52 protein-coding genes and 1 pseudogene (2 of these 53 only partly in view) are annotated in these 57671 nt (G+C 38.4%); 48 read left to right on the top strand and 5 right to left on the bottom strand.

What is annotated here, in order from left to right; genetic code table 11:
• On the top strand, nt 1-2135 hold the 3' portion of the coding sequence (locus RWU19_RS10590) for an HAD-IC family P-type ATPase (protein ID WP_123837569.1). The gene continues 418 nt to the left of window position 1, outside the view; the window shows 2135 of its 2553 coding nt (coding positions 419-2553); its start codon lies off the left edge, out of view; it ends in the stop codon at nt 2133-2135.
• 6 nt (nt 2136-2141) lie between these two features.
• Here the strand turns inward: RWU19_RS10590 and RWU19_RS10595 are convergent, their stop codons facing one another.
• A complete protein-coding gene (locus RWU19_RS10595; protein ID WP_123837570.1) occupies nt 2142-3581 on the bottom strand; it encodes a helix-turn-helix domain-containing protein in 1440 nt (479 codons plus the stop codon).
• 143 nt (nt 3582-3724) lie between these two features.
• On the opposite strand from RWU19_RS10595, the gene RWU19_RS10600 reads away from it, so the two are divergent.
• Nucleotides 3725-4087, top strand: coding sequence for an MmcQ/YjbR family DNA-binding protein (locus tag RWU19_RS10600; RefSeq protein WP_104764232.1), 363 nt, complete (start codon nt 3725-3727; stop codon nt 4085-4087).
• A gap of 184 nt (nt 4088-4271) precedes the next feature.
• Here RWU19_RS10600 and RWU19_RS10605 read toward each other — a convergent pair whose 3' ends face one another.
• Nucleotides 4272-5129, bottom strand: coding sequence for a LysR family transcriptional regulator (locus RWU19_RS10605; protein WP_002287551.1), 858 nt, complete (start codon nt 5127-5129; stop codon nt 4272-4274).
• Nucleotides 5130-5248: 119 nt separating this feature from the next.
• On the opposite strand from RWU19_RS10605, the gene RWU19_RS10610 reads away from it, so the two are divergent.
• From RWU19_RS10610 to RWU19_RS10800, 39 genes and pseudogenes are all read left to right on the top strand, one after another.
• Nucleotides 5249-6160, top strand: a complete 912-nt coding sequence (locus RWU19_RS10610) for an ACP S-malonyltransferase (RefSeq protein WP_123837571.1) — start codon at nt 5249-5251, stop codon at nt 6158-6160.
• A gap of 6 nt (nt 6161-6166) precedes the next feature.
• Nucleotides 6167-7813, top strand: a complete 1647-nt coding sequence (gene mdcA / locus RWU19_RS10615; RefSeq protein ID WP_123837572.1) for a malonate decarboxylase subunit alpha — start codon at nt 6167-6169, stop codon at nt 7811-7813.
• Nucleotides 7814-7914: 101 nt separating this feature from the next.
• The gene (locus tag RWU19_RS10620) at nt 7915-8214 is read left to right on the top strand and encodes a malonate decarboxylase subunit delta (RefSeq protein ID WP_002292523.1); all 300 of its coding nucleotides are present in this window, start codon (nt 7915-7917) and stop codon (nt 8212-8214) included.
• Entirely contained in the window at nt 8204-9880 is a 1677-nt protein-coding gene (mdcD, locus tag RWU19_RS10625) for a biotin-independent malonate decarboxylase subunit beta (protein WP_123837573.1), read from the top strand. The genes RWU19_RS10620 and mdcD overlap by 11 nt, the downstream gene beginning before the upstream one ends.
• A gap of 3 nt (nt 9881-9883) precedes the next feature.
• A complete protein-coding gene (locus RWU19_RS10630; protein WP_002342793.1) occupies nt 9884-10477 on the top strand; it encodes a malonate decarboxylase holo-ACP synthase in 594 nt (197 codons plus the stop codon).
• 23 nt (nt 10478-10500) lie between these two features.
• Complete coding sequence (locus tag RWU19_RS10635; RefSeq protein ID WP_002329651.1) at nt 10501-11586, top strand: acyltransferase family protein; 1086 nt, start codon at nt 10501-10503, stop codon at nt 11584-11586.
• A gap of 21 nt (nt 11587-11607) precedes the next feature.
• Nucleotides 11608-12477, top strand: a complete 870-nt coding sequence (gene mdcB, locus RWU19_RS10640; protein WP_002342795.1) for a triphosphoribosyl-dephospho-CoA synthase MdcB — start codon at nt 11608-11610, stop codon at nt 12475-12477.
• Between the two features lie 111 nt (nt 12478-12588).
• Entirely contained in the window at nt 12589-13353 is a 765-nt protein-coding gene (locus tag RWU19_RS10645) for a TIM44-like domain-containing protein (RefSeq protein ID WP_123837574.1), read from the top strand.
• Nucleotides 13354-13619: 266 nt separating this feature from the next.
• Complete coding sequence (mazE, locus tag RWU19_RS10650; protein ID WP_042956876.1) at nt 13620-13850, top strand: type II toxin-antitoxin system PemI/MazE family antitoxin; 231 nt, start codon at nt 13620-13622, stop codon at nt 13848-13850.
• A complete protein-coding gene (locus tag RWU19_RS10655; protein ID WP_123837575.1) occupies nt 13850-14191 on the top strand; it encodes a type II toxin-antitoxin system PemK/MazF family toxin in 342 nt (113 codons plus the stop codon). The genes mazE and RWU19_RS10655 overlap by 1 nt, the downstream gene beginning before the upstream one ends.
• A 695-nt stretch (nt 14192-14886) precedes the next feature.
• Nucleotides 14887-16968 (top strand): BglG family transcription antiterminator, encoded by a 2082-nt coding sequence (locus tag RWU19_RS10660; protein ID WP_123837576.1) that lies wholly within the window; start codon nt 14887-14889, stop codon nt 16966-16968.
• A gap of 35 nt (nt 16969-17003) precedes the next feature.
• Nucleotides 17004-17306 carry a PTS sugar transporter subunit IIB gene (locus RWU19_RS10665; protein ID WP_002292534.1) on the top strand — a complete coding sequence of 101 codons (303 nt, stop codon included), beginning with the start codon at nt 17004-17006 and terminating at the stop codon, nt 17304-17306.
• Between the two features lie 25 nt (nt 17307-17331).
• Nucleotides 17332-18621 (top strand): annotated as a pseudogene (locus RWU19_RS10670) (PTS sugar transporter subunit IIC).
• Nucleotides 18622-18639: 18 nt separating this feature from the next.
• A complete protein-coding gene (locus tag RWU19_RS10675) occupies nt 18640-19047 on the top strand; it encodes a hypothetical protein (protein WP_070769868.1) in 408 nt (135 codons plus the stop codon).
• Nucleotides 19048-19069: 22 nt separating this feature from the next.
• Nucleotides 19070-19939: a ketose-bisphosphate aldolase gene (locus RWU19_RS10680; RefSeq protein WP_002310673.1), complete on the top strand. Its 870-nt coding sequence runs from the start codon at nt 19070-19072 to the stop codon at nt 19937-19939.
• A gap of 1 nt (nt 19940) precedes the next feature.
• Nucleotides 19941-20561 (top strand): AAA family ATPase, encoded by a 621-nt coding sequence (locus tag RWU19_RS10685; protein ID WP_002341037.1) that lies wholly within the window; start codon nt 19941-19943, stop codon nt 20559-20561.
• A gap of 197 nt (nt 20562-20758) precedes the next feature.
• Complete coding sequence (locus tag RWU19_RS10690; protein WP_002292539.1) at nt 20759-21364, top strand: NUDIX hydrolase; 606 nt, start codon at nt 20759-20761, stop codon at nt 21362-21364.
• A gap of 135 nt (nt 21365-21499) precedes the next feature.
• Entirely contained in the window at nt 21500-21952 is a 453-nt protein-coding gene (locus RWU19_RS10695) for a MarR family winged helix-turn-helix transcriptional regulator (protein ID WP_002292540.1), read from the top strand.
• A gap of 36 nt (nt 21953-21988) precedes the next feature.
• Nucleotides 21989-22486, top strand: a complete 498-nt coding sequence (locus RWU19_RS10700; RefSeq protein ID WP_180363519.1) for a GNAT family N-acetyltransferase — start codon at nt 21989-21991, stop codon at nt 22484-22486.
• A 17-nt stretch (nt 22487-22503) separates the two neighbouring features.
• Nucleotides 22504-23214, top strand: coding sequence for a B3/4 domain-containing protein (locus RWU19_RS10705; RefSeq protein ID WP_002315980.1), 711 nt, complete (start codon nt 22504-22506; stop codon nt 23212-23214).
• A 141-nt stretch (nt 23215-23355) separates the two neighbouring features.
• Nucleotides 23356-23778 carry a VOC family protein gene (locus RWU19_RS10710; protein ID WP_172867800.1) on the top strand — a complete coding sequence of 141 codons (423 nt, stop codon included), beginning with the start codon at nt 23356-23358 and terminating at the stop codon, nt 23776-23778.
• 19 nt (nt 23779-23797) lie between these two features.
• Nucleotides 23798-24022, top strand: a complete 225-nt coding sequence (locus RWU19_RS10715; RefSeq protein WP_002312725.1) for a hypothetical protein — start codon at nt 23798-23800, stop codon at nt 24020-24022.
• Nucleotides 24023-24162: 140 nt separating this feature from the next.
• Complete coding sequence (locus RWU19_RS10720) at nt 24163-25716, top strand: hypothetical protein (RefSeq protein ID WP_123837578.1); 1554 nt, start codon at nt 24163-24165, stop codon at nt 25714-25716.
• 292 nt (nt 25717-26008) lie between these two features.
• A complete protein-coding gene (locus RWU19_RS10725; protein ID WP_002292548.1) occupies nt 26009-27322 on the top strand; it encodes an NCS2 family permease in 1314 nt (437 codons plus the stop codon).
• 327 nt (nt 27323-27649) lie between these two features.
• The gene (locus RWU19_RS10730) at nt 27650-29272 is read left to right on the top strand and encodes a glycoside hydrolase family 13 protein (protein ID WP_123837579.1); all 1623 of its coding nucleotides are present in this window, start codon (nt 27650-27652) and stop codon (nt 29270-29272) included.
• Between the two features lie 193 nt (nt 29273-29465).
• A complete protein-coding gene (locus RWU19_RS10735) occupies nt 29466-30962 on the top strand; it encodes a glycoside hydrolase family 1 protein (RefSeq protein WP_123837580.1) in 1497 nt (498 codons plus the stop codon).
• Between the two features lie 49 nt (nt 30963-31011).
• A complete protein-coding gene (locus RWU19_RS10740; protein WP_123837581.1) occupies nt 31012-32787 on the top strand; it encodes an HTH domain-containing protein in 1776 nt (591 codons plus the stop codon).
• A 57-nt stretch (nt 32788-32844) separates the two neighbouring features.
• Entirely contained in the window at nt 32845-34740 is a 1896-nt protein-coding gene (locus RWU19_RS10745) for a beta-glucoside-specific PTS transporter subunit IIABC (RefSeq protein WP_316002505.1), read from the top strand.
• Nucleotides 34737-36194 carry a glycoside hydrolase family 1 protein gene (locus tag RWU19_RS10750; RefSeq protein WP_070769841.1) on the top strand — a complete coding sequence of 486 codons (1458 nt, stop codon included), beginning with the start codon at nt 34737-34739 and terminating at the stop codon, nt 36192-36194. Before RWU19_RS10745 ends, RWU19_RS10750 begins: the two co-directional genes overlap by 4 nt.
• A gap of 303 nt (nt 36195-36497) precedes the next feature.
• Entirely contained in the window at nt 36498-36932 is a 435-nt protein-coding gene (locus tag RWU19_RS10755) for a MarR family winged helix-turn-helix transcriptional regulator (protein ID WP_123837583.1), read from the top strand.
• A gap of 102 nt (nt 36933-37034) precedes the next feature.
• The gene (locus tag RWU19_RS10760) at nt 37035-38126 is read left to right on the top strand and encodes an NADH-dependent flavin oxidoreductase (protein WP_033650149.1); all 1092 of its coding nucleotides are present in this window, start codon (nt 37035-37037) and stop codon (nt 38124-38126) included.
• A 29-nt stretch (nt 38127-38155) separates the two neighbouring features.
• Complete coding sequence (locus RWU19_RS10765; RefSeq protein ID WP_123837584.1) at nt 38156-38833, top strand: type 1 glutamine amidotransferase domain-containing protein; 678 nt, start codon at nt 38156-38158, stop codon at nt 38831-38833.
• Between the two features lie 344 nt (nt 38834-39177).
• Nucleotides 39178-40473: an FAD/NAD(P)-binding oxidoreductase gene (locus tag RWU19_RS10770; RefSeq protein ID WP_123837585.1), complete on the top strand. Its 1296-nt coding sequence runs from the start codon at nt 39178-39180 to the stop codon at nt 40471-40473.
• Nucleotides 40463-41923, top strand: coding sequence for a helix-turn-helix domain-containing protein (locus RWU19_RS10775; RefSeq protein WP_123837586.1), 1461 nt, complete (start codon nt 40463-40465; stop codon nt 41921-41923). The genes RWU19_RS10770 and RWU19_RS10775 overlap by 11 nt, the downstream gene beginning before the upstream one ends.
• A gap of 136 nt (nt 41924-42059) precedes the next feature.
• The gene (gene glpK / locus RWU19_RS10780; RefSeq protein ID WP_002292557.1) at nt 42060-43556 is read left to right on the top strand and encodes a glycerol kinase GlpK; all 1497 of its coding nucleotides are present in this window, start codon (nt 42060-42062) and stop codon (nt 43554-43556) included.
• A gap of 13 nt (nt 43557-43569) precedes the next feature.
• Nucleotides 43570-45393, top strand: a complete 1824-nt coding sequence (gene glpO / locus RWU19_RS10785; protein WP_123837587.1) for a type 1 glycerol-3-phosphate oxidase — start codon at nt 43570-43572, stop codon at nt 45391-45393.
• On the top strand, nt 45394-46110 hold the full coding sequence (locus RWU19_RS10790; RefSeq protein WP_002292560.1) for an MIP/aquaporin family protein: 717 nt from the start codon (nt 45394-45396) through the stop codon (nt 46108-46110).
• A 305-nt stretch (nt 46111-46415) separates the two neighbouring features.
• Entirely contained in the window at nt 46416-48344 is a 1929-nt protein-coding gene (locus tag RWU19_RS10795) for an endonuclease MutS2 (protein ID WP_123837588.1), read from the top strand.
• 121 nt (nt 48345-48465) lie between these two features.
• On the top strand, nt 48466-49020 hold the full coding sequence (locus RWU19_RS10800) for a CDP-alcohol phosphatidyltransferase family protein (protein ID WP_025478550.1): 555 nt from the start codon (nt 48466-48468) through the stop codon (nt 49018-49020).
• Between the two features lie 161 nt (nt 49021-49181).
• Here RWU19_RS10800 and RWU19_RS10805 read toward each other — a convergent pair whose 3' ends face one another.
• Nucleotides 49182-49496 carry a DsrE family protein gene (locus tag RWU19_RS10805; RefSeq protein ID WP_123837622.1) on the bottom strand — a complete coding sequence of 105 codons (315 nt, stop codon included), beginning with the start codon at nt 49494-49496 and terminating at the stop codon, nt 49182-49184.
• Nucleotides 49497-49509: 13 nt separating this feature from the next.
• Entirely contained in the window at nt 49510-49770 is a 261-nt protein-coding gene (locus tag RWU19_RS10810) for a metal-sensitive transcriptional regulator (RefSeq protein WP_002292566.1), read from the bottom strand.
• 169 nt (nt 49771-49939) lie between these two features.
• Between RWU19_RS10810 and RWU19_RS10815 the strand changes: the two genes are divergently transcribed.
• From RWU19_RS10815 to RWU19_RS10840, 6 genes are all read left to right on the top strand, one after another.
• Nucleotides 49940-50254: a rhodanese-like domain-containing protein gene (locus RWU19_RS10815; RefSeq protein ID WP_002336078.1), complete on the top strand. Its 315-nt coding sequence runs from the start codon at nt 49940-49942 to the stop codon at nt 50252-50254.
• A gap of 1 nt (nt 50255) precedes the next feature.
• Nucleotides 50256-51911 (top strand): FAD-dependent oxidoreductase, encoded by a 1656-nt coding sequence (locus RWU19_RS10820; RefSeq protein WP_123837589.1) that lies wholly within the window; start codon nt 50256-50258, stop codon nt 51909-51911.
• 82 nt (nt 51912-51993) lie between these two features.
• Complete coding sequence (locus tag RWU19_RS10825; RefSeq protein ID WP_123837590.1) at nt 51994-54129, top strand: HelD family protein; 2136 nt, start codon at nt 51994-51996, stop codon at nt 54127-54129.
• A gap of 174 nt (nt 54130-54303) precedes the next feature.
• On the top strand, nt 54304-54813 hold the full coding sequence (locus RWU19_RS10830) for a hypothetical protein (protein WP_002292571.1): 510 nt from the start codon (nt 54304-54306) through the stop codon (nt 54811-54813).
• Entirely contained in the window at nt 54810-56114 is a 1305-nt protein-coding gene (locus RWU19_RS10835; protein ID WP_002329629.1) for a glycosyltransferase family 2 protein, read from the top strand. The genes RWU19_RS10830 and RWU19_RS10835 overlap by 4 nt, the downstream gene beginning before the upstream one ends.
• Before the next feature lie 107 nt (nt 56115-56221).
• Nucleotides 56222-57079, top strand: a complete 858-nt coding sequence (locus RWU19_RS10840) for an LPXTG cell wall anchor domain-containing protein (protein ID WP_260241272.1) — start codon at nt 56222-56224, stop codon at nt 57077-57079.
• 110 nt (nt 57080-57189) lie between these two features.
• On the opposite strand, the gene RWU19_RS10845 is transcribed toward RWU19_RS10840, so the two are convergent.
• Nucleotides 57190-57510: a putative heavy metal-binding protein gene (locus RWU19_RS10845; protein WP_002315959.1), complete on the bottom strand. Its 321-nt coding sequence runs from the start codon at nt 57508-57510 to the stop codon at nt 57190-57192.
• Between the two features lie 152 nt (nt 57511-57662).
• On the opposite strand from RWU19_RS10845, the gene dhaM reads away from it, so the two are divergent.
• Nucleotides 57663-57671 carry the 5' portion of a dihydroxyacetone kinase phosphoryl donor subunit DhaM gene (dhaM, locus tag RWU19_RS10850; protein WP_123837592.1) on the top strand. The gene runs 387 nt beyond the window's last position, so 9 of the gene's 396 nt are visible here — the first part of the coding sequence; the start codon lies at nt 57663-57665; the stop codon falls past the right edge of the window.

Genomic DNA, 57671 nt, shown 5'->3' on the forward strand with positions numbered 1-57671 from the left:
GTGCTGGAGACGTTGTTCCAGCAGATGTTCGGTTGATCGAAGTACATGATCTACTAGTGGAAGAATCGATTTTGACGGGAGAATCAGAAGCATCTGAGAAAAATCATACCGTTTTGGCAGCAGAAGAATCAATCGGTGACCAGAAAAATATGGCTTTTTCAGGAACACTTGTACAATCTGGTTCTGCAGTCGGTGTCGTTGTAGAAACAGGAAACACGACAGAAATCGGTAAAATCAATCAAGCACTGCAATCGGTCGAACAACAGACGACGCCTCTGATCAAGAAGATCAACCGATTGAACAAACAAATTTTTCAAGGCATTCTTTGTTTGATCTTGTTCTTAGTTGTTTTTACAACATTCCGCTATGGCATGGATTGGTCTATCCTTCTTTCAGCTATGATCGCTTTGGTAGTGTCAATGGTACCTGAAGGATTGCCAACTGTTTTGACCATGATCCTATCTGTCGGAGTAAATGAAATGGCAAAAGAAAAGGCAATCATCAAAGGACTGCCTTCTGTAGAAACATTAGGTTCTATGACAGTGATCTGTTCAGATAAGACAGGGACATTGACAAAAAATGAAATGACAGTTGTGGATATAGCAGCAAAGGAAGAAACTCGCGTACTGTCTATTATGAAAAATTGTCAGGAGTTAAAGACGAAAGAAGAACAGAAAACAGAAAATTTAAGTGGCAATCCGACAGAACTTGCACTGATTCGACACACTGAAACAGCCAATCTGCCTTTGAAAAAAATAGAAGCAAAGATTCCGTTCAGCTCTGAATACAAATATATGGCAACGATGCATACGGAGGGAAAAGGAGCGGTGATTTACGTCAAAGGTGCGCCAGAAGTATTATTGGCTAAATCAACTCTTTCTTCTTCAGAACAAGAAGCATGGGGTCAAACAGCCACAGCGTTTGCGAAAAAAGGTCAGCGTGTTTTAGGATTTGCTTACAAAAAAGTAGATTCGAAACAGGAACTCACGCATGAGTCTTTAACCCAATTAACTTTTGCAGGGATTGCTGGGTTGATCGATCCGCCAAAAGAAAGTGCAGTCAAAGCTGTAAAGGAATGCCAACAAGCAGGGATCTCAGTGAAAATGATTACGGGGGATCACAAAGATACAGCAAAAGCGATCGCGGAACAAATTGGCTTAAAACATACTGCTAAAGTTTTAGAAGGGATCGATTTGGATCTTATGTCTGAAGAAGAGTTGATTCGACAAGTACCAAAAGTCGATGTCTTTGCTCGAACGACACCAGAACACAAACTGCGAATCGTGAAAGCTTTGCAGAAAAATGGAGAAATCGTCGGAATGACCGGAGACGGCGTAAATGATGCACCTGCTTTGAAAAGAGCCGATATAGGAATCGCTATGGGAATCAAAGGTAGTGAAGTAAGCAAACAGGCAGCTGATATGGTTTTAGGAGATGATAATTTCCATACGATCGCAAAAGCCGTAAAAGAAGGTCGGCGTATTTTGGATAACTTGCAAAAGACCATCAATTTCTTCTTACCAACTGCGTTAGCTCAAGGATTGATCTTGATTTGGGCGCTGATACTGAATCGGCCGCTACCTTTGTCCCCAGTACAGATTTTATGGGTCAATATGGTAACGACAATCACTTTATCTTATGCATTAGGGTTCGAGTCGCCAGATCCAGAAATCATGAAGCGTCCACCAAGAGATCCAAAGCAAGGAATCCTATCAGGTTATCACTTGTTTCGGATCATCTATGTCGCACTACTGATCATGGTTCCTGCCTATTTATTGGCTATGCAATTTGAAGGGCAAAGCTTACAGCAAACCATTCTTCTGCAAAATATCGTCTTAGCTCAAGCTGTTTACATGATCAATTGCAGAGAGTTGTCCAAGCCGTCGTTGAACCAAGGTCTTTTGCAAAACAAATCGCTTTTTCTTTCATTGGGTATCCTTGCTTTATTGCAGGGGATGGTTATTTTTCTGCCAAGCGGCCAGCAGCTGATCGGTACAGTAAGTTTAACGATGACACAACAGTTATTGATTGGGGCAAATGTGATTCTTCTATTCTTAGTTGTAGAAATAGAAAAAGGGATCATGAATAAACTGTTTCGCAAAAAAGAAAAAACAGCTAGAGAATTCAGTCGCTAGCCGTTACTATAAAAAAGTTTTGAAAGTGAGTTCAGTCAAACGATTGAGCTCATTTTTCGTTGGAATAGAAGAAATGTATACAATAGGGATATCTAGAGAATCCAGAGGGAAATTGGAAATCAAGATATCTGTTTTTTCAAAAGAAATAGTGGAAAGATCGGTTAGTTCGATAGGTAAGAAGCAGACACGTTTTCCCAAGTAATCTTTTAATTCCTGCTGCAAGAACGCCTTCCATGAAGGTTCTCCTTGGAAAATAAAATAGACATTGAACAAATTCGGTTTGATAGAAAAAATCGTTTGTTGGATCAGTAAAGACAAGAGTTGAAGAAAGTAATTTGGTTCATTGATTTCCATTTCTTTTTTTAGATCGTTCAGTAAATTCTCTTTCTGCTGATACAAGTGTGCATATTGCTGATCATACGTCTCTAAAAAACGATGGTATTGGCGTTCCAAAGGTTCAATCAGTATCGGCGATTCATGATATTTTAATACGAGGAGAGCCAAGTTATCAGTCAGAGATGTTTTTTTTAGTTGATCAAGAGACAGCTCTGAAGCTAGTTCCTCTACAAACGTTTCGAGGACCTCTAAAAATGGAGAATGATGCAGGCAGCGAGCGATTTCTTGTCCATAGTTATTGTTGTAATTCCAACTTTCCAGAAAGCAGAAAGAAGCAAAAGAAAGCTCAGTGTCTTTAAGATAAATACCTTCCGTTAAATACAATTTTTTCAATGCAGAGTCATACAGGGAGGAGAGTGTGCTGTTGATATGGATAGAAGAATCTAATCGGCAATTCGCTTTTATACGGATCGTATTGATAAAGAACCAACATGTTCCGAAAATCTCTTCTGTTTCAACAGCTAGTTCAGTTTGACTGAGGTTTCTTAAAAATTGAAAATAATGGGATTCATGGATCGAATAATCCTCGAAAAAATAGTTGTTATGAGTGAAAGGAATCAGCAATCGATGATAGAAAGTACGAATCGCACGCTCTTTTCCAAGAATACAAGCTGTATATTTCGTCAAATCGATCTGCAAGTCGTAACTTGCTAAACGCTGATTGATTTTAGTCACATGTCTTTTCAATGTCCCATAAGAAAGCCCGTGATCCGCTAGAAAATCAGGGACAGCAACTTTTTTTGTAAAAAGCAGATTTTTCAGCAGTTCGACACTGACTGATTGTTTGAAAAAAATCTCCCAAAGGTCCTTTGTTAATAAATTTTGATGGTTTTGCAAACTGATCCCTGCTTGATCGCTGAAGATGTCCCAGCCTTCGGGCAGCTGAGAGCGAATAGATTGAAGGTCAGAAAAAATCGTTCGTTCGGTTGTCCCTATGATTTCAGCTAATTCATTTACGGTTATCTTTGTATGATTCAGCAATTGTTCGACTAAAGAAACATGACGTCGAATATCTTTTTCGGTAATGATTTTTTTCATTAGTGAATACATAAATCAGACTCCCTTCTATTCTAAGAATACGGAGAAAATAAACGGTGGTCAAGTTTCAACTGATCTTTCAACCAGTATTCATTTTTCTATTCTTACGTGGTATCTTTGAATAAAGTGAATCAATAAGAAAGAGATGGAAGCAGATGCTAACGAAAAAAGAACTAATCGATCACATCGATGAAACATACAATTTGTCTCCAGAATATATTTTTAAAAAATTTCCTGATTATTGCGTATTCAGACATCAAAAAAGCAAAAAATGGTTTGGGGTCCTGATGTCTGTTCCAGAAGAAAAAATCTATGATGATGCAAGTGACCATATGATCATCGACATCCTTGATTTGAAGGTCGATCCTGAACTTGGCGGAATTTTGCGAGGAAAAGAGGGGTATTTTCCAGCCTATCACATGAATAAAGAACATTGGATCTCTGTTGATCTACGTAAAATAGAAAAACTAGATGAACTAGCAAGTTTGATTGATGGAAGTTTCAAATCAACGCAATGAATTCTAGGAAAAATAGAGAAGAGGTTGTGACAGAAGTGGTTAGCTTCAAGAAATAAGAAGGAATTTACGAAAATTGCTTCTCAAATTTTTGGGGAATTTGGGCTTATTTCTGAAGAAGTTACTTCTGGAACACCGTTTGTTCAAAAAAAGAGCTGCGACAAGAATTTTGTCCCAGCTCTTTTTTTTATTTTCCTAAATAAAATTCCCGCATCGTTTTTGCAATCATTTTGATCAAAGGATGATCTTCTGTGAAGCTAGAAGATAAATAAATTGTTCGTGTCAAGGGCAAATCTTTGATTTCCCGCAAGACGAAAGGATCATTTTTATCGTAAGACCAAGAAACTTTTGGGAAAAAGCTAACGGCTAAGCCTTGCTTGACAATAGAACGTAATGTCGCAGGATCATCTGTCGTCGAACTGATCGTCAATTCGATACTTTTCGCTTCAAGTGCTGCATCCAGTGTATGACGGAAGGCATTGCTCTTTGACAGCATCAAGATGGGGGTGCGTTGGATATCTTCTAATTGCAGATGTTCTTTTTTCGCAAGAGGATGTTTCTTAGGAATGGCTACATAAACAGGTTCTTTCATGATAGGAATATTGGTCATGCCAGGCTTCATCTCCGAAGTGATGTATAGTACAGGATCGGTAATATCATCTGGTAAATGATGTTGCATGATCGTTAATTGGATATCAGGATGCTTTTCCATAAAAATTCGGACCAAGTTCGGAATAGAAACAGAAGCTACCTCTAAATACAAAATGACGGAAGTAACGATCTTCTCATTGACCGAAGACAATAATTTGATTCCTTCTTCTAATGTGTCTAATGTCTTGACTGCATATGGATAGAATTCTTCTGCATAAACAGTTGTCTCAATATTTCTGCCGCTATGGTAAAACAAAGGGACTCCTAATTCGTTTTCCAAATGTTTGATCGCACGGCTCAAGGCAGGTTGAGAAATAAATAATTCTTTGGCTGCTTGGGTGACATTTTTTGTTTCGAACACTTTTTTAAAATACTGTAGATGAAGCAATTTCATAATTATCCATCCCATCCATACCTTTTTGTTATGGTTTTTTCTTTTTTTGGCATTTTTTATTATAGCAGAAATTGACTAAGATAGCAGTGGAAAAAGTAAGTGCTAAGGAGGCGAGGCTCATGAGTACAGGTTTCTTATTTCCTGGGCAAGGCAGTCAGAAGTTAGGGATGTTAGCGGATATCCCTGAAATGTACATGGAACGTTTAGAAAATGTGACGGGGTATCGGTTAGTTGATAAAGAAGAAAACTATCAAGATACGGTTTTTATCCAGCTAGCATTACTGACAAAAGCAGTATTTTATTTAGATGAAATGGAAAAAAACGGTATTCAGCCTGATATTGCAGCAGGACATTCAATCGGTGCTTTTTGTGCAGCTGTTGCTTGTCGATCTTTGACATTTGAGAATGCAGCGGAACTAGTCTATCACCGCGCAGTCTTAATGAAAAAAGCTTATCCAAGCGGTTATGCAATGGGCGTAGTAGTAGGTGTGACGAGAAGCGAAGCAGAGAAAATTGTAGCAAAAACGTTTGATCCTGACCACCCAGTCTATCTGTCAAATGAAAATTGTCCGATGCAACATACGCTATCTGGGAGTATCGAAGGTTTATCCGTTACGTTGGCAGAAGCCAAACGGCGCCAAGCGCAAACAGCGAAGCTGCTGAAAGTTCCTGTGCCATCTCATTGTCTCTTGATGAATGATACAGTCAAGAAATTCAAGCCGTATATGCAGTCTGTCCATCTATCTGATGCCAGATGTTTGTATATAAAAAATACGGATGGAAGAGCCACTCAGGACGCAGAAGAGATTCGTAAAGATCTGTTGGAAAATCTAGCTTTCCCTGTGCAATGGAACCAAATGATGGACTTGGCAAAAGAATTAGGAATGGATCTGACGATTGAATTTCCCCCCGGCAATACTTTGACAAAGCTGATTCATACAAAATTTGGTGTAGATAAAGGGATCCGTACGATCAATCTAGACCAACATGGTATTGATGACGCCACGTTTCTATATCAAAAATGGAGATGACTAATTATGGAAAAACCAAACCGCAACTGGGCTTCTAAACGCGAAAAAAAAGCGCAGCGATTGGAAAAAATCAGCAACTTGCTCAATGGCAAGTATGTAGAAACTGAAAAAATCGTAGAAGTAATGGAAAAACTGATTGCTCCCGGCGACAAAGTTGTATTAGAAGGCGACAATCAAAAACAAGCAAGTTTTCTTTCAGAAAGTCTTGAAAAAGTAGATGCAGAAAAAGTGAATGATCTGCATTTGATCATGTCTAGTATCTCACGACCAGAACATTTGAATATTTTTGAAAAAGGAATCGCAAGTAAGATCGATTTTTCTTATGCTGGTGCACAAAGCTTGCGTGTCGCCCAAATGATTGAAGACGGCACAATGAAATTAGGTGATATCCATACTTATTTGGAACTTTATGGACGCTTATTCATCGATTTGATTCCAAATGTTGTTTTAGTAGCTGCAGATAAAGCAGATAAAGACGGCAACTTGTACACAGGTTTCAATACGGAAGAAACACCAACAATCATCGAAGCTGCAGCTTTCAAAGATGGTATCGTGATCGTTCAAGTCAACGAAGTTGTCGATTCTTTACCACGTGTAGATATCCCTGGTGACTGGGTAGACGTTGTCGTGAAAGCAGATAAACCTTATCAATTAGAAGCTTTATTCACACGAGATCCTCAAAACATCACAGAATTGCAAATCCTAATAGCAATGATGGCAATCAAAGGAATCTACGCAGAACACGGCGTACAATCTTTGAATCACGGTATTGGATTCAATACAGCAGCTATCGAATTGTTACTGCCAACTTATGGCGAATCACTAGGGTTGAAAGGGAAAATCGCGAAGAACTGGGTATTGAACCCACATCCAACGATGATTCCAGCCATCGAATCAGGTTGGGTTGAAAGCATCCATAGTTTTGGCGGCGAAGTTGGTATGGAAAAATATATTGCTGCTCGCCCCGATGTCTTTTTTGTCGGTAAAGACGGCACGATGCGCAGTAACCGAACATTATCACAAGCTGCAGGACAATATGCCATCGATATGTTTATCGGTTCAACCTTGCAATTAGATTACGAAGGAAACTCTTCTACCGTAACAAAAGGACGTTTATCTGGTTTTGGCGGTGCGCCTAACATGGGACATAATCCTGGCGGTCGTCGTCATTCTACACCAGCATGGCAATCACTTCGCGACAATGATGATCCATTAGGGAAAGGCCAAAAATTAGTTGTTCAAATGGTTGAAACATATGGTTCAAATAAAAAACCAGTCTTTGTCGAAGAATTAGATGCACTAGCTGTTCAAAAACAAGCAGGCTTAGCCAATGCACCAGTGATGATTTATAGCGAAGATACTACACATATCGTGACAGAAGAAGGAATTGCTTATTTGTACAAAGCAAAAACAAAAGAAGAACGACAAGCAGCAATTGCAGCCATTGGCGGTGTCACACCTCTTGGGATGACAAGCACCAAAGAATCACTAGACCGTTTGCGTGCAGCCGGCATCGTGAAATTACCAGAAGATCTAGGCATCAAACGTAGTGAAGCGAAACGTTCATTATTAGCTGCACAAACCATCGATGATTTAATTGAATGGTCAGATGGCCTGTATGAACCACCAATGAAATTCAGAACTTGGTCATAAAATTGGCGAGGAAAACCTTTTGTCGCCATTTACCCAGATGGAAGAAGAAAGACGAATAAGCAGAACGTGTATGCTCTGTTTTACAAAAAGGGGAGAGATCCATGGAACAATTAGCTTATAAATATCCAACGAAACAGCCGATCAATAAGAAAATCCATGTAGGAGTGGTCGGTTCAGGTGATTTGGAAATCTTGATGTTTCCGACAGAAAAAAAAGAATCTACTGTAAAAATCTGTACAGGAAGCGATGGCTTCGGAGAAGTATGGAACAACGTATTAACGAGATTTTTTGATCGTTATCCAATTTCAGCAGATATCGTGATCAATGACTTCGGTGCTACACCAGGAGTTGTGTACCTACGATTGACGCAAGCAATGGAGGAACTTTCAGATGAAAAATAGTTTTGTAGAATTAAACGCCAGAGAACGAGTGAACGCTCTACTTGACAATGGACGTGAATTGATTGATCCATTCGATCAAATCATCGCGCCAAGTTTGCCAGCACAAGGAATCGTCCCTGAAAGTGATGACGGAATCGTTGTCAGCCGTGGCACGATCAATGGCAAACAAGCAGTAGTAATCGCTATGGAAGGAAAATTCCAAGGTGGCGGTATCGGTGAAGTTTCCGGTGCAAAAATCGTTGCTGCACTCGAACATGTATTAGAAGAAAACAAAAAAGGAAATGAAATCTTTCCAGTCATCGTACTAGATACAGGCGGTGTTCGTCTGCAAGAAGCGAACTACGGACTGTTATCTATTTCAGAAATCGGAAATGTAATCATTGCTCTAAAACAATATGTACCAGTCATCGGTTTGATTCCAGGACGTGTAGGATCATTTGGCGGTATGTCGATTACTTCAGCATTGATGAGTTATTTGATCGCAACAAAAAAAGCGCGAGTCGGTTTGAATGGACCAGAAGTTATTGAGCAAGAAGCAGGTGTTCGAGAATTTGATTCTAGTGACAAAGACTTGATTTGGAATACATTAGGATCTCGTCAACGGGTAGAATCAAAAATCATTGATGAACTAGTGACTGATAGTGTAGAAGCAATCAAAGCTGCTGTCATCGCAGCAATGGACGAACGAAAAGACACGCATCGCAGTGAAAGCTCAGCATTTTATTTATCATTACTTGATTCTTTGGATCTTTCAAAACCAATGTCCATTGACGATTACAATGAAGCGATTGCTAACCATCAAGCAAAATCAATGGACTTACCAGAAGTAGCAGAAGGAAATGAACCAGCTGCAGAAAGTGTTGGTTACGATTGGTTTGCGGCACTAACTGGCATGAAAAATCCAACTTCTTCTATCAGTACTGTGTATTATGGTAAATCAAGTAAATTCATAGAAGAAGCCATCGTGACCTCGATCGTACCTGATCCTAAAAATCCGATGTACCGTGTACGAAACGGTGAAGTTGGTTTAGTTGAAGGTTTCCGCATGGGACAAATTTTGGATCACGTTTACGAAGAAGATAAAGATAAAAAAGTGAAACGGCCAATCGTCGTTGTGATCGATGTACCAAGCCAAGCATACGGCTATAACGAAGAATTGATCGGTATTCATGTGGCTTTGGCTAATAGTGCTGCTGCTTATGCAAAACTCCGTCAAGCTGGACATCCAGTTATTGGATTGATTGCAGGAAATGCTATTTCAGGTGCATTTTTAGCGCATGGATTACAATCAAGCCGCTTGATTGCTTTAAACAATAAAGAAATCACTGTCCAAGCGATGTCTAAAGAAAGTGCTGCACGTGTGACGAAACGTTCGGTTGCTGAAATCGAAGCAGCTGCTGAAAAAGTTCCAGCCATCGCTTACGATATCAATAATTATACAAAACTAGGAGCAATCTATCACTTCCTAGAAGATATCACCGACCAAGCTGCTTCAGAACAAAATGTCAACAAAGTCATCGAAGCAATCAATGAAGCCATTCAAGATGTCCGCAATACAAATGACACGATGCTGACAAATCGATACACGAACGAAACAGCCAAAACATTCGGACGTGTCGAAACAAATAAAGTCCGTGCCAAAATGGACGAAGAATGGGATGCATAAAAAATGATTCAAGCACATGATATTGTTCTTTTTGATAAACATGAAATAGAAAGGTTCCCCTTGCCTGAATGGGTCGTTCTAACTGAAAAGATGTTCGGAACAGTCCGTCGTGCGTCGACAGATCACGCCGAAATACTACCGATTGGATTACGTGGCCCTGCCCGCAATCAGAGATGGGCAACAGAAATCTCAAAACATGCTGTCAAACAAGTCATTCATCCGTGGGACATCATCGAACAAGAATCGTATAGACAAGAGAAAATCATGGATTATCCTGTTTATCAGCAATTTCATGCTGCTAGAAACATATTATCAGGATGCAAGTGGGGAATCGGCGGCAGCTTAGGATTTGAATTATCAACTGGGATTCCGGCAGTAAAAGAAACCAGTGATTTTGATTTGCTGCTGTACGCAGATTCTCCGATTGAATTGCCAATTCAGGCAATTCGATCGCATCCTGCTTTTTTTGAGCAATTCGATACCCAAGTAGTGACTCGGCAAGGCGGATTTTCACTAAAAGAGTATTTGAGAGAGCCAGAGAAAAAAATTCTATTGAAAACAGTCGAAGGACCTAAATTAACCAAAGAACTTTGGTAATAAAGAAAAAGAGAGAGAAAGAGATGTTTGAAAACAAAAAAATCAAAATCAACGTAAGTGACTTCCAGAAAGTATCAGCTGTAACGGCTGTTATGATGCAAACGATATTGAGCTTTGCTTTGGCAAACAGCCACAGCGCAACAAATACAGCTTTTCTTGGTACCTTTTACGTCATCGTTAAATACACAGCACCAATGTTTATTTTTGCAATTGTCTATAATATGGTAAAAACAAGTCAGCATTTGTCTTATTGGGAATTTTTGAAAGAAAAGTTTTTTGAACTAGTCGTTCCGTATCTTCTATGGACGACGGCTTATCTTTGGCTATTTCCAGCAGTCCAACAACAAACTCCGTATACGGATACTGCAAGCTTTTTACTGAAATATGTGACAGGTGATGGAGCGCCTCATTTATGGTATACCGTGATGATGCTGCAGATTCAATTGTTCATGCCGTTTTTTGTTTGGCTCGGTTACAAAGTATTTGCTAATAAAAAATATGTATGGCCAGTATTGATTGGTTCAACGATTTTATATGTTGCATGGTATCTGTTCTATCAAACACAAGTATTGACTGGTCCTTATCATGACAGCTGGTACTTGTTAGATCGGTTTGTTGCTAGTTTCATGATTTACGGGATTTATGGGGTAGCCGCATTTGTTTATCACGAAAAAGTCTATCAATATTTGGACAGAGTACGTTATCTTTTCTTACCTGTTGGCTTAGTTATCGCGTTCTTTTCTGTCCGTTCATTGCTCGCACATCCAGGAGACTTGAGCTTTGCGAATGCGCCTTACTTGAATACGATCCAAAGTTTGTACAGCTTAGTCATCATCTTTGCTGTCTTCATGGGCGCTTCAAAAATGATTGTAAATGATTCGCCAAAATTACCATTGTTCAAATGGTTGTCTGTTTATGCTTACCGTACGTATTTAGCCAATGTATTTGTGTTCCAAGTACTGTTGTTATTGTTTAAAGATAGTTGGCTGCAGTTACCTTCAGGAGTCATGATTCTTGTAGCTTATCTAATGACGGCAAGTTGTGCATTTGCTTTAAGCTGGTTGCTTCACATCATTTGGGCAGCCATCAAAAAAGGGTTCAACAAGTAATAGAAAGAAGGAGTGAGTGTCATGATAAATGACGAACGAAAAAAAGCAGTGACTCAGCAACTCGCTGCGTTGGTAGAGGAAGCATTGCTCGCAGAAGTAACATTAAGCCCAAAACCTGGATTAGTGGATGCACTAGATGCGGGTGCACATTCCGATATGGACTATGCTTTATTTCTTAAGTCTGCGAAGACGCTGACTCCTTTTTTTGAAGAAATGGCTCAAATAGCATGGCAACATGCTATCGATCAGGAGTTAAGAGAAAAGATTGCTGAGATTGGACGGAAAGCGGAAAAAGCGATGTTGATTGCTACAGATGGCATCAATACCCATAAAGGAGCGATTTGGGCAATGGGGCTATTGACCAGTGTGACTGCACAAAAAATCAGTATGGAACAGCCTTTTTCTTTAACGGAAATACTCGGTGATGTCAGCAAGCTTGCTGCTTTTCCTGATACAAAATATCGTCATAAAAAAACCACTCATGGGTATACGGTGAAGCAAAAATACGGCGTAAATGGTGCATATGAAGAAGCAGTGTTGGGTTATCCGCATATCAGGCTTGCAATCCAAGCTGCTAAGGAGCTAGATAATGATTCTGATGTACAGAAACAAATGCATATGTTGTTAGTTTTGATGAGTTCCTTAGATGACACCTGCGTATTGCATCGCAGTGATCAGAAAACGTTAGTGGAAATGCAAAAACTTGCTCATGCTGCTAGTCAAAGTGCTTTACCAAATCGTCCATTTATAGCACTGTTGCACTTTTGTCAGGAAAACCAAATCTCTCCTGGAGGAAGCGCAGATCTTTTGTCTGCCAGCTTGTTCATGCTGAAGATAGAGGAAATATGGGCTGCCAACACATATGTCTGTCCGCTGTTACTCAATGAGTAAATTAAGACAAAACTACTAAAAAAACAGTTTATGCATCTGGTTATTGACTCTTCTTTTCGGCAAGGCTATGATAAAAATAGTTTTTTGTAATAAAAGATAACGAGGAAGACAATGAAAAAAATCAATTATTTAGCAATCATTTTGTTCGTGGGCCTATGTTTGTTTGCTTTGCCGACCCAAGGATTCGCTGTCGCAGGTGGTCATGGCGGCGGAACATCTAGCGGTCGAAGTTCGGGCAGAAGTTCATTTGGCGGTCGTTCATATGGGGGCAGTTATTTTGGCAGTCGTTCTTACGGCAGAGATTCTTATGGGTATTATGGTCCAAGTACAGGTCCTTCTAGTTATGAGCAAACGGGATTTCTTGCATTAGCTGTTTTGTCAGTAGGAGGGGTTTCCGCTTTTTCTATTGTCAAGAATAAAAGACAAAAGAAAAGGCTGAAAGCGGAGATATTGTCCCGCATGTCAGGAACGGCTAAAGAAAAGAAAGCACAGTTTCTGGAAATCCAAAAGATATTCATGAAGATCCAATCCGCTTGGGAAGAAGAATCTCCTGAAAAAGCCAGAAGCTGTTATACAGACAAGCTGTTTGCCGAACATCAGAAAGTTCTGCAAAAAAACAAAGCAGACGGTGTAAGAAATCATACTAAAAAAGTAACTATTCAGGAAGTAGGAAATTATCGACAGATCCACGAGAATAGTTTTGCCATCCGAATTGATTTCAGATGCTGTGATTATTTAGTTGATCGAAAAGATGGACGCTTGATCTCAGGAAGTACGACGCAACGACAGTATTTCTCTCAGATATGGTATTTTGATTTTTCTGAGAAAGAAAAAAGATGGCAGGCCGATTTTATTCAGCCGATTATGCTGGATTGACAAATAAATAAAACAGCTCACTAAAAAGTTGAGCTGTCAGACTGTAGACAAAGGTATCCCTTGCCTCTTTACGAAGAGTGTAGGTTGTTACTTTTGTCTATTTTTGTATAAAAATAGAAAACATTTGTCTCCATTTCTAAGCTGCTAATTTTTCAAAGTGCACCATTTCTCAAAATGCTTTTGATCATTTCTCCATCTAGTTTACAAAGGGTACTTTTGCGTTACTTAGTGTTGTGTAGTATACTTTTACTGAAGAGGTGATGATGATGCTTGTTACAAAATCTAGATTACAAGGAAGTTCTGTAGTGGTTACTTTACCTTCTGATAACGGAAAGAAACCTTCAGAAAACCAAGAATATATCGTTGTATATTCTGACGATGGGACAATTACGTTAGTTCCAAAAATTGAAGATCCATTTAGTGGTGGAGAAGAGGCCGAATATTATGAAAAAGACGAATGGGAAGATTTAACTCCTGAAGGGAGAGAAATGTTATAGTGTCAGAAGAAAGAATTTATATTCCTAAAAAAGGTGATATTGTGTGGATTGATTTTGATCCTTCGGTAGGAAAAGAAATTCAAAAAAGACGACCAGGACTAGTCGTCTCTCGTTATGAGTTTAATCGTAAAACAATGTTTTCGGTCATATGTCCGATTACTTCCACGATAAAGAATTTACCGACACGTTACTCATTACCAGAAGAGCTAGATATAAAAGGACAAGTACTTATTTCTCAATTAAAATCACTTGATTTTAAGGAACGAAGACTCAAAAAAATAGAAAACCTGCCATTGCAAGACATGGCTAAAATTGATCAGATTATACAGTATATATTTTAAGTGTTGTAACTAAACTCTACAATATTTTTATATGCTAAACTTAACAAAATTTTTTGACATTTAAAAAGAAAAGTGACAATAAAAAAATAGCATCTAAATAGCAATGCCCCTCAAATTTAACTCTTGGGGGGACATTTCAAAAGGGATAAGAAAACAAACATTCTCGTCGTATCTGACTAGTGAAAAAGATGGCAGGCCGATTTTATTCAGCCGATTATGCTGGATTGACAGGAAATATTTATGAATGGAGCTGTGACAAAAATTTTGTCGCAGCTCCTTTTTCTGAATAAACGGTGTTCCAGAGATAGCCTATCGGCAATAAGGCACGATTTTGTAAAATATGGGAAGCTATTTTTCAAAATCGCTTCTTATCGCTCAAGGCTGAACCTCTCTGTCACAACCTCTCCACTAAATGGTGTTCAAAAGCTTACATTTACGGTAATAAGCTCAACCAAACGAAAAATAGGAAGCACTATTTTTGTTTGGCTGTTCTTATTACTTGATGCAGGACAGCTTTTTCATGACCTCTTTTTTGTAATAATAGGCGTATGTCTTTTTCGTTGAGAAGTTGAAAAAGCATACGGCTTATTTTTTGTTTGCTAGGCTTACTTTCTTTCCACTTCAAGTGGCAGAAATATCTACTTTTTATTGTGTAAGCGGAACCATATACTTGGAATCAGAAGGAGATCATTTCTATGAAAACAAGAACAATTGAAATACTTCACAGAATCATGACAGCCCAATATCCAGTAAAAGCGGAACGTCTAGCAGCTGAATTCAATGTCAGTCAGCGGACGATCCGACAGGAAGTTCTTGAAGCGAATATCTGGTTGAGTAGTAAAAAGCTTCCGGAAATCAGAACAATTCGCAACAAAGGTTTTTCGTTGAAACTGGAGAATGACAAGCAAGTTCGATTAGAAACTGAAATAAAAGAGGTGAAAGACGGCTTTTTGAATCGGCGGGAACGTATTTTTGATTTAGTTTTAGCCATTGCTTACAGCCGAAACCCGATCCATCTAAACAAAAAAGAAGAAGAATTTCAAATCTCTAAAAGTACGTTAGATGAAGATATGAGACGATTACGAGCAACACTGGTCAGTTACGGAATCGAGATCGTCAGTTATGGAAAGCAGGGACTGGTTTATAAAGGTTCAGAACGATCTATCCGTACGATGATCTATGATTTTATCAATCAGAATCTGGGGATGTCCGACTTCTTTATGAATCAAGATGCGCAACTAACACCGGCTCAAAAAATCTTTTTCCATTATTTTCCTTTGGCGGAAATCAAAAAAATAGAGGAGATCTATTCCAATAAGTTGTTAAAACAAGAGGATGATATTTATAAAAAGCAAATTCTGCTTTTTACATTGATCTGGATCCAACGAATCAGGAAACATGAATTCATCTCCGCCATTAATTGGAAAAATACAGAAATAAAAGACAGCAGCTTCTCTGCATTTATCGACTACATGATTACGGAATTTCAATTGAACAATGTCCCACAAGTAGAAAAAAATTATCTTCGTTTCACTATCGAGACGTTCAATGCTAGAGATATCTCCAATTCGATTGAGTGGGTACAAGCTCAACTACTAACGATCCAATTGATCCAATTTGTAGAGAACGAGACACACATACCTTTTCATCTAAAAGAAGAAGCTTTATTCGAAAATCTCTATAAACACATGGCTGCACTGATCATAAGAATCAAGCATGCTATTCAAGTCATGAATCCATTGAAAGAAAACATCCGAACAAATTATTTTCCAATCCACCGCGCAGTCACTCATTTTGTTCCTACGATCGAAGAAGTAATCGGCGGCAAGATACTGGAGGACGAGATAGCTTTTCTTGTCATCCACTTTTCGACGATTGCCAGTGTGATCAAGCGAGACCTGAATTATGTTTATCAATCAGTTGTTGTCTGTAATCACGGCATGGCTACCGGGAATCTGTTAGCAGAAAATCTGAAAGAAAAATTTCCTCAAATCGAGATTACTGCAGTTTTAAGTTCAAAAGAAATCGAATTAGTGGATAAACTGGATGTCGATCTGATTTTCAGCACCTTTCAATTGAATTATCGCAATAAGCCGCTTTTAGTTATCGATCCAATTTTGACTGAGACGAATATTTTAGTTATAGAAGACTTTTTGAAAAGAAATGAAGAACTGCAGCGGTTAAAACCTAACAGTCATGAATCAACGCAGTTATTCACTCAAATAATCGGTGTCATGGAAGAAAGTGGTGGCCGAGTAGATCGCATCATCTATGGCAAGTTGGAAAAATTATTTGAAATAAACAATCTAGAAATCAACAAAAGGGAGATCCAGCCTATGTTAAAAGATATCTTGACGGACAGCAATATCATGATCAAAGAAAAAGCCGCTACTTGGGAGGAATCGATTGAACGAGCTGCTAAACCATTGGTCAAAGAAAACATTGTTGAAGAACGCTATGTCGAAGCGATGATTCGCGCAGTGAATGAATACGGGCCATATATCGTGATCGGCAAACACATGGCGCTAGCCCATGCTCGACCAGAAGATGGGGTCAATAAGTTAGGAGTCAGCGTAGCTACGATTGAGCAACCAATCGATTTCGGTAATCCTGAAATGGATCCAGTAAAGATTATTTTTTGTTTAGCGGCAGTAGATTCCTACTCGCATCTGAACATCATGAAAGAACTGATCGAACTGATCAACAATGAAGAGAAGTTGGATCGATTGATCGAGTGCACAAATGTTGAAGATTTCAAACAACTGCTTTTTCAGTAGTTGAAAAATAATAAATGATACGGGGGAGAACAAAGATGAACAAATTGAACATTTTATTCGTATGCGGCGCAGGTTTAGGAAGCAGTTTTGCAGCACAGATGTCTGCTGAGGATGTTTTGAACAAATTAGGAGTAGAAGCCAAACTGGACCATTGTGATATTTCTTCTGCAGTGTCCATGAAACCAGATGTGATCATCACAGCAGAAAATTTTCGCTCGCAGTTCGAAAAATTCTCAGTCGATCCTAAAACAGCGATGATCTATTTAAAAAATATTGTCTCGAAAAATGAAATTGAAGAAAAAATCACCCCAGTTCTACAAGATAAGGGAGTTATCTAAATAAAAAAGAAAAGAGGATAAAAACATGGGCGTTATCAATTTTATCATCGAAAATATTTTGACTCAGGCATCGATCACCATTGCATTGATTGCTATGTTGGGTCTACTGCTGCAGAAGAAATCAGCAGGACAAGTCATTTCTGGCACGTTAAAGACACTCCTAGGATTCCAAGTGTTGAGTGCCGGTTCGAGTATCATCGTTGGAAGTTTAACTTATTTCGGGAAAATTTTTACTGAAGGATTTCATATGCAAGGAATCATTCCTTCTATTGAGTCTATCAATGGTCAAGCAATGAATGATTTAGGTTTAGGTAGAGATATTGCACTGACGTTCTTAGCGATTTTTGTATTCAATATTATTTTGGCTCGTTTCACAAAATGGAAGTACATTTTTCTAACTGGTCAAGCCATTTTATGGATGGCGACGATGACGACGGTCTTTGGTTATTTCGCTGGTCTGCGAGGGATCGTATTGATCTTAGTCGGTGGTTTTATCGGAGCTTGTTTCGCCATTGCTATGCCAGCAGTAGCGCAACCAATTATACGTAAGATTACAGGATCGAATGATATTGCTTTAGGGCATTTTTGTACGATTGGATACTTATTTGAAGCTGGTGTGGCTAAGCTTTTTGGTGAGAAAGGTGAAAATAAAAAATCGATTGAAGATATCAAATTGCCCACGCATTTCGAGTTTCTGCAAGATACTTATTTGTCTGTCATGGTCGTGATGGTCCCACTATATATCATCACTGTTTTGTTTGCCGGTGAACCATTCGCTTCTGAATTATCAGGAGATCAAAACTATATCATGTTTGCCTTTTTGCAAGCCATCCAATTCGTAGTAGGTGTGTATGTATTGCTGGCTGGTGTACGTCTACTGTTAGGTGAAATCGTGCCGGCATTTTGAGGGATAGCTATGAAATTAGTTCCTGATGCGATTCCTGCCTTAGATTGTCCAGTTTTCTTTCCCTATAGCCCAAATGCTGTTATTTTAGGTTTCATTACGACAACAATCGGTACGATTATTGCCATGTTCACTTTGCCGATGTTCGGCTTAGCGATGATTTTACCAGGTATGCTAACGAATTTCTTTGCCGGAGGAACAGCGGGGATATTTGGCAACGCAGTTGGCGGACGTCGAGGAGCGATCATTGGCGGTATTGCTCATGGCTTCTTTATTACATTATTGCCTGCTTTGCTAGTAACGATCTTTAATTCGATGGGATTCATCAATGCTACAGCAACCGATGTAGATACAGTAGCCGCCGCACTCTTATACGCTTGGATCTTAAGCCCAATTTTGAAAGCATTTTAATTGAAAGTAGGGAAAATGATGTTCGGATTTTTTAAGAAAAAAGAAAATGAACCAAAAAAAAGATCGATAAAAGAGGAAAAAATCCTCTCGCCAGAAGTGACCGAAAAGATTCAATCAGAGATTACACAATTAAACCAAGAGATTTCAACGACCCAAGAGAAGCCCAAATTAGCGGAACTTTACGAACAAGTTGGACTTAAATTTTCTGAATTGTATGAGAACGATCAAGCCATCCAATATTTAGAAAAGAGCTTGGAAAATAAACAGACGATCGGAGATGGGTATAAAAAACTGATGAGCCTCTATAACCAGAAGCGTGCAGATGCTGCTCGTGCGGGTGATGATCAAGGAATCGATTACTACATGGGCAAAATGGATGAGATGCGACAAATTGCAAAACAAGTAACGATCAAAGGAAACAAATAAAAAGATAAGGTGGCAATAAAAGATGTATACAACATTGAAAGAAGTAACAAAAACAGCAGAAGAATTGAATTTTACAGTTGGAGCTTTTAATACGCATAACCTAGAAATGCTTCCTGCCATGCTAGGCGCAGCAAAAGAAATGGGTTCGCCGATCATTATTCAAACAAGTGTCGACACCGCAAAATATATCGGTATGCATGTGTTAGTCAATGTAATGACAGCTATTGCAGAAGAAGAAATGGTTGATGCAGTCTTGCACTTAGACCACGCCCGAGACTTTGATGATATCAAAGAAGCAATCGATAGCGGATATACTTCTGTCATGTATGACGGGTCCCATCTGCCTTTCAAAGAAAATATCTTGAAGACGAAAGCAGTGGTAGAATATGCCCATGCACACGGTGTTTCCGTAGAAGGAGAACTTGGAACGATCGGCGGTACAGAAGAAGGAATCCATGTCGCTGAAAATGACAAGGTATATACAAGACCGGAAGACGCAGTGAAATTTGTAGAAGCTACAGGTGTGGATGCATTAGCTATTGCTATCGGTACGAATCATGGACAATTCAAATCAAAAACAGAAGTGAACATTCCCTTGCTGAAAGAAATCGATGCAGTAGTCGATGTCCCCCTCGTTATCCATGGCGGAACAGGTGTGAAAGAAGAAGATTATCCCGAATTGATCAATAACGGGATCCGCAAATTCAATGTTGGAACGGAGCTTTTAGTCAACTGGACAAAAGTGGCTAAAGGAACCTTTAGTGAAACAGAAATCAACAAGTCTCTTCGCCATAATGTGATTCCAGCAAATGAAGCAGTAAAAGAAATTGTCAAGCATAAGATTGGACTGTTTATGAACTTGGAAAGTCCAATTAACTTAGGAAACAAATGAGATGAAAAAGTATTTCATTCTTCTAGCTGGTAGTCCTGGTACAGGAAAAACATATCTTATGAATAAACTACGGGAACGATTTCCAGATATGTATGCCATCACACTCGATGAAATCAAGGAATATTATGCAGAATCCATCGGTTTTAACAACTTGGAAGAACGGGCGAAACAAGAAAGGACGAAAGTTTATCCTTTCTATTACAAAGCACTTGATCTGTATATGGAAGCAGGAAAGAAAGTGATTGTGTCAGAGTATCCTTTTAGTGATAAGCAAAAAACTCGACTCCAAGAATTAGCAGAAAGATACGGATATCAGGTAATGACGATTCGCCTAACAGCAGACTTTGAAGTGTTATGGCAACGTCGGTACAAACGTGATCGTGAACCAGATCGTCATTTGAGCTATATCATGGATCATTATCACTATGGCGACATATTGGAAGATCGATCGAAAGGGACGAATCATATTACGAAAGAAGCATTCAAAAAAATCATCACTGACCGAAAATATGACGAATTTCAGTTAGGAACACTATATGAATTTGATGTAACAGACTATACTCAAGTAGATTACACTCCACTATTGGATAAATTAGAAAAAGAAATCAATGACAATAAGTAACGAAGAAATGGTTTGATAGTGACAGGTAATAAAAAAGACATTTGGTCCCCAGAGGAGCCAAATGTCTTTTTGTTCTAAAATATTTTTTTAATATTCTTTTATTTATTGCCGATTTCCTTGTGTTTATTTGCCGTAATTAGGTCAGTCTTCTATACTTGATTACATAGTCATACATTCGCTGAAAAGAAGGGAAGAGAATGAATAACAAGTTGGCTCAATACAAAAGACTGCTCGCACTTTCTCAAGCTGGTCTGTATTATGGAAAAGATGTATTCGATAAAGAACGATTTGAGGAGATTCGGACGATCTCATTGGAATTGATCAGTGAAATAGGAAAAGAAACTTTCGAAGAAATAAAAGCACTTACAGTTATTGAAGAAGGTCATCCCACACCAAAAGTCGATGTTCGTGCCTATATCAGAAAGGACGGCAAGATCCTACTAATCGAAGATAAACGGACGAGAGAATGGTCACTGCCAGGCGGATTTGCCGAAATAGGTTTGTCCCCTGAAGAAAACGTGCGGAAAGAAGTCTATGAAGAAACGGGTTTAACAGTAGAATCTACTCAGCTGCAAGCGGTTTTTGATACGAATAAACAAAAAGATATTCCGCAGCTTTTTCAGTATTATAAGCTTGTTTTTGCTTGTACGATCCACGACGAAGATGCAAAATTTATTGAGAACAATGAAACTTCCGACATGGGATTTTTTAGTATAGAAGAGCTGCCAAAGCTATCAGAAAAACGAACAACAAAGAAGCAGTTGCTTATTTTAGAAAACAAAAATCAGCTCTATTGCGATTGAGTTTTTTCGTAAAAGAAGAAAGCTGTTTACTCTGCGAGTTCTCTAAAAAAGAACTCGTTCTTTTATTAAAAAATAGTTGCATTTGCAACAAAAAGAGGTAAACTAGTCTTACAAACAAAATAAAGGTGGGGTGAAATGGCTGAAATTCTTCGAGACATTGGAATGATTGCCCGAGCGTTGGATTCTATCAGCAATATCGAATTCAAAGAAGTTGATTTAACAAGAGGGCAGTATCTTTATTTAGTACGTATTTGCGAAAATCCAGGAATCATCCAAGAAAAACTAGCAGAAATGATCAAAGTAGATCGTACAACGACTGCACGAGCAATCAAGAAATTAGAATCCAATGGGATGATCGAACGTTTGGAAGATAAAGAAAATAAAAAAATCAAGAAACTTTATCCGACTAAAAAAGGAGCAGAAATCTATCCTTTCATCATCCGAGAAAACAACTACTCTAATGCAGTCGCATTAAATGGTCTGTCTGACGAGGAAGCAAAACAATTGGAATATCTTTTAAAGAAAGTATGCAAGAATGTTAGCGAAGATTGGAATTTTGTCAAAAAAGGTAATAAAAGGATCTATTGAAAGGAAGAAGCCGTGAATAAATACGAAATTCGAGAAATGACGCCTTCAGATGTAGACTTACTACAACAAATCAGTATCGAAACATTTACAGATACATTTGGAAAAGATAATTCGCCGGAGCATTTAGCTGCTTACTTGAGACAAGCTTATGCGCCAGAAAAACTTACAGAAGAGCTAAAAGAGAAAGAAACTGATTTTTTACTAGTAAGTATCGACCAAGAGCCTGCGGGTTACCTGAAACTAAATATAGGAACGAGTCAATCTGAGGAAATGGATGATCATTTTTTAGAAATCGAGCGAATCTATGTACGAAAAAAATTTAAACATCAAGGTATTGGTACATTTTTACTAGATACAGCTATCAAAAAAGCAAAAGAAAAGCAAAAAACAGCCATTTGGCTCGGTGTGTGGGAACACAACGATGCTGCGCTCGCTTTCTATCGCAAAAGAGGATTTACCAAGTACAGTGAACATGTTTTTTATATGGGAGATGATCCCCAAACAGACTATCTATTCATCAAGCAATTATTCTAATCAAGAGGTGTGAACATATGAAAAAAGTAATAGTGGATGCCAATTTTTGGGAAGTATTTCCTGAAGCAACCATCGAAATCTTATCCGTGAGTGGTATCGATAATCACGTAACAGAAGAAAATGAAGAAATGTATCATCAATTATTGAATAGCGCGGCAAAAGAAGCAAGAAATTACCTTACGGAAGAAACATTCAGCCAAAACGAAGTCATTGCTCAGTGGCGTCAGGCTTTTACCACATTCAAGACTAAAAAAGGTGCACGTTCTTCTATTGAAGCTTTACTGAAACGTGCAAATCAAGAACGGGAATTTTTCCCAATCAATCCGCTTGTAGATATTTATAATAGTATTTCCTTGTCTTTTGGCGTACCTTGCGGCGGAGAAGATATCGAAAAGATTTCAGGAAATCTGCATCTAGGAAAAGCCCAAGGTGGCGAATCATTCCTGCCTTTAGGTGCAGATTCCGATGCTCCGGCACTTCCGGAAGAAATCATCTACTATGATGAACAAGGAGCAATCTGTCGCTGTCTCAACTGGCGTGAAGCCCAAAGAACGATGCTGACGGAAGAAACGCAAGCAGCGGTGCTGGTCATTGAATCCATCAATGCTGAACAAGCGGCACGCGGCGCACAGGCAATCGAAGCGTTGAAGGAAAAAATCGATCAAACATTTGGCGTGTCCAGTGTCAGACACACACTAACCAAAGATGAATCAGAAGCAGAATTATAAAAGAATCGAAAAAAGAAGAGCGGCATTCATTGCCGTTCTTTTTTTGTAAAAAAAGTTTGTGGAGGAAAGCAAGTCTAGAAACTATTGCTTTATTTTTCTTGAATAGGATCAAACACAAGGTGTTCGCGCTTTCGTGATATAATGGAATCAGTTTATAGACAGGAAAGAAAATCAACTAGAAAGAAGGGTCAAACGATGATACAAAAAACACGTGTGATGCTTTATGTCAATGACGTAGAGATGATTTGCCGATTCTTTGTAGAAAAAATTGGTGCAGAAATTTCAGAAACGATCGAATTGCCAGAAGAATTTAAGAGTATTGTGCTGAGTATCTCAAAAGAATTAGAATTAGGTATATTTCCAAAAGTATTTGTGCAGAAGTTTTCACCAGAAGTATTGGGACCGCCACCTTCTTTAGTCTTTTTTACGGATGAATTTGAAACTATTTACGAGAACATGGACGAACCTGGAGAAATCACAGACAACAATGGCGTCTTGACTTTCAATTTTTCGGACCCTGAAGGCAATTATTTTGTTATAGGAAAAGCTGAGTCGTCTGATTGAATAAAAAGGAGGAAAAACAGTGGATCTAATGGGAAGGCTAGAAGGTTATTTGAAGTATCGGCGAGCAAAACATAGTGAGAAGCTTCGAGCAAGGAATCTCAAATCAGGGAAAAAGAAGACAAAAGGCTGGGGAAAAATGGTCGATACAGGTTTTGGCGGACTAAATAACCTAAATCCTGTCGATACAAAAGAATTCATCAAAGAAGAGCAGAAACGGATGAATAAAGGGTACGCAAAAAAATGAACGGAAATTTTTGGATAGAAGCTTCATTTCTATCAACCGGATAAATAAAATAAACAACAATAAAGTACTGCTACTTGTTAGTAAGTTTTATTTTTTATAAAATAACTATGTGGTTATTGTAGTTATGAAAGGAGTAGCAGATGGAAAAGGGTATCAAAGGGATATATAGATTATTTGCAGTACTAGTTATTTTTTTTATGATTTGGGCGATGGCATCAACTATTTTTTCGCCAAGGATAGGTGCGATATTCTCTTTATTCAGAGATAGTTATTCACCAAAAGTTACTATAGTTATTAATATATTTTGTCTGTTTTTTGCATTTCTTCTATTTTTTATTTTGAAAAATTTATTAAAGAAAATAAGAAGAGATTGGGATTTAAGTGACAAACTGCTCTTTTATATATTTGGGTTAGAGTTAGTTATTTACGCAGTCAGCTTATTTCTTTTTATTAGATTTATTGGTTTTCATCAACCAGTCGATGATACTGCTATTACATTAAAATTTTTAGAGCAATTGAAGGCTGGAGAAAATTGGGGATATAATTATATGTATTCCAATCCTCAAAACCTATTGCTGATGTATATCTTTAGGGGAATACAATTTTTCTTTGGTACGAATTACTATCCGATCATTGCAGTATTTTGTGGCATTCATCTAATAACGATCATCTTTCTTTTTCTTTCTCTGAGAAATTTAAAAGTTAGTAATTTTGCAACATTGATTACTATTCAAATCATGTTATTTGCCGTCCAGATAACATTACATGTTCCTGTAGCCTATACTGATATACTTTCATTGTTTTTTGGCTCAGCCACATTCTTTTTTATAACTAAATATGTAAATAAGAAGAAACAGTATGTGAATAGAAACATTATTTATGTACTGCTTGCAACAGCAACTAGCACGATTGGTTTTATAAGTAAAGGGACGGGTCTTATCTTGATCTTAGCGATGATCTTATTCTTTGCTTTTTATCATACTGGGAAATGGCGGTTGCTAGCATTCCTTCCTTTAGTTTTTTTAGTTTTAGGAAATTTTGGGTGGAAACAATTTATCGATGCACAAAAACTCTATCCGAATAGTCACTATGGACAGCCCAATACACATTATTTGATGATGGGATTGAACAATACGCCTATTCCTGATAATTTATCTGGAGATGACAAGTATCGTTGGGTAGTGGGTGCTTATTCTAGCGCCGATCAGAGATTTACATGGGATATGTTCTTGGATAAAAAAATGCCTAAAAAAGAAGTGGAAGAAAAGCACCTATCTATCATAAAAGAACGATTGAATGCGATGGATTTTAAGCAATTCTTAGCTGCAATCAATAATAAGGTTGCAGTTACTTGGAGCTCAGGTGATCTAAAATCATCATTTGAAATATTTTTGGGTACAGGAAAAAATGAAAAGAATATGTGGGTATTCAGAAGTAAAACAAGTGGATTGATTTTATACGCTGTAATGATGGTGATTCAATATCTAGTTTATCTTGGAATTATTTTTACCAGTATAAAATTTTTCAAGAATATAAATCCAATAGTTTTTTTGAGTAATATATATATTTCTGGTTATTTTGCATTCTTATTGATCTGGGAATCTAGTCCTAGATACGCTATGGGGATTTTTGTACCTGCGATAATAATGATAGGACTGTTGATTGAAAAAGAGAAGACAAAAAGAATCTCTTAGTTTGTAGTCATTCACTAAATGATGTAATGTAGATAAAAGAAGACAAGTCTAATAAATAAGTTAGATTTGTCTTCTTTATTTACAATAAAGAAATGTTTCTCTCTATAAGAAGAATCTCAAATAGTGGAAATATGGATTTTTTAATCAAATAGAACGTTCGGATTTTGCTTGAAATCCGAATTTTTTGTTTACTTATGTTTTGTTTTAGTATATGATAAAACACGTTGTTTTATTAATCAATCGAAATTTTAACGGACTTTATTTATAATGTTCGGATTTAGGGGGATGGAAGATGAAGGAAAAAATACTTTCCTACTTCGAAATAGAAAAATTGAACACCACGGTAAAACGTGAGGTACTGGCAGGATTTACGACATTTATTTCAATGGCCTATATCTTATTTGTAAATCCAACTGTATTAGGCGCTTCTGGAATGGATGAAGGAGCGGTGTTCACTGCGACTGCATTAGCCAGTGCGATCGGCTGTATTTTGATGGGGGTATTAGCCCGTTATCCAATTGGAACGGCACCTGCTCTTGGGATCAATGCTTTCTTTGCTTATTCTGTTTGTTTAGGGATGGGGATCCCATGGGAAACAGCATTGTCCGGCGTATTCGTTGCTTCTTTGATCTTTATTTTGATTACAATCTTCAAACTGCGGGAAATGATCATTGATGCGATCCCAGCAGATTTGAAATATGCGATTTCTGGTGGTATCGGTCTATTTATTGCTTTCCTTGGTCTGAGCGAAGGTGGCATCATCGTTTCGAATGAATCTACATTAGTAGGATTAGGATCACTCAACGTTGGTTCTACTTGGTTGACGATTTTTGGATTAGTCGTCACGGCTATCTTGCTTGTTCGACGTGTACCAGGTGGCATTTTCATCGGGATGGCAGCTACAACGATTTTAGGTCTGGTCACAGGTTTGATTCCAATGCCTTCTGAAATTGTTGCTGCAGCACCAAGTTTGAAACCAACATTTTTAGTTGCGTTAAAACATGTAGGGGACATCAATTCTCTTCAAATGTGGGTCGTAGTACTAACATTCTTGCTTGTGACTTTCTTTGATACAGCAGGAACTTTAGTTGGATTAGCAAATCAAGCAGGCTTTATGAAAGACAACAAGATGCCTCGTGTAGGGAAAGCTTTAGCTTCTGATTCAACAGCTATGCTTGCGGGCTCCTTATTAGGTACTTCTCCTGTTGGTGCATTCGTAGAATCATCAGCTGGGATTGCTGTTGGAGGACGCTCAGGAATCACAGCTATTACTACAGGGATTTTCTTCTTGTTAGGTTTGTTCTTTTCTCCATTACTGTCAGTTGTTACTTCACAAGTAACTGCACCAGCATTGATCATGGTAGGTGTTTTGATGGCTCAATCATTACGTCAAATCGAATGGGGAAAATTAGAAATCGCGATCCCTTCATTCTTAATCTTGATTGGCATGCCTTTAACTTATAGTATTTCAGATGGGATTGCATTAGGTTTTATTTTCTATCCAATTACGATGTTAGCGGCTAAAAGAGGAAAAGAAGTATCTCCAATCATGTATGGTCTGTTCTTTGTATTCGTGGGATTCATGTGGATATTGAATGTGAAATAAAGAGGTTGTGAAATCAGCGTTCTGGCCTGAGTATTAGAGAAAAAAACGAAAAAATAGTTCCTCATATTTTACCGTTTTTGGAGCTAATACCGAGGGACAGCTGAGTGAACACCGTTTATAAAGAGATTGTGAAATCAGCGTTCTTCCCTGCATCAATCAATCCTTTCAAAAAACAGTTGAGGAAATTTCCTCAGCTGTTTTTTTGTTTTATTCTGTTACCGATAACAAGGTGCAATGACTATTTGAAAGCGTTACAATTTTTGGTGGAAGAAACTAAACTAGATGATTAAGCGAAAAATAGAAACATCCATTTATAGGAGGGAAATCATGGAACGAAAATGGTGGCACCATTCAGTTGTTTATCAAATCTATCCAAGAAGTTTTCAAGATTCAAATCAAGATGGGATTGGAGACTTGCGAGGGATTATTTCCAGATTGGATTATCTGGCATATTTGGGCATTGATGTGATTTGGCTTTCGCCGGTGTACGAGTCTCCAAATGATGACAATGGCTATGATATCAGCGATTATCAAGCAATCATGGCAGAATTCGGTACGATGGAAGAAATGGAGGAACTGATTGAAGAAGCAAAGAAAAGAAACATCCGTATCGTTATGGATCTGGTGGTGAATCATACTTCTGATGAACACCCGTGGTTCATTGAGGCACGTAAAAATAAAGAAAATCCTTATCGTGACTACTATATTTGGCGTGACCCAGTCAATGGAGAGGAGCCTAATGGATTGCGCTCGATATTCAGTGGACCTGCTTGGCAGTTGGGTGAGCAAACAGGGCAATATTTTCTGCACTTGTATAGCAAGCGTCAACCTGATTTGAATTGGAAAAACAAACAGGTTCGCCAAGCGATTTATCAAATGATGAATTTCTGGATCGACAAAGGTATTGGCGGCTTTCGTATGGACGTGATCGATATGATTGGCAAAGAACCGGATAAAGAAATCACAAGTAATGGACCTAAACTGCATGAGTATCTTCAGGAAATGAATCAAGCAACTTTTGGCGACAAAAATCTGATGACCGTTGGCGAAACATGGGGAGCAACTACCGAGATTGCTAAACTTTATTCCAATCCTAAAAGAAATGAATTATCCATGATCTTCCAATTCGAACACATAGGATTAGATCAGCAAGAAGGCAAAGACAAATGGGATTTGAAACCTTTAAGTATCTCTGAACTGAAAAAAGTATTATCGAAATGGCAAACTTCTTTGGGTGATGAAGGATGGAATAGTTTATTTTGGAATAATCATGATCTGCCTCGAATCGTCTCACGTTGGGGAAATGACGATGTGTATCGAAAAGAAAGTGCCAAGATGTTTGCTATCTTGCTTCATATGATGAAAGGCACTCCTTATATTTATCAAGGAGAAGAATTAGGCATGACGAATTGCCCAATTGATGATATCTCGGAAGCAAAAGATATTGAGACAATCAATATGTATAACGAAAGGATTTCTTCTGGATTTACAAAAGAGGAAATCTTGGAATCAATCAATGCGAAAGGAAGAGACAATGCTAGGACGCCTATGCAATGGAACGCCCGTGAACATGCTGGGTTTACTACTGGAATTCCATGGCTTCGAGTCAACCCAAATTATAAAGAAATCAATGCAGAAGAAGCGTTAGCAGATCAAGATTCTGTTTTTTATATGTACAAGAAATTGATCGATTTGCGTAGAAAACATGACATCATCGTCTGGGGAGACTATGAATTAGTAGAAGAGACGCCAGAGCATGTCTTTGCCTATTCTCGCATATATGAAGATCAGCGATGGCTCGTTGTTTGCAATATGTCCAGTGAAAAACAGGTGTTCACTGTTCCACGTGAAGCTTTAAGGATTATTGTGTCAAATTATCCTCTGAAACAGTTACCAGACGGCAAAGTCGAGCTACGACCATATGAAGCATTTGTGGTGGAAGTAAAATAAATCGTTTGCTTAGATGGTTAACGAGTGTTTTCTTTCGGGGATCGTCTCATGTATTTGTTATATATAAATATTAAAAATGAAGAATAGCATTCAATTTTTTTCTTCTCTTCTGCCGAAATAGTTAGAATATCTTGTTTTGATGAATCGAGCTATACTTCAAGTAAGAAATTGTTGATAGCGAGGAGAGATAGTTATGGATCAGGAAATATTTCCAGAAAATTTTTTATGGGGCGGAGCAGTAGCTGCTAATCAATGTGAAGGTGCATGGTTGGAAGATGGCAAATTACCTAATGTGACAGATACGCTTATCGGGATCATGAACCAGCATCCTAGTATTCAGTGGAATGAAGAAAAAAAGATTTGGGAGATTGCTTTAGACGAATCACTCCATTATCTTTCTCATGAAGCGATTGATTTTTATCATCGATTTGAAGAGGATATTCGTTTACTGAAGGAGTTAGGTTTAAAAGCTTTTCGAACAAGCATCTCATGGGCACGAATATTTCCAAGAGGAGACGAACAGAAGCCAAATGAGGCTGGTCTCGTATTTTATGACAGACTAATCAATACACTAAATCGATATGATATCGAGCCAGTAATTACCCTTAGCCATTATGAAACCCCCTTAGCATTGGTAGGAGAGTATGGGGGGTGGCAAAATCGAAAATTAATTGACTTTTTTGAATTTTATGCGCAGACCGTCTTTGAACGCTACCAAGGGAAAGTGAAATATTGGATGTCCTTTAATGAGATCAATAATGCTTTTCGTATGCCTTATGCAGCTGCTGGATTGGTTACATTCCCTGCTAGAGATAAACTTGAACCCATTGCTACACTAACAAAAAAAGAGATTTATCAAGCCTGTCATCATATGTTTCTAGCGAACGCCCGTGCTACTCAATTATTAAAGAAAATCGATCCAAATGCTGAGATGGGTATCATGTGTAGCTTTTCTGCATTAGCGACTTATGCATATGACTGTGATCCAGAGAATGTATTTGGTTCATTGCAATTCAAACGCAATTCATGGTTTTTCTCCGATGTCATGTGCCGAGGGCATTATCCAGCTTATATTTACAGGACATGGAAGGAAGAAGACTGTGCACCAGTAATGTTAGATGGGGACGAACAGTGCTTGCAAGCTAACACGGCAGATTATATTGCATTTAGTTATTATCGTAGCGCTGTCTATAAAAAAGAAGCAGAAATGCGCGTAGATACTGGCGGAGCAAATGGTTTCGATAATCCCTTTTTGAAGGAAAAATCTCCCGAACCTTGGAGTTGGCCAATTGATCCTCTAGGGTTTCGTTATGTCATGAATGAATTGACAGACCGTTATGAATTACCATTATTCATAGTTGAAAACGGCATTGGACTAGATGAAGCACCAGATGAATTGAATCGAATCCACGATCCAAAACGTTGTGAGTATCTAAAAATACATCTTCAGGAAATAGCTGAGGCAATAAAAGATGGTTGCCAAATCATTGGTTACTTATGGTGGGGACCAATTGATATCGTATCGGCAGGAACAGGGGAAATGAGGAAGCGATATGGCTTTATTTATGTGGATAGACAAAATGATGGGAGCGGAAGCTTTAGGAGATTGAAAAAAGATAGTTTTGAATATTATAAACAAATTATCCAGTCTAATGGTAAAAACCTTGAATATAGATCTTTCTTCAAATGATTTTTAAACCTCTGCAAGTGACTATTGTCATTTGAGAGGTTTTTCCTGTATGTTTATAACAAAGAGGAGGTGTAAGCAAATGGACTTAAATAAACGACAACTCCAAATTCTTGTAGTATTAAGAAATAAGAATCATTGGATAACAAGCGAAGAATTAGCTGAAGCTTTAGGTACCAACAAGAAAACGATCCAAACTGAAATCAAAAATATGCTTGCTATCTACGAGAAGAAAATCATTATCCAGTCAAATAAACGTTCAGGTTATTTTTTAGAATCAATTGAATCTGAAACTAAACAGCAAATCATACAAGAGGTGACGAAACATAAAATCTATTCCAGCATGGATTTCCGAGCTTCAACTATTGTGACGTACTTATTGTTTCAAAAAGGGTATGTCAGTATGCAAAAGATAGCAGACATTTTCTTTCTTTCAAAAACAGCAGTATCATTACAAATAAAAACGATTTTGCGTTGGATCGAGCGCAATCCTAAATTAGAACTGGAAGTTTCGTCGACAAAAGGACTAAAAATCATTGCTGAAGAAAATTCAAAAAGAATTTTCTTATCTCTTGTTGGAACAGAAACGGTGATCCAACACGCAAGGTTGCCTCAACAAATCAGTACAATTTTTTCCAATATCATGCCGACTGTCCAAAAGACATTAAAAGAGGTTCTTATATCATATAATTATATTGTCTCAGGAGAGGACTTCATTCGATTTTCTCGGTATCTCGTTTTGACCATTCTTCGAAGAGAAGAACCTTTAGAAAAAAAAAACAGGCATACATTATTTATTCCGATGGTAGAGACCCTCACAAAAAAATTATCATCAGAACTACCCTATTCTTTTTCCAATCAAGAAAAACAAGCAATTGAAAATCGACTATTAGAGTTAAATTATTTGATGATCAATGATGAAAAAAACAAAGAGATAGAGAAGAATCTAAGAGCATTTGAGCAAACGATTATTCGTTTTTTAGATCTTCCTGTTTCGTTATTGTTCCATGAAACAGAATTTTTGCTAACCCATATCAAACAAATGAAAACGAGGATGGATGCCGGACATAATACCATGAATCATTTTGTCCAAAAGATCATCTCCCGTTATCCTTTAGAAATTTATTTAATTCGGCGTTTCTTCCCAATACATTTTCAATTACGTCCCAACTTAGCTGAAAGCGCTTATTTGGTTTTGTATCTTGCCGAAGCGTTGAATCCTTTTCGAAAACAAGGGGAGATACTGATTGTTAGTAACCAGCCAATTAGTATTTTGAATACACTAAGAAAACAGATTCAACAAAGTATGAACATGTGGATCAAAGAATGCCGGATAGAACCAGTGTATCTTTTCAAAAATCAATCAAACAAAATAACGGAATATGATGCAATTTTGACTACTGAGCAAGAGCTTATTTTTGAGTGGGATGATTTGATTTATCTACCTAGTGTTCTAGATGAGTTTGAATCTTCGGAGATTTATCAGATTTTGCGTGAAAAGCTGACCATAGTTGAAGAAAAAAAGAAAACAAAACTGCTTGATTATTACTACAACGAAGAAAATCAAATAAAAATCCATAAAAAGATAGATTCCATTCAGCAACTAATCTCTCCTAGTTCTGACTTAGTTATGCTTCCGTTAAATGCCGAGACTTTGTTGTGCTGTCTTATCAAAAGCCAAGTAGAAACAAAAATCACAGAGTATCAGCTTGAGATACCACTTATATATCAGCAAAGGAAGATCAAGCGTGTTTTTTTTGTCTCCTTTGACTATAAGAGAAACGATATACTTGTTTTCTTTCAAGCAGTGAGTGATTTGCTCGGCTAAGTAAACCATACACACTATTGTACAGTTTCGTTCGCTATTAGAAGGGGTACTAATTGAATGGAGAAACCGTTTTCTAAGAACTATACTTATCTTGTAAGAAGGATTGCTACGGCATTAATTAACAAGGGGGAAGAAAAAATGGACTATTCACAATTAGCGAAAGATATTGTCCGATTTGTCGGAGGCGAAGAAAATGTCAGCAATGTTTACCATTGTGCAACAAGGTTACGCTTTACCCTAAAAGATAATAAGAAGGTAGACAAGGAGAAGGTAGAGCAACTAGAAGGTGTGATCACTGTAGTCGAAGCTGGGGGAATGTTTCAAGTCGTAGTAGGAAATGCAGTAAATGAGGTGTATGATGTATTATCCAAACAAATGAAACTAGAAGATGATGCATCTAGTGGAAAGAGAGGAACTGAGAAAAAAGGCATTTTAAACTCTTTTATAGACATGATCGCCGCTGTTTTTGCCCCGACTTTAGGCGTCTTGGCAGGAAGTGGTTTGATCAAAGGAGTACTCGCCTTATGTACGAGTTTGAATTTATTAACTACTGAATCAGGAACTTATATCATTTTGAATGCAGCAGCTGATGCATTTTTCTATTTCTTGCCTATATTTTTGGCATATACTGCTGCAAAAAAGTTCAATACAGATCGTTTCATCGCTATGGTTATTGCAGCAGCTCTCGTTTATCCTACGATTGTCAGTGCATATAGTGATAGCATAACCTTGCGATTTCTAGGGATGCCCGTGATTCTAGCAAGGTATACAAGTACGGTTATTCCAGCAATTTTAGCTGTATGGGTTCTTTCTTATATTGAGCCTAAGATTCGCAAAAGCTTGCACGAAAGTATTCGAAATTTATTGACACCATTCATTTGTATCATCGTGATGGTCCCAATTACTTTATTAGTTGTAGGTCCAATTGCAGATTATGCAAGTCAGCTGATTGCAGCTGGATATTTAGCTGTTTATAACTTTAGCCCTGTTTTATCTGGTGCTGTTATCGGCGGATTTTGGCAAGTGTTAGTGATTTTTGGGTTACATTGGGGACTTGTACCAGTAATGACCAACAATCTTTCTTTCTACGGTCGTGATACGCTAGGTCCAGCATGTATGACTGCTGTAGCTGCGCAAGCAGGAGCCGTACTTGGGGTATTTTTGAAAACGAAAAATAAGAAAGTAAAAAGTTTATCTTTATCTGCATTTATCACAGCATTATTTGGAATCACTGAACCTGCTGTTTATGGTGTGACTCTTAAATATAAACGACCATTTTACATTGCTTGTATATGTGGAGCTATATTTGGTGGAGTAGCTGGTGCCGCAGGAGCCGGTGCTTTGGCAGTTGCTACAAGAAGTATTTTGTCTTTCCCGATTTATATTGGTGAAGGATTTATTTGGCTAGTTGCTAGTTATTTCTTAGCGATGATCAGTTCCTGTATGCTAACTTTTCTCTTCGGCTACAAGGATGAAATCGAAGAAGAATCCTCAAAGGATATAGTGTTAAGTACTCCTGCAGCAGGTGAAATAATTGATTTATCTGAAGTAAACGATCCAACATTTGCTAGTGGATCTTTAGGAGAAGGGTTTGCGATCATTCCAACGGACGGAAAAATCTACAGTCCTGTAAACGGGGAAGTTTCAACAGTTTTTCCAACGAAACATGCAATTGGGGTAGTCAGTGAAGAAGGAGCAGAAATACTGATCCATATCGGTATTGATACAGTGAATTTAAATGGTAAATACTTTCAAAGTGCAGTATCTGATGGAAAAAAAGTACGTAAAGGCGATTTATTGATGGAAGTAGATTTGCAAGAATTAATCAAAGAGGGATATGATCCAACCACAATGGTTATTGTTACAAATAGTAGTAGATTCAGAAATATCATTACTAGTCATAAGAAAAATAATCAAACGAGAAAACTAGCAAGTTTAGGGGGATCGATATGAAAAAATTTCCAGAAGGATTTTTATGGGGCGGAGCGACAGCGGCCAATCAATGTGAAGGTGCATGGGATGTAGATGAAAAAGGATTATCTGTGTCTGATGTGTATACATTCGACAGCGATTTACCTAAAGAAAAATGGACAGATCAATGGCATATGATGACGCATCAGCAAGTAAAAGCGGCGCAGGATCCCAACAGCAAGTATTATTATCCTAAAAGACACGGAAATGATTTCTATCATCACTTTAAAGAAGACATCCGTTTATTTGCTGAAATGGGTTTTAAATGCTATCGGATGTCTATCGCATGGACAAGAATTTTTCCTCATGGTGATGAAGAAGCACCCAATGAAGCGGGATTATTTTTTTATGATCAAGTGTTTGACGAATGTCTAAAATATGGGATTGAGCCAGTCGTTTCTCTTTCCCATTATGAAATGCCGTTATATTTGGTTACAGAATATGGTGGATGGCCTAATCGAAAGCTTATTCAGTTTTACGTTCGTTTCGCTGAAACAGTATTCAAACGCTATAAAAATAAAGTAAAATATTGGATGACTTTCAATGAGATCAACTGTGTGAAACATCACCCTTTTGTTAGCGTAGGAGTAATTGAAGAAAACCATCCCCATTTGGAACAAGCGAAATACCAAGGTGCGCACCATCAGTTTATAGCAAGTGCTTTAGCTACAAAAGCTTGTCATGAAATTATCAAAGGCTCGCAAGTCGGTTGTATGATCAGCTATCAGCTTCTTGTTCCGTATTCTTGTGATCCGGATGATATTCAAAAAACAATTGAGCAGCAAAGAACTTCTTTGTTCTTTAGTGATGTTCAAGCAAGAGGATATTATCCAGCGTATACGCAACGAATGTTTGAAGAAAAAGGTATCAACTTAAAAATAGAAGTAGGTGATGAAGAAATCTTAGCAGCCTACCCTGTTGATTTTGTTTCTTTTAGCTACTACATGTCTAGTGCAGTCAGTGCTCATCCAGAAAATTTGGAAGGGGTCCAAGGAAACTTAATAACTGGAGGGATCAAAAATCCGTATCTTCCATCAAGTGAATGGGGCTGGCAGATTGATCCTAAGGGTTTGAGAATTGCTTTGAATCAATTATATGATAGGTATCAAAAACCACTGTTCATAGCTGAAAACGGACTCGGAGCTATAGACAAAGTAGAAGAAGATGGAACCGTTCAAGACGATTACCGCATTGACTATTTGAAGCAACATATTGAGCAGATGAAGGAAGCTATCGAAGATGGAGTAGATTTATTTGGTTATACGTCGTGGGGCTGCATTGATATCGTCAGCGCTTCTACTTCACAAATGTCAAAACGTTATGGATATATCTATGTTGATCAAGATGACGAAGGGAATGGCACAAAGAAACGGTTAAAGAAAAAATCATTTGATTGGTACAGACAAGTCATCCAATCAAATGGCGAAATCCTATAATAAAAGGAAAGAAGGGGCTGTGACAAAAGTCTTGTCACAGCCCCTTCTTTCCGAATAAACAGTATTTTCCTGCCAACTCCTCGTTTACAAGTCACCATAGTCATAAAACATGAGAAGCTGTTTTTTGAAATTGCTCCTTGTGACTCGGAGTTCAACGGCAGGCTCACGACCTCTCAATAAACGGTGTACAATCAGCTGACCATCGGCATTAGATCAAAAAACGACAAAAGCGGTCATTATTACGAGTTTTTTGACAAAAAATAAAAATCATACTATGATATGTACGCCAATGGAGGGGATGAAATGGAAAAGCCAATTGAAAAAGCGTTGGATGAATGTCTTTTCTTTAGTGTGAAAAAGTTAGATCGCCTATTGAATAAATTAGCGGATGAAGCGTTTAGAAAAACAGGTCTGGCACCAACTTATGGATTTATTTTATTGATATTAAAAGACAAAGATGGTATACCGCAAAAAGATATTGCACAAATGCTCTATTCTGCGCCTTCAACAATCGCTCGTTTTGTTGAAAAATTAGAATATAAAGGATACGTCAAAACAGTTAGCGAAGGGCGCTTGTCATTAGTTTATCTTACAGAACAAGGACGCCAATTTACTAAGGAAGTCGATGGTAGCTGGGAAGAACTCCATCAGTCGTACAAAGCAGTCTTGGGAAATGAAGCAAGTAAAGAATTAGCCGAGATAATGAATGAAGCAACAGATAAGTTACAAAAAAAATAAAAATTTTTTTAAGCAAATTAGTTGCATGTACAACTAACCGAGTGGTTTAATGATAGATGATTCTCGATAGGTTAATCAGAGCGAATTATGGGAGGAATGACAATGTCACAATTTGATCAATCAATTACTTTACCTTCAGGAGTTCAATTGAAGAACCGATTGATGCTGTCGCCTATGACGACACAACTCAGCTTCTTCAATGGAGTGATCACCGAAGATGAGATCACTTATTATAAACAACGTTCTAAAGGACTTGGTGCTGTTATTACTGGTGCTGCAAATGTCCAAGATATCGGAAAAGGCTGGCCAGGTGAACTGAGCATCGCTCACGATGAAATGATTCCTCGGTTAAGTGAACTAGCTAAAGCAATCCAAGGAGAAGGTGCAAAAGCGATTGTTCAGATTTTCCACGGTGGACGAATGACTAGTCGAGCTACTCTATCCGGAGAACAGCCTGTATCTGCAAGTGCAGTTGCAGCGGAACGACCTGATGCAGAAACACCGCGAGCATTAAGTGAAAATGAAATCAAAGAAACAATCCAAGCATTTGGCGAAGCCACACGCAGAGCGATTGAATCAGGATTTGATGGTATCGAGTTGCATGGAGCAAATACGTATTTGATCCAACAATTTTTCTCTCCGCATTCGAATAGACGAGAGGATCAATGGGGCGGTAGCTTAGAAAATCGCTATCGTTTTATTGACGAATTATTAACAACGGTTTTCTCAACGGTTGAAAAATATGCAAAAAAACCATTCATCGTAGGGTATCGTTTCTCGCCAGAAGAATATGAAACACCAGGTATCCGTTTTGAAGACACGATCTGGCTTCTTGAACGATTACGTGAGACAAAATTAGATTATCTGCATGTTTCATTAAATGCGTATGATCGAAGAGCCCGTTCTGATAAATACAGCGATCAGTCGATTCTTGAAGCTGTCCATGACACGATCCAAGGAAAGATCCCTTTAATTGGTGTCGGAGGCATCCGTACTCGCAAAGACGTAGAGCAAGTACTGAAATATGCAGAACTTGCAGCAATTGGACAGCAAATGATCGTCGATCCTGACTGGGCAGAGAAATTATTGGAAAACCGTGAGGATGAATTTGTAACGAAACCTTTTGAAGAAGCATATAAAGAGCTTTATTTGCCAAGTCCATTATATAATTTCTTGAAAGCACGTTATCAATAACTCAATTTTTATAGAAAGAGGATGGAAAAATGAAAGTATTGATCGTATTAACAAATGTAGAAAAATACGAAAAGATCGAGCGTCCTACAGGTTTGTGGTTAAGTGAACTGACTCATTTTTATGATGTATTAGTAAAAAATGGGATCGATGCAGATTTTGTCAGTCCTAAAGGCGGATATGTACCTTTAGAACCGCAAAGTGTTTTGAATATGGATGAAATCGATTGGGCCTATTATAAAGATGAAGATTTCAGAAATCGGGCCTTGGGAAATACCTTACGTCCTGATGATGTGGATGCAAAAGATTATGCAGCAGTTTATTATGCTGGTGGCCACGGAACAATGTGGGATTTTCCAGAAGCAACAGATCTTGGGAAAGTTGCTTCACAAATCTATCGAAATGAAGGACTGGTCTCAGCTGTTTGTCACGGTGTTGTCGGATTGTTGCCAGTTACAGATGAATCTGGAAAGTCTATTTTAGCTGGACGCACAGTGACTGGATTCAGTAATGGAGAAGAGGAAGCCAATGGTACAACGAATGAAGTACCATTCTTAGCAGAAGATGCTTTGAAAGAAAAAGGAGCTGACTATCAGTCAGGTTCAGCTTTTTCAGAAGTCGTTCAAATCGATGGACGTCTTCTTACAGGGCAAAACCCTCAATCTGCTCATCAATTGGGCGAAGTAGTGGTTGAAGCATTAAAGCATTAAAAATTGTCAGCATAAAAATGTTTTGCCTATTCTAACTATTACATTACACACGCTAAAACACGTCTTTTCGTTCTTTTCTGTTTCCTATTTGGACAGAGGTACGCAAAAGGCGAGTTTTTTGCCTTTCTAAGAGTACATTTTTTGAAACATCTCTTCAGAAATGATACTCTTCAATTAGGTCAACTAATTTATTACTGAGAAGCAGACCTAGTCACACGGTAGGATGGACAGAGTGTGTTCTGCTACGCTGCTATGGATCATAGGAATGAGTAAACATGGTTTAAGAACATTGTGATTTCAGCCCATGTTGGCAGTCGCACACTTAATAAGAAAGAGGAATACAGATGAACATTGTAATTGTCGGCGGGTCGTTTGCAGGGATTCATGCGGCTATTTATCTTCGCCAATTGATACCAACAAGTGAAATATATTTGATTGAAAAGCAATCGAAGTTAGGGTGGATTCCCAGCGGGTTCAATCTGATAGTAAAAGGAAAGGTCACCAGTGAAAAACAACTTTTTTGGATCACCAAAGAAGAGCTGATCGACCGCTATCGTATCCATGTTTACACAGAAAAGACGGTAATAGGATTGGAAGAAAAGAAAGTCGTTTTAGCAGGCGGAGACAAACTGGATTTTGATCGTTTGATTTTGGCGACTGGTTCAAATCAAAATTTTCGAAATGTTCCTGCAGAAGCAAGGTTCATTCACCCAGTTAAAAAGATACAAAACATAGCTGCTCTTCAGCAAAAGATCATGGATGCAAAAAAAATTGCCATCATTGGAGCAGGTCAAGCAGGGATCGAAATAGCTGAAGGCTTAGCATCAGGAAAAACACAAATCCATCTTTATGAAAGCCGAAAGTCGATTCTTTTTCGTTACCTAGACCCTGAAATGACGGAGCCGTTAGTAAAGGAAATGAAAAATCAAGGGATATCGCTTTTCTTAGAAGAGCAAGTCGTATCTTTGTCCGAAAATGAAACCGCTGTAGTAGAGACGGAAAGAAGAAGGGAAAACTATGATCTTGTTTTGCTGGCTAACCATTCTCGCCCCGACAATCAGATGTGGGAAGAACAATTAACATTGAATGATGATGGAACGATCTGGGTAGATGACTATTTGCAAACGTCTCAAAAAGACGTCTATGCAATTGGCGATGCAATCCAAGTCACTTTTCGCCCAACAAATGAAAAAATGTACGTTTCTCTAGTAAATAACGCTGTCCGTACAGCGCGAAATGTCAGCAAGACAATTAGTGGTTCTGCGACAAAGGATCAGGGAACCTATCGACCAGTTGGTAATCAGTGGTTTGGCTATTTCTTAGGAAGCGTAGGTATGACAGAAGAAGAAAGCATTTTTTATCCCCAAAAAATTGAAACAGGGTACGCGGAATACAAGCTTGCAGCAATAAACCAGAGCAAAGTCAAAGTCAAATTCCTATTTGATTCTGAAAAAAAGATTCTTGGAGCACAGCTCCAAAGCAGAAAAGAAATGTTCCATCTTCTTGACCAACTGACAATCGCAGTAGAAGAAGGCTGGACGTTCGAACAGTTAGAAGAACATGAGCTGTTTTTCCAGCCAGAATATCGTGTACCTAATATGGTGTGGTCAAAGGTGGCGAATACTGCCTATGAAGATTGAAGCATTATTAGAAAGAAAAGAGCAGTTACAGATCCTGATTTTGCGAAACCTTGTTCTGCAAGGGGGAACAGCCTCTATCAATGGATTGAGAGAGCATGTCCAACTGTCAAAAACCTCTTTTGATCAATATTTGGAAGATATTGAATTGATTGGACGGATGATGGGAAAAAAAGTAGAAGTACAGCGAAACGAGTATCAGGCGCTGCTTGTGTTGGACGAAGATGTCAGTTTGGAAAAAATTCTTTTGTTTTTATTACAGGAAAGCTTGAAGTTTAAAATGCTTGTCTATTTATTAGAACACCAGCAAGTATCCATCGTTCGATTAGCGACAGCGTTTAATATCAGTGAGTCTTCTGTTTTTCGAAAAATCAAAGAATTGAACCAGCTCTTAGAGGAATTTGGATTACAAATCAAAAACGGACAATTATACGGAGAAGAGCTACAGATCCGATATTTTTATTATGAATTATTCCAATATATTCCGGAAAATCAACGACCGCTTTTTTTGCAAAATACACCAGAAAAAAGACCATTCATTCTAGGATTGGGCCGCGTATTAGAAACGACGTTTACGGCATCAGCAGAAGCACAGATTGCTTGCTGGCTCGGGATCACGAAAAAAAGACTATTGAATGAAAAAAGTACGTACGAAACTTTGAAAGAAAAGAAATTACTCTATCAGTCGGACCGGCTTTATCAAGCAATCGATCCAATCATCGTGATGCATCTTAGTCGAACAGCAGCAGAACTGAATGTATACGAAACAATGATGTTTTACAGCTTTTTTGTTTCTTTTTCGATAGTCGACGAAGAAATATTTTATCAATATGATTTGACACGGAGCAAAAAGTTACCCACCGCTGTTTTGGATACTTATATTCGGGAAACGATGCTATGGCATTATCGTCCTCGTCGTTTGAAAATCAAAGAGGAAAAAGCAGTAGGGTACCAAATTTCACAAATCAACAATGAATGGTTTTTCTTTGTTGGAAAGATCGAAGTCTACGAGCGTGATCGGCTTTTGGAGCAGCAGCAAAAAATGCTTGGGCATTCCTTAACACAGTTATTGGAGAAACTACAGGAAACAGCGATGCAGCAATTGCCAAGGAAAAGCGCCGAAGACAGTGCACTTAGTTATCTGATGATCCAGTATGCCAATGTTCTTTTGATGATCGATTTTTATATTGCGAAACCAGTAGTGATAGGGATCGATTTAGAAAGTTTGCCTATTTACCGTATTGCTTTCCAACAGTATCTGATCAGAGAACTGAGAGGAGTCAGCGGTATTGAGATTGAAAGTTATGAAGAAGGAAAAAACTATGATTTGGTCATAACGTTTTGTCAGAGAAACAAGCAACAGAGTGAATATTATCTATCAGAATTTGCGTCGCCTTATGACATTATCCGATTGAAAAGAAGAATAGAAATGTTGAAAAAAGAAAAGAATTGATCAAAAACTAGCATCATAATAAAAAACTGTCAAAAAAAAGAAAAAAAGAATAAAATTTTGACAGTTTCTTTTTTTAAATGAGTAGTATGATAAAAGCAGTTAAAGAAAGCGTTTGCAGATAATGGAGGGAATCATAATGACAGAACCAACGTATATCATGGCGATTGACCAAGGTACAACTAGCTCACGAGCAATTATCTTTGACAAGAAAGGAAGACATATCGGCAGTTCTCAAAAAGAGTTCACGCAATATTTCCCGCAAGAAAGCTGGGTTGAACATGATGCAAATGAAATCTGGAATTCTGTACAGTCAGTTATTGCCGGAGCTTTCATCGAATCAGGGATCAAACCAAACCAGATTGCTGGGATTGGCATAACGAACCAGCGTGAAACAACAGTAATCTGGGAAAAAGATACAGGACGTCCAATCTATCATGCAGTTGTTTGGCAATCCAGACAATCAGCTGGAATTGCAGATAACTTAAAAAATGAAGGATATCAAGAATTTTTCCACGAAAAAACAGGACTAGTGATCGATGCCTATTTCTCAGCAACGAAGATTCGCTGGATTCTTGATCATGTAGAAGGTGCGCAAGAACGCGCTGAAAAAGGCGAGTTAATGTTTGGAACGATTGATTCGTGGTTAGTATGGAAACTGACCGATGGACAAGCACATGTTACTGATTACTCGAATGCCAGTCGGACGATGTTGTTCAATATCCATCAGCTAGATTGGGATCAGGAAATTTTGGATTTATTGAATATTCCTCGAGTGATGTTACCAAAAGTTACTTCTAACTCAGAAGTTTATGGTTATACGCAAGGTTATCATTTTTATGGAAGCGAAGCACCAATTTCAGGGATGGCAGGAGACCAGCAAGCTGCATTATTCGGACAAATGGCATTCGAACCAGGTATGGTCAAGAATACTTATGGTACAGGTTCATTTATTGTCATGAATACCGGTGAAAAACCGCAATTATCCAAAAATAATTTATTGACGACAATTGGTTACGGTATAAATGGAAAGGTTTACTATGCTTTAGAAGGAAGTATTTTTGTGGCTGGTTCTTCGATTCAATGGCTGAGAGATGGTCTTCAAATGTTGCAAAAGGCTAGTGATTCGGAAGCCGCGGCAAAACGCTCCACAAACGAAGATGAGGTCTATGTTGTTCCTGCATTTGTTGGACTGGGTGCTCCTTATTGGGATCAGGCAGCACGAGGGGCTATGTTTGGTTTGACACGTGGAACGACAAAAGAAGATATCATTAAAGCTACTCTGCAGTCGATTGCCTATCAAGTGAGAGATATCATCGATACGATGCAAGATGACACTGGAATCAAGATTCCTGTATTGAAAGTGGATGGCGGTGCAGCAAATAATGAATATCTGATGCAATTCCAAACAGATATCTTGAATGTACCGATCCAACGAGCAGAAAACTTGGAAACAACAGCACTAGGGGCAGCATTTTTAGCAGGATTAGCTGTCGGCTATTGGAAAGATACAGACGAGATCCGTGAATTTTATGAAGCTGGCAAGCTATTTGAAGTTCAAATGGAGGAAGAGCGCCGAGAAAAACTTTACAATGGCTGGAAAAAAGCAGTAAAAGCTACCCAAGCATTTGAATAAGGAGGAAATCCATATGTTTTCAAACAAGACAAGACAAGATAGCATTCAAAAAATGCAGCAAGAAGAATTGGATCTGTTGATCATCGGTGGCGGAATCACTGGTGCCGGTGTGGCAGTCCAGGCAGCAGCATCAGGAATCAAAACAGGATTGATCGAAATGCAAGATTTTGCAGAAGGGACGTCCTCTCGCTCGACCAAACTTGTGCATGGCGGTATTCGTTATCTGAAAACATTTGATGTGGAAGTAGTAGCTGACACAGTTGGTGAACGTGCAGTCGTACAAGGTATTGCCCCACACATCCCAAAACCAGATCCAATGCTTTTACCAATCTATGAAGATGAAGGAGCAACAACCTTCAATATGTTCTCTGTCAAAGTAGCAATGGACCTTTACGACAAACTGGCAAATGTGACAGGAACTAAATATGAGAACTATACCCTGACACCAGAAGAAGTATTGGAAAGAGAACCATTTTTGAAAAAAGAAGGGCTAAAAGGTGCAGGTGTTTATCTGGATTTCCGCAACAATGATGCCCGTTTAGTGATCGATAATATCAAAAAGGCTGCAGAAGATGGGGCTTATCTAGTAAGTAAAATGAAAGCGGTTGGCTTTTTATATGAGGGCGATCAAATCGTTGGTGTCAAAGCTCGTGATCTGCTGACAGATGAAGTGATAGAGATCAAAGCAAAATTAGTGATCAATACGAGTGGTCCTTGGGTAGATAAAGTACGGAACTTGAATTTTACGCGTCCAGTCTCTCCTAAAATGCGTCCAACCAAAGGGATCCATTTAGTCGTAGATGCGAAAAAACTGCCTGTACCGCAACCCACATACTTCGATACAGGAAAACAAGATGGGCGGATGGTTTTTGCTATCCCAAGAGAAAACAAGACTTACTTTGGTACGACAGATACGGATTACCAAGGAGACTTTACGGATCCAAAAGTCACACAAGAAGACGTGGATTATCTATTGGATGTAATCAACCATCGCTATCCAGAAGCAAATATCACATTGGCAGATATCGAAGCAAGCTGGGCAGGGCTTCGTCCACTATTGATTGGTAATTCTGGTTCTGATTATAATGGCGGAGATAATGGATCGATTTCAGACAAGAGCTTCAATAAAGTGATTGATACAGTAAGTGAATATAAGGAAAATAAAGTTTCTCGTGCTGAAGTAGAAGATGTGTTGAACCATTTGGAAAACAGCCGTGATGAAAAAGCACCTTCTACGATTTCCAGAGGTAGTTCTTTAGAAAGAGAACCAGATGGCTTGTTGACTTTATCAGGTGGGAAAATCACTGATTACCGTAAGATGGCAGAAGGAGCTTTACGATTGATTCGTCAGCTGTTAAAAGAAGAATACGGAATAGAGACGAAAGAAATCGACTCTAAAAAATATCAGATTTCAGGTGGAAACTTCGATCCAACGAAATTAGAAGAAACAGTGACGGAATTAGCAAAAGAAGGAGTAGCAGCCGGTTTAGAGGAAGAAGATGCTACTTATATCGCTGATTTTTACGGGACTAATGCTCGACGTATCTTTGAATTAGCAAAAGAAATGACACCTTATCCTGGTTTGAGTCTCGCTGAGTCAGCTCGGTTACGTTATGGCTTAGAAGAAGAAATGGTTTTAGCTCCAGGTGATTATCTCATTCGTCGTACGAATCATCTGTTGTTTGAACGAGATCAGCTGGATGAGATCAAGCAACCTGTGATCGATGCAATTGCTGGGTATTTTGGGTGGACAGAAGAGGAGAAGGCGCAACAGACTAAACGTTTAGAAGCATTGATCGCAGAATCAGATCTGCGGGAACTAAAGGGGGAGAAATAAATGAACAGTGATATGACTCAAATCATGGGGGAGTTTATTGGGACTTTGATCCTAGTTTTGCTTGGAGATGGTGTGTGTGCGGCTGTGAATCTAAACAAAAGTAAAGCACAAGCTTCTGGCTGGATTGTCATCGCATTTGGTTGGGGACTCGCTGTAACAATGGCTGTCTATATTTCTGGATTCATGGGCCCAGCTCATTTGAATCCTGCAGTCTCTCTAGCTATGGCGATGACAGGGGCAATTAGTTGGAATCTTGTCGTTCCTTTCATCATTGCGCAAGTTTTAGGCGCTTTTGCAGGAGCCATTCTTGTTTGGCTTTCTTATTTGCCGCATTGGAATGCAACGAAAGATGAAAGTGCGATTTTAGGTACGTTTGCAACAGGTCCTGCTATACGGAACTATCCAGCAAATGTAATCACAGAATTAATTGGTACTTTTGTATTAGTTCTTGGGTTGCTAGCTTTTGGACAAAACGAATTTGCACCTGGAACGAACGTATTCGCTGTAGGTGGATTGATCTTAGCCATCGGTCTTTCATTAGGAGGACCAACAGGATACGCAATCAACCCTGCTCGGGACTTTGGTCCTCGATTAGCACATGCGGTATTGCCAATAGCTAATAAAGGAACTTCAGATTGGGCATATTCATGGGTACCAATCGCAGGTCCAATGATCGGAGCAATTATTGCGGTAGGTGTCTATTCATTAATGGTGTAAATCTATAAAACATACTAAGGTTTGACAATCAAAAGGCGTCTTGCTATAGTTAAGTGGAAAATAAATAAGACCTAGAAGAATGGGGAATGTTTTGTGAGTGTAGCTGGTATCTAATCAGTAAGTCGAATAGCCAATAAACAAGGTTTATTTGGTGTGCTTATGAAACGGTACCTGTCAGGAAAACAATATCTTTGTATTCTAATGAGGATAGGACATGACTTTTTTAAGCTGTGTTCTATCCTTTTATTTATCTCTAGGCCCTTATTTATTTTGGGACAGGTATCTCTTCAAGAAAAGGAGAGAGTATGAACAACGAAATGATTAGTCAATTACAATTTGATCAGATCAAAAAGGAAGTCCAAGCAAGAGCAATCGGAAACTATAGCAAAAAACGAATCAGTAAGATGACGGCCTCGTCAAACCTACAAACCGTCTTGGATCGTCAAGAAGAAACAAGAGAAGCACGCTTGATCTTAGAAAGTAGTCAGCATGTTCCATTTATGGGATTGCCGAGGATTGATGCACTGACAGAACAAGTCAAAAAAGGATTGGTTCTGTCACCGGCTGATTTGATCGAATATGCGGATTTTCTAAGAAGCAGTCGGATGATCACAAAGTTTTTTGATAAGAATCAATACCAGGCACCTTTGTTATTTGCTTATAGCAAGCATCTTCCTGATTTGATAAATGTAGAAGAGTTGATTGACCAAAAAATAAAAAATAATAAAGTCAGTGACGATGCTTCACGTAATTTGCGTAAAGTACGCAAACAATTACAAATAATAGAAAAAGAAATCCAGTCAAAATTGCTGAAATTCTTGCGTCATCCGAAAAACAAAGAAATGATCCAAGAAGCAATAATCGTTCAAAAAGGTGAATGCTATACGATTCCTATCAAAGCCAGCTATAAAAATAAAGTAGATGGGACGATCATCGATGAATCGAACAAAGGAACGACGGTTTTTATTGAACCGACTGTGGTTTCTAAACTGAATGAACACTATCAGTTGTTAAAAGCTGAAGAAATAAGTGAAGAATATCAAGTTCTGGCTGCATTGACTGGTGCTATTGCAGAAAATGAAGAAGCAATCGACTTATTGATCGAAACGATGACGGTATTAGATATCATTTTTGCTCGGGCAAAATTCAGTCGAGAAATCAATGGGATCACGCCTAAAATCAATAAATCAGAACATATCGTCATCAAACAAGGCAGACATCCATTTTTACCTGATCATGCGGTACCATTGGATGTTGAAATCGGTAAAGACTATCGAGGCTTGATTATCACCGGAGCAAATGCCGGCGGCAAAACAGTCGTGTTGAAGACGGTCGGTTTATTGACTTTGATGGCGATGTTCGGCATGCAAGTTCCGGCAAAAGAAGGGACGGAGCTTGCTGTCTTTGATGAGGTTTTCGTCGATGTCGGTGACCACCAAAATTTAGAAAATGCGTTGAGTACATTTTCTGGTCATATGCAAAACATTGCTGCTATTTTGAAAAAGATAAAAAGGAATACATTGGTACTTCTGGATGAGATTGGCAGTGGAACAGAGCCAAATGAAGGGGCTGCATTAGCGATCGCAATCATGGAATCTATGTATGAGCAGGGGGCATTGATCATTGCCACGACCCATTATGGAGAAATCAAGAAATTTGCTAGGGATCATGAAGATTTTGTGCCAGCTGCTATGGCTTTCGATCGGGAAGCACTTCGTCCTAAATATCAATTGCGTGTTGGAGAAACAGGAGAAAGCCAAGCTTTATGGATTGCTCATAAAATGGCTATGTCTATGAAATTGATCCAGCAAGCAGAGCGTTACCTGGAGGAAAAAGCCTATCGGACACAGAAAAAAGAATTTCCTCCTAAGACAGCAGGTATAAATAGGAAGGACAATAAAAAAGAACGCCAGCTCTTTGCAAAAGGCGATCGAATATTTGTGAATGAATACCAAAAAGAAGCATTAGTTTATGAGGATATAGGTGAAGATACGATTGCCGTATATTTAGAAAAAGAAATGATCCGTGTGCCTCGTCAGCGCGTTCGTCTGGTGCGTTCAGCAGAAAATCTGTACCCGACAGGTTACGATTTAGATAGTCTATTTATCGATTTTAAAACACGGAAACAGCAGCGTGACCTAGAGCGAGGATCAAAAAAAGCCCATAAAGCGTTAGTAAAAGAAATGCGTAAACGACAGGAAGAAAGAAGAGGAAAAGATGAAAACAACAAGTGATTATTTCAGACCAACGCATATGATCAGTGATTGCAAAAAAATAACAGCAGTAAAATCATTGGTTTTATTCTCTATGTAAGCTAAAATAAAAAAAAGAGTGCTGAGGAGGTGGGACGGTCAAATGAAAATAAGCACAAACTGGCGTAAAGAAATCCAAACAATTCCGAATCTTTTATCGATATTCCGTATTCTCTTGCTGCCGATTTATCTTTATTTTGTGCTGAGACAGTCGTTTTATGTAGCAGGAGCGGTCATTGTTGTCTCAGGTTTGTCAGATTATCTAGATGGGGTCATTGCTCGGAGATATAATCAGGTAACAGACTTAGGGAAGGTGCTTGATCCGTTTGCAGATAAATTGACACAACTTTTTCTGATTTTGTCTATGGCATGGTATCGACCGTGGCTTTGGCTGTTGTTTGGTCTATTCTTGATAAAAGAAGGCTTTATGTTTGTAGCTGGATTAATCGGGCTATCTAAAAATATCAAATTAAGTGGTGCGAAGTGGTATGGCAAAGTAGCGACTGCTGTCATCTATGTTGGCATGATCCTTTTGCTGCTTTTCCCAGAATTACCAACGCTGTGGGTGAGAGTCATTTTTGCCGTCATCACTTACGGTCTTTTACAATCTTTTGTCTTGTATGCTGTCGAGTACCGAAAGATGTTTCAAAGAAAATAAAGAAGGGGTGTGACCTATGTCGCACTCCTTTTTTTTGATAAATAGACTCCCAATAGCTACTTCTCGATAATAAGCCAACCAAACCAAAAACATGAGAAGTTGTTTTTAAAATTATTTCTTGTAACTCGGAGTTAAATGGGTAGGCTCACAACCTCTACTGACTAAGGCTTGATATAAGCATAACCTTGGGATTGCAGTTCAACTAAATCAAGTACACCTGCTGGTACAACGATTACTTGTTCAGGTAAAGAACTTTCTGAAATATGATTAGCACGCATAGCATTCGCACAAGCGTGAAAAACGACTTCTTTCAAATCTAAGAATTCTTCATTGGCAGAGTCTAGATAACCGGTAATTGCGATACCGTTGACGGAAACGACGATCGTCGTTTCAGGAGAAGCTTTTATCAGGTTTTTTACGTTTTTCCCTGTTTCTGACCATTTTTCTAATTCATCAATATGGAAAACGACTTTCATTGAAATCATTCCTTTACTTTTTAATAATCATCTTGATTGCTTGCTCTAATTTAGCCGCTTGTTCTTCTGGATTACTATCGGGATTTTCAAAGCAATTTTTCAGATTGTCTGCAACGATCATTCCCATTACGCGATCAATGCTAGAACGAACAGCGCTTAATTGAGTGATGACATCCATACATTCTTTTTCATCTTCGATCATTTTTTGGATACCACGAATTTGCCCCTCTGTACGTTTCAAACGGTTCAGGATATTTTTATTCTCAATCTCCATAGCACATTCTCCTCTATTTTTTATAACTCGATAATACCCCTAATCGGTATTTTATGCAAATATAAAAATCAGTTAAAAAAATGAAGAGTCATTCTGGTTGACAGAATAAGAAAGCTCCTGTTTAATATACCCCGTAAGGTATTTATAAAATATAAACGAGGTGCAGAAAATGAGTTTGTTATTTCAGCCAATAAAATCGATAACAGTCCCAGAATTAAAGGAAAAGCTTTTAGAAAAGTCAGTATTACTTGATGTTAGAACACCTGCAGAATACCGGGGTGGGCATATAAAAGGAGCTAAAAATATTCCATTACAAAGCATAAACAGATATGATGGAGACAAAGAAAAGACCGTTTATGTGATTTGTCAATCAGGGATGAGGAGTAAACAAGCAGCAAAAGAATTAAAGAAATCTGGTTATGATGTGGTGAATGTACGTGGCGGTATGAATCAATGGTTTGATCGAACAGTAGGAGGGAAATAAGATGAAAATCGTTATTGTCGGAGGTGTAGCAGGTGGAATGTCTGCTGCTACACGGCTTCGCCGATTAATGGAAGATGCAGAAATCGTTGTTTTTGAAAAAGGACCGTATGTTTCTTTTGCAAATTGCGGCTTGCCTTATTATCTTTCTGGTGAAATCAGTGACCGGGAAAATCTTCTTGTCCAAACGCCAGAATCATTATCCGCTCGTTTTTGTTTAGATGTGCGTCCAAATCATGAAGTGACAGCTATCTTTCCTGAAAACAAAACGGTAGAAGTCGTACATGAGGGTCAAAAACACTTGGAACAGTACGATGTATTGGTTTTATCTCCTGGTGCAAAACCAGTTGTTCCGTCGATTCCAGGGATAACAGAAGCCGACAATGTTTTTTCTATTAGAAATGTACCAGATATCGATAAAGTGATGCATGCATTAGAAAAACAGCCAAAGCGTGCCGTGATCGTTGGTGCAGGATTCATCGGATTGGAAATGGCAGAAAACCTAAAAAAAAGAGGTTTAGAAGTCATGGTGATCGAACAAGCACCGCATATTCTTCCGACACTGGATGAAGAAATGGCAGCTTTTATAGAAAAAGAATTGTCTCATCAAGGAGTAGAAGTGATTACTTCTCATGCTGTCGCTGGATTTGAAGACCATGGGAAACGATTGCGACTGGATGACGGGCGTACCATTCCTGCTGATTTAGTTATTTTATCCATTGGTGTTCGTCCTGATAACCAGCTAGCAGTGACTGCTGGAATCGAATTAGGTATACGCGGGGGTATCCTAGTAGACGAACGTTATCAAACGAATATTCCTGATATTTATGCGGTGGGGGATGCTATCGTTGTAAAACAGCCAATCACTGGAAAAGATGCACTTATTTCTCTTGCTTCACCAGCCAATCGTCAAGGTAGACAAGTTGCGGACACGATTTCCGGAATTTCTCGAAGAAATCAAGGCAGTATTGGCACAGCAATTATACGAACGTTTGGAATGACTGCCGCATCCACCGGATTAAGTGAAAGAACAGCCAAAGAAAACGAGCTGTCTTTTGAAGTCGTTCATGTGTCAGGAAAAGATCATGCAAGCTATTATCCAGAAGCAACAGATATTTTACTGAAGTTGATCTTCCATCCAGAGACTGGCGAGATTTATGGTGCACAAGGTGTTGGGGCAAAAGGTGTGGATAAACGGATCGATATTTTAGCAACAGCAATCAAAGGGCATTTGACGATCTTCGATTTGCCGGAGTTAGAATTGACGTATGCACCGCCATTTGGCTCAGCCAAAGATCCAGTAAACATGCTAGGATATGCAGCAATGAACATTGCAGAAGGGCTTAGTGAAACCGTACAATGGCATGAATTGCCGACAGAATTAGCCAAAGGAAAAATTTTATTAGATGTGCGAACAGCAGAAGAATTGGAAAAAGGCAAATTCAAGGAAGCCAAACATATCCCTTTGAATGAACTTCGGGACCGAGTAAATGAATTAGACAGCCAACAAGAATATATCGTCAGCTGTCATAGCGGATTACGTAGCTATCTAGCGGAAAGAATCTTGAAGCAGTCTGGCTACCACGTAAAAAACCTTGATGGTGCATTTTCTTTATATCAGACTGTCCGACCTGAAGAACTGATATATCCTAACAAATGATACTCGTTAAAAAGCTTGCATTCGACTCTTAAAAGAGGTAAACTAATCGGTTCCGCCACTTTAAAAAAAGAGGAGAATGTGTATGGTCAACACACAAAAGCAGTTAGAAGAAGCATATCTGAAGAACGTGTATCAAAAGCTAATCGATAAAAGAAACGAACTGCGTGAATCGATGGATACGGCAAAAGTAGAAGGAAACCAGTTGCTGAAAGAAATGGCTGGCGAGCTTCGATTGAATTTTGACAGTTACTTAGATAACCTGGATACTTTTTCGATGATTGAAATGAAAAATAGAGAAATCGATCAGATGAATATCAAACAGAAAAACGCAGAAAATCAGCTAGCAAAGATCGAACGTTTATTGAAAAATCCCTACTTTGGAAAAGTCGTTGTAGACTTTCTGGATAATGAGCCAAAAGAATCCTTTTATATCGGTACAGCAAATTTCACAGATGATGCAGATGAAAATCTTGTTTATGATTGGCGTTCACCAATTGCCGAACTTTTTTACAATAACATGATTGGCCCATCTTCTTATACGGTTCGTCAAAATAAAATCGATACGGTTATCAAAGAAAGACGTCAATTTATTTTGGAAAGAGATCGTTTGGTCAAGTTTTTTGATACGTCTGTAGCTATCCAAGACGATGTGTTATTAGAAGTGTTAGGTCAAGATGAGACCAATGAAATGAAGGCTATCACTGCTACGATCCAATCGGAACAAAACACAATCATTCGGGATGTGAAAAGTCAAAATATCTTGGTAAATGGCGTAGCAGGAAGTGGTAAAACCTCTGCTATCATGCAGCGTATTGCGTATCTGCTCTATTTATATCGAGATACGATGACATCTGATGACTTGCTGATTCTATCACCTAATCATCGGTTCATCGACTATATTTCGAATGTCCTACCATCATTAGGCGAAAGAAATCCACTGAATCTAACCATCTTGCAGCTAGTTTCACAGCTTTCAGCAGAGGAAATAGAAGGTGAAGAAGCTTATTTCAAACGTATCACCAAAGAAAATGTATCAGAGCAAGCAGAACACTTGCGTAGTAAAGAGTATATTGATGATCTAAAACGATCAGATCCTTTGTTTCTAGATCATCCTGATTTTATCCGTGGACTTACTAAAAATGGAAAAACAGTTCTTTCTAAAAAAACGATCGAAAAAATATATGAGAAAGTCCCTGCTCATCCTAAATTGATCGACAGGCTTCAAGCAACGAAAAAGGCACTGATGAGCGAATGGAAGAATCATCTTTTGAAACAAGCAAAAAGTCCTGCTGTGCAGAATCAGGTACTCTCGTTGACAGAAGATAGGCAGTTGAAATTATTCGGTGAATTGATTTCTGATGATTCGGAACAAAGTATCGCAGTTTATGCAAGGAAACTTTTACAAAAAAACTATCGAAAAATAACCAGACAGATTGAAGAAATGGCATGGGTGGATGAGCACCGATTGTTTGAAAGAATTTATGAAAAACGATATGGCTCAGCTTATGTTTGGCAACACACACGTACTGTTGATGAAGCAGTCATTTTATTAGCTATTCATCATTTGCTTGTTGAAAAGGTAAATGTACCAGCGTTTCACTATCTATTGATTGATGAAGTACAAGATTATACCCTGGCACAATTAGGTCTATTGATCGAATTATTTCCAAAAACTCACTTTACTTTAGTAGGTGACGAGAATCAAGCAATCTTTAATTCTTCCACTACTTTTGCTGATATTATGCGTTGTTTCGACGACTACCATCTGCCGATCCATCGGTATGATCTTAGAAATAGTTACCGTTCTAGCGGAGCAATCACAGAGCTTTTCAAAACCTATGCTGTGGATCAAGAGAAGATCGACATCGTATCGATCCGACCGCAAGGAAAAGAACCCGAATACCGCTCTTTTCGATCCTCTGAAGAATTGTTGGAAATACTAGCTGAGATTTTGGCTTCTCTAAAAGGAGAAAAAGCGGCAATTATCACCCAAACAGAAGAGGAAACCCAAACGCTACAAGAATCGATTAAAAAAAGTTCATATGGATTAGAAAACTGCCAGATCATCCCTTTGAGTCTAGCAAAAGGACTGGAATTTGATCATGTAATCTTGTACCCATTTGAAAACGATAAAGATGAGCAAAGAAGACGCAGACAAATGTACACGGCGATATCTAGAGGAATGAAAAGCATTGTCGTATTGGAAAGAGAAACATAATTAAGAGATAAAAAAATAAAAAGAATAACTGATAAAAAGAACAAAATATTTTTCATTTGCCGATGAGAAATGTTTTGTTCTTTTTCTTAGGAAAAATTTAGGAACACTTTATGTGAAAAGAAATGAAAAGTATGGTAAACTCCTACGTCGTAACAAAAAATGTGAGGTGAGGATATGAAAAAAGTAACAAGAGAAGAAGTTGCATCGATTTTGGTGAAAGATAAGTATTTTTCAAAAGGTAATTATTGGTTAAAAATTTGGCAAACGCTAGTGGCTCTTTTCGGTTGGATGATCGTTGTTCTTCCTTTTATATGGGTATTTTTCCCATTAACAAGACCAGAAAGAGCCAAAGATTTTTACTTGTACGCTTTTTTATTGGAAAAGAAAATGCTGTATTTCTTCATCGGCTTTTTTGCATTAATCTTTTTCAGCTTCCTGATTATCTCATTTGTGTTGACTAGATGGAACAATCGAAATTTGTATAGAAAAGTAAATAAGTCTTTTGAATATGAAGATGAAGAATTGAAAAAAAGACAAGAATTACTTGAAGAAATGTATACGGAACGTTTTGGAACAAAAGAAGAGAGAGAAACGGTCCGTTTTTATTCTGTCTCCGAAGAGAAAAATCTAGATACGACACTCATTGCAGATTTGTATAAAGAAAATGGGGTGGAACTGAAATGACCTCAATCACTCATACAGGTAATCAATTCCTAGATACTTGTTTGTCTATCATGTATTTTTTTCTCGTTTCTTACCCGATTTTAGGCGGATTTGCATGGTTTATTGGTGTCTGGTGTTATGTTTTTTTATACAAACATAAACAAAAAGAATGGGTAGATGTTCCATCGGGTGTCGAACCGTTCATTACGATCATGGTGCCAGCCCATAATGAAGAGATCGTGATCGAAGATACGATCGAGTATTTGATGACGAAATTGAATTATCACAACTATGAAGTATTAGTGACCGATGATGGTTCAACGGACCAAACACCAGAAATATTAGCCAGACTGATGAAAAAATACGCTAATCTTCGTGTGGTTCGGATCGAAAAAAATAAAGGGAAAGCCCATGCGTTTAATATCGGACTTGCCTTTGCAAAAGGGAAATTGATTTTAAGCAATGATGCAGACACGGTACCGGAGCCAGATGCACTGAACAGGTATGTGAATTATTTCATTCGCCCTGGTGCAAGACATATTGCTGCGGTCACTGCAAATATGGATGTCCAAAATCGTACCAAGTTGATTGCAAAATCGCAAACGGTTGAATTTTCAAGTATCGTTGGAATCATCAAACGAACACAGTCAGCTGTATTCGGTGGTCTTTATGCGTACAGTGGAGCAAATACGATGTATCGAAAAGAAGCCTTGATCGATGTGGGCGGATTCAGACAAGATCGAGCGACAGAAGACATCAGTATTGCTTGGGACCATCAGTTAAATGATTGGGTGTCTGTTTTTGCTCCTGGGATCATCTTTTTCATGGAAGTACCTGTGACGTTGAAGATGCTATATCGACAAAGAAAACGTTGGGCAAAAGGTGGAACAGAAGTCTGGCTGACGAATTTCAAAAAAGTGATGCTCCATCCTTTTGAACATATCGGAAGAACGATCATCTTCATTGATCAAACATTGAGTATTGTCTGGTCAATATTCTTTTGTATTTCCGTGATTCTTTTTATTGGATTGATTGGGCATTATGTGTACCAAGGAAACTATGAACAGATCTATGTCACTTTTACATTCAGTTTTGTGTTCATCTGCTTTGAAATGGTCGCAGGATTTTTCCAGTTGCTAGCTTCGCTGATTGTAGATGATCGACGAAGAAAATTGAAATATCTTCTTTTCGCGCCACTATATATGCTTTTGTTCTGGATAGTGAACGCGATAACGATCGTGACGACTTTCATTCCAGCAGTCAAAACGATTTTAGGTTATGGAAGCGGGACATGGAAAAGTCCGGAACGTACAAAAAAATAAAAGATGCACCGTTTTTTAGACAAACAGCCTGTTGTGTTTATGGTTCTTCCAATCATTTTTGCTTATAATAAGAAATTAGTTAAAAAGTAGTAAGGATGGGAAAAGTGATGAAAAAAAGAATGAAGCCGTTGATCTGGCCGATTGCTGTTTCCGGTATTTTCTTCTTCGGACACACAGCTTTTGCAGAAACTTCTGAACCTGCTCAAACAGACCCTTCAACAACTATAAGCTCTTCTGATGCTGAAAACGGAACCTCGGAAACAGAAATGACTTCCAATGTACCGACAGATAACTCAGGAGAAACGATTTCGTCTTCAGAAGATACATCAACGAATAATTCTACCTCTTCTGACCAAATCGATCATTTGCAAGACTTGGAAAATAAAAGAAAAGAACTCGAAGAAGCATTAGAAGCTGCAAAAAACAAATTGAAAGAAGACCAAGCAGCAATCGATCAAGATTTAGCTGATCTTAAAAATAAAGCGGGAAATGACCGTGCACAACTTGAGAAAAAGCTTGCCGAAGCGAAAGCAAAAGCGGAAGCTGTCCAAACAGATCTTGACGGGAAGATCCAACAAGCAAAAGAATTCAATCAACAATTAGATCAGGTTGCTCAAACAGCTTCTGGAAAGTTAAGTCAAACTCAAGCGGATATCACAGCGGCCAGTCAAGCGATCCATGGAAAGATCAGCGAAGCGCAAACAGTTGCTAATGATTTTGAAGCAAAAAAAGCAGACTTAGCAGCTAGTTTCCAACGAATAAAAGATATTTTGCATTCGGCAGGAGAAAAATCAGTGGCCTCTGGAACCACGACAGAAACAGTTCAGCAAACGACAGAGCCATCCGAATCAACAAGTCAGACTTTACCAAAAACAAATGAAAAAACAGCTTCTGTCAATTATTCCTTCGTAGGCACAGGTGTGCTAGTTGCAGCAGCTTACGGAATCATTCGCAAAAAGAAATAAAAAAGAGAGAATGGGAAGGTAGTGAACCTCGAAGTTAGACTGAAAAATCTAACTCTTGGATCCCACTACATGCCCCATCTCTTTTTATTTATTAAGACAGCTATTCCTACTTATCTTGTGGAGACAGCTGTTCCACTACATGTGACCATCAGCATGCCATTGTCGCTGCCTAATACTTCGTAGTCCATTTTTACGCCGATGATTGCATCAGCTCCTAATGCTTTTGCACGTTCGGCCATTTCCGCAAGGGCTTCTTCTCTTGCGCCCATTAGTTCATTTTCATAACTTTTTGAACGGCCGCCAAAGACGTTTCGCAAACCAGCCCCCAAATCTTTCAATACATTGATCCCAGTAATAACTTCACCAAAAACGATTCCTTTATAAGCTACTACGGTTTTTCCTTCCACACTATTCGTGGTTGTTGTAATCATTTGATCACTCCTCTCTTTAATGAAAGTATAACAAAGTTCAAGATGCGCAACACATATTTTCCCAAAATTAGGAATTTATTATATACTTGAATTGTTCATTAATGAAAGCGAAACCAATCGTTAGCAACTATGTAAAAGAAAGGAAGATTCTTGTGAAAAAG

Source organism: Enterococcus sp. 2STP (assembly GCF_032465635.1).
Classification (GTDB): domain Bacteria; phylum Bacillota; class Bacilli; order Lactobacillales; family Enterococcaceae; genus Enterococcus_B; species Enterococcus_B lactis.

What these genes read in the sequence shown, in the direction of transcription:
- RWU19_RS10750 (WP_070769841.1), top strand. Translation starts at nt 34,737, where the DNA reads ATGAAAAAATTTCCAGAAGGATTTTTATGGGGCGGAGCGACAGCGGCC.
- RWU19_RS10835 (WP_002329629.1), top strand. Translation starts at nt 54,810, where the DNA reads ATGACCTCAATCACTCATACAGGTAATCAATTCCTAGATACTTGTTTG.
- RWU19_RS10720 (WP_123837578.1), top strand. Translation starts at nt 24,163, where the DNA reads ATGGAAAAGGGTATCAAAGGGATATATAGATTATTTGCAGTACTAGTT.
- RWU19_RS10770 (WP_123837585.1), top strand. Translation starts at nt 39,178, where the DNA reads ATGAACATTGTAATTGTCGGCGGGTCGTTTGCAGGGATTCATGCGGCT.
- RWU19_RS10765 (WP_123837584.1), top strand. Translation starts at nt 38,156, where the DNA reads ATGAAAGTATTGATCGTATTAACAAATGTAGAAAAATACGAAAAGATC.
- RWU19_RS10815 (WP_002336078.1), top strand. Translation starts at nt 49,940, where the DNA reads ATGAGTTTGTTATTTCAGCCAATAAAATCGATAACAGTCCCAGAATTA.
- RWU19_RS10705 (WP_002315980.1), top strand. Translation starts at nt 22,504, where the DNA reads ATGAAAAAAGTAATAGTGGATGCCAATTTTTGGGAAGTATTTCCTGAA.
- RWU19_RS10795 (WP_123837588.1), top strand. Translation starts at nt 46,416, where the DNA reads ATGAACAACGAAATGATTAGTCAATTACAATTTGATCAGATCAAAAAG.
- RWU19_RS10830 (WP_002292571.1), top strand. Translation starts at nt 54,304, where the DNA reads ATGAAAAAAGTAACAAGAGAAGAAGTTGCATCGATTTTGGTGAAAGAT.
- RWU19_RS10710 (WP_172867800.1), top strand. Translation starts at nt 23,356, where the DNA reads ATGGAATCAGTTTATAGACAGGAAAGAAAATCAACTAGAAAGAAGGGT.
- RWU19_RS10695 (WP_002292540.1), top strand. Translation starts at nt 21,500, where the DNA reads ATGGCTGAAATTCTTCGAGACATTGGAATGATTGCCCGAGCGTTGGAT.
- glpK (WP_002292557.1), top strand. Translation starts at nt 42,060, where the DNA reads ATGACAGAACCAACGTATATCATGGCGATTGACCAAGGTACAACTAGC.
- RWU19_RS10740 (WP_123837581.1), top strand. Translation starts at nt 31,012, where the DNA reads ATGTTTATAACAAAGAGGAGGTGTAAGCAAATGGACTTAAATAAACGA.
- RWU19_RS10725 (WP_002292548.1), top strand. Translation starts at nt 26,009, where the DNA reads ATGAAGGAAAAAATACTTTCCTACTTCGAAATAGAAAAATTGAACACC.
- RWU19_RS10775 (WP_123837586.1), top strand. Translation starts at nt 40,463, where the DNA reads ATGAAGATTGAAGCATTATTAGAAAGAAAAGAGCAGTTACAGATCCTG.
- RWU19_RS10700 (WP_180363519.1), top strand. Translation starts at nt 21,989, where the DNA reads ATGACGCCTTCAGATGTAGACTTACTACAACAAATCAGTATCGAAACA.
- RWU19_RS10610 (WP_123837571.1), top strand. Translation starts at nt 5,249, where the DNA reads ATGAGTACAGGTTTCTTATTTCCTGGGCAAGGCAGTCAGAAGTTAGGG.
- RWU19_RS10735 (WP_123837580.1), top strand. Translation starts at nt 29,466, where the DNA reads ATGGATCAGGAAATATTTCCAGAAAATTTTTTATGGGGCGGAGCAGTA.
- RWU19_RS10645 (WP_123837574.1), top strand. Translation starts at nt 12,589, where the DNA reads ATGAAAAAAATCAATTATTTAGCAATCATTTTGTTCGTGGGCCTATGT.
- RWU19_RS10685 (WP_002341037.1), top strand. Translation starts at nt 19,941, where the DNA reads ATGAAAAAGTATTTCATTCTTCTAGCTGGTAGTCCTGGTACAGGAAAA.
- RWU19_RS10845 (WP_002315959.1), bottom strand. Translation starts at nt 57,510, where the DNA reads ATGATTACAACAACCACGAATAGTGTGGAAGGAAAAACCGTAGTAGCT.
- RWU19_RS10605 (WP_002287551.1), bottom strand. Translation starts at nt 5,129, where the DNA reads ATGAAATTGCTTCATCTACAGTATTTTAAAAAAGTGTTCGAAACAAAA.
- mdcB (WP_002342795.1), top strand. Translation starts at nt 11,608, where the DNA reads ATGATAAATGACGAACGAAAAAAAGCAGTGACTCAGCAACTCGCTGCG.
- RWU19_RS10630 (WP_002342793.1), top strand. Translation starts at nt 9,884, where the DNA reads ATGATTCAAGCACATGATATTGTTCTTTTTGATAAACATGAAATAGAA.
- RWU19_RS10680 (WP_002310673.1), top strand. Translation starts at nt 19,070, where the DNA reads ATGTATACAACATTGAAAGAAGTAACAAAAACAGCAGAAGAATTGAAT.
- RWU19_RS10820 (WP_123837589.1), top strand. Translation starts at nt 50,256, where the DNA reads ATGAAAATCGTTATTGTCGGAGGTGTAGCAGGTGGAATGTCTGCTGCT.
- mdcA (WP_123837572.1), top strand. Translation starts at nt 6,167, where the DNA reads ATGGAAAAACCAAACCGCAACTGGGCTTCTAAACGCGAAAAAAAAGCG.
- RWU19_RS10805 (WP_123837622.1), bottom strand. Translation starts at nt 49,496, where the DNA reads ATGAAAGTCGTTTTCCATATTGATGAATTAGAAAAATGGTCAGAAACA.
- RWU19_RS10745 (WP_316002505.1), top strand. Translation starts at nt 32,845, where the DNA reads ATGGAGAAACCGTTTTCTAAGAACTATACTTATCTTGTAAGAAGGATT.
- RWU19_RS10800 (WP_025478550.1), top strand. Translation starts at nt 48,466, where the DNA reads ATGAAAATAAGCACAAACTGGCGTAAAGAAATCCAAACAATTCCGAAT.
- glpO (WP_123837587.1), top strand. Translation starts at nt 43,570, where the DNA reads ATGTTTTCAAACAAGACAAGACAAGATAGCATTCAAAAAATGCAGCAA.
- RWU19_RS10760 (WP_033650149.1), top strand. Translation starts at nt 37,035, where the DNA reads ATGTCACAATTTGATCAATCAATTACTTTACCTTCAGGAGTTCAATTG.
- RWU19_RS10620 (WP_002292523.1), top strand. Translation starts at nt 7,915, where the DNA reads ATGGAACAATTAGCTTATAAATATCCAACGAAACAGCCGATCAATAAG.
- mdcD (WP_123837573.1), top strand. Translation starts at nt 8,204, where the DNA reads ATGAAAAATAGTTTTGTAGAATTAAACGCCAGAGAACGAGTGAACGCT.
- RWU19_RS10690 (WP_002292539.1), top strand. Translation starts at nt 20,759, where the DNA reads ATGAATAACAAGTTGGCTCAATACAAAAGACTGCTCGCACTTTCTCAA.
- RWU19_RS10600 (WP_104764232.1), top strand. Translation starts at nt 3,725, where the DNA reads ATGCTAACGAAAAAAGAACTAATCGATCACATCGATGAAACATACAAT.
- mazE (WP_042956876.1), top strand. Translation starts at nt 13,620, where the DNA reads ATGCTTGTTACAAAATCTAGATTACAAGGAAGTTCTGTAGTGGTTACT.
- RWU19_RS10810 (WP_002292566.1), bottom strand. Translation starts at nt 49,770, where the DNA reads ATGGAGATTGAGAATAAAAATATCCTGAACCGTTTGAAACGTACAGAG.
- RWU19_RS10790 (WP_002292560.1), top strand. Translation starts at nt 45,394, where the DNA reads ATGAACAGTGATATGACTCAAATCATGGGGGAGTTTATTGGGACTTTG.
- RWU19_RS10660 (WP_123837576.1), top strand. Translation starts at nt 14,887, where the DNA reads ATGAAAACAAGAACAATTGAAATACTTCACAGAATCATGACAGCCCAA.
- RWU19_RS10595 (WP_123837570.1), bottom strand. Translation starts at nt 3,581, where the DNA reads ATGTATTCACTAATGAAAAAAATCATTACCGAAAAAGATATTCGACGT.
- RWU19_RS10730 (WP_123837579.1), top strand. Translation starts at nt 27,650, where the DNA reads ATGGAACGAAAATGGTGGCACCATTCAGTTGTTTATCAAATCTATCCA.
- RWU19_RS10825 (WP_123837590.1), top strand. Translation starts at nt 51,994, where the DNA reads ATGGTCAACACACAAAAGCAGTTAGAAGAAGCATATCTGAAGAACGTG.
- RWU19_RS10675 (WP_070769868.1), top strand. Translation starts at nt 18,640, where the DNA reads ATGTTCGGATTTTTTAAGAAAAAAGAAAATGAACCAAAAAAAAGATCG.
- RWU19_RS10840 (WP_260241272.1), top strand. Translation starts at nt 56,222, where the DNA reads ATGAAAAAAAGAATGAAGCCGTTGATCTGGCCGATTGCTGTTTCCGGT.
- RWU19_RS10635 (WP_002329651.1), top strand. Translation starts at nt 10,501, where the DNA reads ATGTTTGAAAACAAAAAAATCAAAATCAACGTAAGTGACTTCCAGAAA.
- RWU19_RS10755 (WP_123837583.1), top strand. Translation starts at nt 36,498, where the DNA reads ATGGAAAAGCCAATTGAAAAAGCGTTGGATGAATGTCTTTTCTTTAGT.
- RWU19_RS10665 (WP_002292534.1), top strand. Translation starts at nt 17,004, where the DNA reads ATGAACAAATTGAACATTTTATTCGTATGCGGCGCAGGTTTAGGAAGC.